The organism is Marinobacter sp. L-13 (genome assembly GCF_056857715.1).
Genome location: NZ_JBSXNQ010000064.1, coordinates 113,689 through 171,359 on the forward strand (window position 1 = coordinate 113,689; position 57,671 = coordinate 171,359).

Consider the following 57,671-nt stretch of genomic DNA (forward strand, 5'->3'; position numbering starts at 1 on the left):
CGACGGAAGGCATTGAGATCGCAGTTCGCGACTGACAGCCGCCCGGAATCTGAGAGACCAGCTCATGCGCATACCCCGCATCTACACCGATTCCGCCCTCACCGAGGGCGGCACCGCAGCACTTGATGACAACGCCGCACAACATGTGGGCCGGGTATTGCGCATGCAGCCGGGACAGGAGCTGCTGCTTTTCAACGGTGATGGCAACGACTACCCCGCCACCATTTCCAGTGCCAGCAAGAAGAACGTGGAAGTCCAGGTTGGTACCCCGGAAGCCAACACCACCGAATCCCCACTGGAAATCGTTCTCGGCCAGACTCTCTCCAAGGGTGACCGCATGGACTACGCAGTGCAGAAAGCGGTGGAAATGGGCGTTACCCGCATCGTGCCGCTGAGCACAGAACGGTGCGACGTAAAACTCAAGGGCGACCGGGAAGACAAGCGCCTGCGCCACTGGCAATCCGTCGCCATCAGCGCCGCCGAGCAATGCGGTCGCGCCCGGGTGCCCGAGATCCTGCCGGTGATGACCGTTTCCCAGTGGCTGGAACACAGCCGGGACTGCGAAGTGCGTCTTGTCCTTCACCACCGTACCGAGCATGCACTCAAATCCATTATCCCCCCCGAACGCGTCGCCCTGATGATCGGCCCCGAGGGCGGCCTTTCCCCCGAGGAAATCGCCCAGGCGGAAAAAGAAGGTTTCCTGCCGGTGGCCCTGGGCCCTCGGGTACTGAGAACCGAAACCGCACCGGTTGCAGCCATGGCGCTTTGTCAATGGCTATGGGGCGATATCGGCAGCTGACCAACCCCGACCGTGCCGCCGTCTCGATCTGGCGCCCACGTCATCGACATAGAGGGGTCGGCGACACAATCCCTGTCAGCCTGCAGCAAAGCCGGGCATCACTCAACAGCCAGGGCGGCGCCGATCACGATCACGAATGCTGCCAGGTTCACCCACGCCTTGACCCATGCTGCCGGTGCGCCCGAACATACCGTTCGGGGTCCGCGTCGAACTGTTCGCGGCAAGCCGTCGCACAGAAGTAATAGTGTTTACCCTGGTATTCGGACTCCGCAGGGGCTGTCTTGTAGCTGACCTGCATGCCACAGACCGGATCCTCGAAAGATTTTTGCTCTTCTCGTCCGCGTTTCATTGTTGCCCTCTCTCTTTTACAGTTCACAATAATGCAGATTTTGCTGCGCCTTTCCACTAACAGACCACCGCATCGGTGAGCTTATCGAGCTGCGCGTGCGGGTTGATTCGTGATTACGCCAGGCGTTCCAACGCCAGCGCTACCCCCTGGCCGCCACCGATGCACAGGGTAACCACGCCACGGCGCACGCCATCCCGGGCCATGGCGTGTAACAGCCGGGTGGTCAGCACTGCGCCGGTGGCTCCGATTGGATGGCCGTGCGCAATCGCGCCGCCTTCCACGTTAACGATATCCTCGGCCAGACCGAGCTCCCGGGTCAGGGCAAGGACGATGGCGGCAAAGGCTTCGTTGATCTCGATGCGCTCGATATCACCCATGCTCCAGCCGGCACGTGCCAGTGCCTGTTGCACCGCCGGTACCGGGCCCAGGCCGAAATAGCCGGGCTCCACCGCGCCGATGCCGTAACTCACCAGCCGCGCCATGGGCTCAAGGCCACGGCGTTCCGCCCAGGCGCGATCAGCGACGATCATTGCTGCCGCACCCGTGTTCAGCCCAGGGGCGTTACCGGCGGTAATGGTGCCGTCCTTGCGGAAGGCCGGCCTGAGTTTGCCGAGGCCCTCGGCGGTGGCGTCGGGGCGATTGTGCTCATCGCGCCCGAAGGCCGCCGTGCCCTTGTGGGATGTGACTTCGACCGGCACGATCTCTGCGTCGAAGCGTCCTGCCGCCTGAGCCTCGCTGAAGCGTTGCTGGCTGCGCGCCGCCCAACGGTCCTGGTCCTCGCGGCTGATGTCAAAGCGGCTGACCAGGTCTTCGGTGTGCCACCCGGAGTGCTGATCAGAGAAGGCATCATTGAGCCCGTCGCGCAGCATGCTGTCGTAAATCTCGCCATTGCCCATGCGGTGGCCCCAGCGCCCGTGCAGATCCAGATAGGGCGCAAGATCCATGTTCTCCATTCCGCCGGCGATAGCACAGTCACGATGCCCGAGCATCACCTCCTGCGCGGCGTTAATCACCGCCTGGGCGCCGGAGCCGCAGACCCGGTTGACCGTCATGGCCGGCACCGACACCGGCAATCCGGCGTGGATCGCAGCCTGGCGCGCCGGATTCATCCTGGCGCCGGCCTGAACCACCTGACCCAGCACCACACTCTGCACATCGTCGGGGGTCAGGCCCGAGCGGCGCAGGCTCTCGGCGATGGCAGTAGCACCGAGGTCGGGTGCCGGTATGGCCTTGAGTGTGCCACCGTAGGTACCGATGGCTGTGCGTACCGGGGCGCAGAGAACGACGTTGGATTCTTTCATGATTGATCACCTCGCGTATCTGTTTTGTCCTTGCCGGGCCATAACCCGCCATAGAGCCTTTTAAACGCCATCTCGAAGACACTGTCGCGGGCCGTGCCCGCAAGCGTCAGTGCCGAGGCGATGGAGTCGCTCATTGACGTCTCCCATTGCCGATAGGGGTTACTGCTATTGACCGGCGTTGGCCTGGTCTCCATCCTCTCGGCCAGCCACTTGACCCCGCCCATCCAGGGCGCGAAGCGCTCCGAGAACATCAGGCGGCTGGTTCTTGCCGGATGCAGTTGGCGCAGCATCTCGGCCGACCAGGGGGTGGTGACCCGCCGTACCCAGGGCCCGGCAAAGGTCTCGTAGAGGGCCACATTGCGCCTGGAGAGGGCTTTTACGCGCTCGAACTCCGGTGCCTGGTCCGGGTACTCCAGATCTTCCACCTGACGTTCCTCGAAACGCACCTGGAACTGGGGCTTGTGACAGTCCGGGTCGCCGGTGGGATTGTCTATCTTCATCTCGTAGAGCCCGGGGGCAAGGTCATTGAGATCGCCGACGCTCTCGAGGATCGCCCGGTGCTCCAGCCGTGCGACCTTGGCGGAAACGAAGATTCCCAGATGGCCAACGTGTGGGTTGATCAGGTAGACGATGCGCTGGCCAGCGGCCTTGAGTGCCTTGGTGTCCGGGTACACCGCGGGGATCCAGTTGAGCGCCTGGTGCGGTGGGGTGATGTTGTCTCCACTGGAGGCGAAGATCACCAGCGGGTTGCGGATGCGCTTGAGGTCAACGGTGCAACCGGGATGGACTTCAAACTCGCCACGCTCCAGCTTGTTACCGATGAAGAGATTCTCGACGATAGCAACAATCTCTTCCTTGCTCAGGCTATAGAAGCCGGTCCACCAACGCTCGAAGTCCAGAAATCGCTCGCGCTGACCGTCGATGTCGGCAAACAACTGGTAGTCCTTCTGCCACAAGGTATTTGCCGGCTTGAGGGATTCGAAGTTGGCCGCCAGATGGGCGCCATCAAAGCGCCCGCCCCCCAGGTCCGCCAGCAGGTGCGTCACCCAGGCGCCGCCCAGCAGCCCGCCGGCGAGGCGCATGGGATTAACGCCGGATTCGCCGGACCAGTAGGACAGCGGTGAGCCGTTAAGCACCGCCGGCCCGACCAGGCCCTCACAATCAGCCGAGAGCAGTGCGATGGCCCATCCCGCCTGGCAGTTGCCGTAGAGCACCGGCGGCATGCCGGGATGGCGCTCGGCCAGCGTCTCGACGAAGCGCCGCAGTACGTTTAACACGTCCTCCAGCGTCTGCCCGGGCATGGGCTCGGGGAAGAAGATCGCGAAATAGACCGGGTGCCCCTCGTGGAGTGCCATGCCTACTTCGGAATCTTGCTTGAAACCGCCGATGCCGGGGCCATGACCGGCGCGCGGATCGACGATCATCACCGGCGGTTTGGTCTCGTCAAGGCAGTCTTCCAGACAGTCCTCGCCGACCCGGGTGATACGTAGCAGGGCATAATTGGCGGGGCGCTCCAGTCGGCGGCCGTCCAGGATCATTTCATAGTCGAAGTCGAGTAGCGGTGGCTTGCCGGCCTGCTCATGCTCGAGCATGTTATTGGCTCGCTCGCGCAGGGTGTCCAGGTAGCGCACCCAGCGCCGCCACAGGTCGGTCTGGTAGGCGAACAGTTCCGCCGCCGGGTTGCTCTGGATGGTGGCCTGTTTGTCAGACCTGACCATCGGGTCGGGCCCCTTGTCTCTCGTTAGCTTGGTATTCATAGTCGTTTTAGCTCTCAGTGTCAGGATATGGTTTGGTTAAGCTGGTTCTGCGAGGCGCAGCCGGATTGCCAGCCAAGCGAAGATGAACACCCCCAACTGTTTTGCCCAGTATGAAACCGAGGGCCACCCCGAGGAAGACATTGCCAAAATCCGCACTTCAATCTCTCACCGCGATACGGGAATCTGCTCGACCCATGGGCCAGAACAGGACGAGGTGAAAGCGTGTAGCTTTCGGCTCTTGCTAACCGTTAGTGTCCAGTCTATGTGATCAAGCTGAATCTAGACTGAACACATACTTCCTGCCCGGAAATGGTTATGAGGCAATATCAGCGGTTGATCAACCCCCGACCGTGCCGCCGTCGCAAGCTGGCGCCCAGGTCATTGACAGCGGGTGGGCACTTCTGAAACCGTGCGGAGCCATAGATGGCGGAGCCGAGCATACAGGGACGTATTCACAGCGTGTTTCAGAAGCGCCTGCCCGCGCCCGCTCAGAGTCAGAGCAAAAATACTAAAGAGACTGCGAGTACCAGGATGACGAGCCTGCTAAACACCCAAGAATTCTGGCAATATCTCAGTATCCCGGTGATTGCCGCCCTGATCGGCTGGAGCACCAACTGGCTCGCCATCAAGATGACCTTCTACCCCCTGGAATTCATCGGCAAACCACCGCTACTGGGCTGGCAAGGCATTATTCCCTCCAAGGCGCGAAAAATGGCGGCCATCAGTGTCGATGCCACCATTTCAAAGATCGGCACCGTTCGAGAGATCTTCCAGCAGATCGATCCGAAAGTCCTCGCCACCCATATCGTTCACTCCGTCGAACCCCGCATCGAAGAATATGTGGATGAGATGATGCTCAAGGAGTACCCCACCTTCTGGGAAAACCTGCCGGCCTCGGCCCGGAAGATGGTCTACGATCGCGTCCGCAAATCCACGCCTCAGCTGGTGGACAATCTGGTGGAAGACGTGTCCGACAACATCGAGGACCTGCTGGATATCAAGGGCATGGTCATCGAGCGCCTGGCCGCCGACAAGGAGCTGCTGAACCGGATCTTTATTGAATGCGGCGAGGTGGAATTCCGGTTCATCATCAACTCGGGGCTCTACTTCGGCTTCCTGTTCGGCCTGATCCAGATGGCGGTCTGGTATCTCTACCCGAGCTGGTGGGTGCTTCCCTTCTTCGGCCTTCTGGTGGGTTGGGCCACCAACTGGATTGCCCTGAACGTGATTTTCCGGCCGCTGCACGCGAAAAAAGTCGGCCCCTTCCGGATTCAGGGCCTGTTCCTGAAACGCCAGCCGGCCGTGGCGGAGTCCTTCTGTCACATTGTTACCCACGAGATTCTCACCGTTGGCAACATTATCAACGCCATTCTCGACGGCCCCAAAGGCGACCGCGCCCGCAACATGGTCAAGAAACACATCAAACCGCTGGTGGATGAAACCGCTGGCATGGGCAAGGCGCTGACCCAGATGGCCTTCGGGCCCACCGGCTTTGCCACCCTCAAGAACAAGGTCGGCGAAAAAGCCATCGAAATATCGCAGACATCGTTCAACAACCCGGTGTTCGAGAAGGACCGGGCCCGGGCCGTGGAATCCATCATGGTCGAGCGGATGATTGCCCTGTCTTCCGAAGAGTTTCAGGAGTTGCTCCGGCCCTGTTTCCAGGAAGATGAGATCAAACTGATCCTGGTGGGCGCATTCCTCGGCTTTGGCGCCGGTGTCTGCCAACTGGTGTTCGTGTTCGGGGAGTCGTTCCTGTAAATTCCTGCAATAATTCACGGGCTTAAAACCTGTGCAAGGATGCGTCGTACATCTATACTCTCGGAAACGGAGGTTCATTACTTCGAACAGGTTCGACCCGGAGGCAACGGATGCCAGGTTTTCTCTCCTGGATTTCAGGATTATTCGCAACAAAGCAGCCTGCACCGCCGGCTCCGGAAGCGCGGCTGTTCAATCCGGCTCCGGAGAACCCGGCCAACGACACTCCGGACACAGGCCCGGAACTCGCCCAGCATCTGGAAGACCACTTGTTCTCCTGGCTGCTGGACGCAGAACCCGCAACGTTGCGGGCCGATCTTTCAGTATGGGATGAGGTGCTGGAAGAGCTACACAAGCGCCTTACCAACAACCGGATGGAAGAGCTTCCCCGCCAACCCATGAGCCTGCCGATGCTCATGCGGGCCCTGTCCGATGAATCAACCGACCGCCATCGGCTCACAGAAATCATTCTTGGTGATCCGTCGCTGACCGATCAGCTACTCCAGATTGCCAACAGCCCCTACTTCCGAACCAGTGACCATGCCATTGAATCGGTAGACCAGGCGGTGTTTGTGCTGGGGGTGGATGGCATCCGGAACGTCATTTCCGCAGCCGTCATGCGCCCCATGATGGCGGCAAGGAACAGCCGTGAAGCATTATTTGGCCAGCGCGCCTGGCGCTGGGGTCTGACCTGTGCCCGGGCAGCAGAACTGATTGCCAGAACACAGGGCGAAGACACCAGTGCGCACTTCATGGTGGGTTTGCTGCCCTCATTGGCTTACATCACTATCCGTCGGGAATTGCAGCGCATCTGCCGGTCACGCACAGCAACTGGTGAACCGGAGCCAGCGCTTATTCGCCATGCCCTGGCGAGGTACCAGTGGGCCACCTGCCAGCTACTTGCGAATGAATGGAACCTTCCTCCCAAGTACCACGCCTATCTCCTGGCGGCAGAACGACCAGCCCCCAGGCAGAAGCATACGCCTCTGACCGATGGCATGGTCATTGGTACCCGGGAAGTACTCAGGCACGCCCACCAGCGGAATCTTGCGGAAGAGGATCTGCCCAAAGTGGTGCGCCTGACCCCGGAGCAAATCAGCAGCGTGCGACAGGCGCTGCAGAAGATGCTCCGGGAGGGCGGCCGCTCAACTGTCAGAAGCTGACACAGGTTCCGCCTGAGCGCGACGCCTGGGCTTCTCCAGGTCATCACCGGCCCGCAACAACTCAGCGAAGGTTCGCGTTTCCTCCACCTTGCGCGGGCCTATCAATTCGGCAGGGATGACCTTTGGTAACCGGTCAACGATCCGGTCCTCATCGTTGCGCACCACTTTCAAAACCTCGCCCACGGTGATCAGATCCAGCGCACGCCCCGGCACAAGTCGATCGCCCTGGCTGCCGGCCAGGCTAAGCAGCCCCGCCCGGATCAACTTGTCACTGAGCGCGCGGGTTACTTCGCCTGGCACCCTCAACTGGTGTTCCAACACCTCCTGCTGAGGTGCCGGCTTACCCTCGCTGAAGGGTTTGGCCACCAGCCACATGGTCGCTAACGCTACATTCTCCTGCAGTTCCGGCGCCAATTGCACTTGCCGGCGCTTGGCCACTGATCCCGGATTCTGCAGATAGAACGCCAGGCTGGCACCCAGAAGCAGGATCATCCAGTTCAGATAGATCCAGATCAGCAGGATGATGCCGATGGCGAAACTGGAATAGATTGCTGCGTACTTGGCAGAGCCCGCCACAAAGGAGGCAAACAGCATTCCGCCTGCCTGCCAGGAAACACCAGCCACCAGACCGCCGATGGCCGCATAACGCAACTTGACCCGGGTATTGGGCATGAACACGTAAACGAACGTGAATGCGCCAACCACCAGGAAAAATGGGGTGAAACGGCTGGCAACAAGAATTACCGAACCAAACGGCTCAATTTCTATGAGCTTCTGGACAATGGTTGAGGAAAAAATGGTGGCGCTGACGCCAATGGCCGAAACCATCAGCAGTGGTCCCACCATGATCACGCTCAGGTAGTTACTGAAGCGCTGCGCCATGGAGCGCATATCCGGGACGCGCCAGATCATGTTGAAGGAGCGTTCTATTTTCTGCAGCAGGGAAACCACCGTGTAGACCAACAACGCCAGCCCCACAGAACCGAGCACTCCGACTTTCATGTTATCGACGAATCCGAGAATCTGCTCGGCGAGCTCTATCCCCTGGGGTCCCAGCGGTTCAAAGAACTGGAACAGGAACGGCTCCATTCGCTGATGCACTCCCAGCGCCTTCAACACCGAGAAGCTAAGGGCAAGCAGAGGCACGATACTCAGCAGGGTTGTGTACACAAGACTCATGGCATGGAGAGTCAATTGTCCACTGAGAACATCCCGGGCCATCGCATAGGCAGTGCGGCCGACCTTGTACAACCAGGTCCAGGGCCAACTCTGGGGCGGATTGGGATTCGCCAGAATCCAGCGCTCAGCTGCCTGAAGCCGGTCTTTTAATTGGAATGAAGCCACTTTAGGTCCTGTCGTTCCATGTTTTGTTCAGATTATCAGTCAGATATCCGGTGTAACCAGAGTATGGCCGATTAACGGCAGTTTGCGAGGGACACACATCCAATATAACCATATCATCATTTATTACCTCCTCTTATAACAGATCTTCTGTAAAAAGGCCGCTATTCAAGAAATGGTATTTTCTGACCAGGTATTTTCTTATGCGAATCAAACTTGCTCTGGGCGTTGCTGCACTTACCGCCTTCTCACCGATGACTGCCCTGGCCACCAACGGCTATTTCAGTCACGGCTACGGCACCATCAGCAAAGGCATGGCCGGCGCAGGCACTGCGCTGTCCCAGGACAGCATTGCAGCGCCAACCAACCCGGCCGGTATGGCTTTTGTCGGGAACCGGATTGACGGTGGGTTCGAAGTTTTTTCGCCCCGGCGGGAATACACCGTAGAGGGTCCAGTCTCTCCTCCCCCTGCGTTCTCATTGCAGCCGGGCACATACAAAAGCAGCCGCAACGGTTTCGTTATCCCCCACCTGGGCTTTAATCGGGAACTTTCCGACACCACACGTTTCGGGGTTTCAGTGTATGCCAATCGTGGCATGAACACCGACTACTCTGGTGAAAGTGGCGGGCCTTTCTATGCAGGCCGTACCGGCGTAAACCTCGAACAGCTTTTTATTGCCCCGACCTGGTCCTGGGAGTTCTCCGACAACCAGGCCTTCGGCATTTCACCAGTCATTGCCTACCAGCGCTTCGAAGCTGAAGGCCTGCAGAGCTTCGCGCCATTCTCATCAGACCCGGGCGCGCTTTCCAACAACGGCACCGACGATGCCTGGGGCTACGGTTACCAGATCGGCTGGCAAGGTGAAATCACCGACACCCTCCGCGGCGGCCTGAGCTGGCGCAACATTCTGAAGATGAACGAATTCGACAAATACCGCGGCCTTTTTGCGGAACAGGGCGACTTCGACATTCGCCAGATGTTCAACGCGGGCATCGCCTGGTCCGGACTTGAAAACCACTGGTTCCTGCTGGATATCCAACACATCCGTTACAGCGAGATCAACAGCGTGGGCAACCCGCTGCTGCCCAATCTGCAGACCGCACAGCTTGGCGATGATAACGGCGCAGGCTTTGGCTGGGACGACATGACCATCGTCAAGCTGGGTTGGCAGTGGCAGCAAACACCGGCGCATGCCTGGCGGGCCGGCGTCAGCTATGGAGAGAATCCTATCTCCGACGAAGATGTGCTGTTCAACATCCTGGCGCCGGGCGTTCAGGAGTGGCACTTGACTGGCGGATTCACCCACAGCTTCACCGAAAACCTCGATGTCTCTGGCATGGCCTTTTACTCCCCGGCCAAGACAGTGACCGGACCCAACCCACTGGCACCGAACCAGACCATTGATCTGGAAATGTACCAGCTGGGTGCCTCGGTGAGCGTGGGCTGGAAATACTGATCTCCCAAGGCCAGTCTGCAAAGCCCCGGATCTTCCGGGGCTTTCCTGTTACAGCACAGATTTCAGATTGACAGCGGTGATGCCGACGATCCTCTGCCGCGCTTCCCGACTGGCCCAGGCCGAGTGCGGGGTCATAATCAGATTGGGAATATCGTCCGCCAGCAAAGGGTTGCCGTTGCGGGGCGGTTCCTCGGTCAACACATCGAAACCGGCACCGCCGATCTCACCGGCGCGCAGCGCGTCCGCAAGCGCCTGTTCGTTTACCAGGCCTCCGCGGCTGGTGTTGATGAGCAACGAGTCGGGCTTCATCATTTTCAGTTCGCGGGCACCGATCAGATCCCGGGTCTCGTCGGTCAGCAGGCAGTGCAGCGAGAGCACGTCTGCCTGGGGTAGCAATTCGTCCAGTGGAATTCGCGAATAGCCATCGACCACACCCGGTTCCTGCCCGGGCCGAGCTCCAAGAAGAACCTTCATACCAAAGGCCGCAGCCCGCTCCGCCACGCCCTGCCCCAGATCACCGTAACCGACAATACCAAGAGTGCGCCCCTCCAGTTCCATGATCGGATGATCCATCAGGCAGAACATGTCACTTTTGCCCCATCGCCCTGCCTGGACATCGCGGGTGTAATCCAGAAGCCGAGTGGCCAGTGCCAGCATCAACGCCATGGTGTGCTGCGCCACCGTTGAGCGGCCGTAGTTGGTCACGTTCATGACCTTGATGCCGTGATCCTTCGCCGCCGCCTGATCGATGTTATTCAATCCGGTCGCCACCACGGCGATGGTCTTGAGTTCGGGGCAGGCCTCGAAATGCTCACGGGTGAGCACTACTTTATTGACCAGCACGGTATCGAACCCCCGGATGCGTTCCAGGATCTGATCCGGCGTGGTCCGATCATACTTTTCCAACCCGCCGGTCACCGACTCGATGGGCGAGAGATCCACATCGTCGCCAAGAGTTTTGGCATCAAGAAACACAGCTTTCATACTTTTCTCCTGAATCCAGATGGCCACAGATTAGGGTAGACTTGGTTAAACGTCCAAAACTCAACATGTCCAAGCACGAACAGGGTATGAACCATGGAACATGAATTCTGGCACGAACGCTGGGCCAAAAAAGAAATCGGTTTCCACGAGGGCACGGTTAACCAGTATCTCCACGACCATTGGCCGGAACTGGCTGGCAAAGGCACCGACGCCGTTTTCGTGCCCCTCTGCGGCAAAGCCCACGACATGTGGTGGCTCCACGACCGCGGCCATCCGATCATCGGTGTAGAGCTGAGCGAACTGGCCTGCAAGGACTTCTTCGAAGAAGCCGGCGAGAAAGCCAAAGTTCACCCCGGCGAACCCTTCATAACCTTCAAACACGACAACCTGCAGCTCTGGTGCGGCGACTTCTTCCAACTGGTTCCGGAAGACCTCAAACACGTTCGACTGGTCTACGACCGGGCCGCCCTGATCGCCCTGCCGCCCCACATGCGCAGAGACTACGTAAACCACCTTACCGCCATAATCCCCGACGGCACCAGAATCCTGCTCATCACCCTGGACTACGACACCGAAATCAAGGGCCCGCCGTTCAACGTCAGTGACGAGGAAGTGCGGGAACTTTACCAGGACGACTATAAAATCGAGCACATCCTGACCAATACCCTGGCCAAGGATCATCCGTTTACAAAGAGAAAAGGCCTGGAAAACGCATCTGAAAGCGTCTTCCGTTTAACCAAACTCTAGCTTCCCGGGGCATCCCCCCGGAGGCCTGATCGGAGTGTATCGGGTGGCTTTCTGACAACGAATTTGATGTCTGAGCGAAGCGAGTTGCCAATTCGTTGTCAGAAAGCCACCCGGTGCACTCCAGCCCCCTCACACGGTCCCCCCACAAACCCGGCAAGCTACAAAACCAACACACCCGCCTAACATAATTTAATGAACCTTAACCACTCACCCACTGTCCAACTCCCGAACCGTGAACTAAGCTCACAGTAAGCAAGCCGACCTCGACAAGATCGTGCACAGGCTTGTAAGTATCCATTCCTTCCACCCATAACTAAATAAACCGCCCGGACGGGCGGAACTGACTGCAACGGGGAAATTGCGTGAACTGAAAGCTGAAGATACAGCGAGCGAGGGCGATCTATGAGCATACTGCAGCACTTCAAAGACCGGTATGAGAGTACTCAGGAAGAAGAATACAGTCTTGAGGAATACCTGGAGATCTGCAAAAAGGACCCAACGGCCTACGCCACGGCCGCTGAGAGAATGTTAATTGCCATCGGCGAGCCAGAGTTCGTCGACACCTCGAAAGATCCGAGGCTTTCAAGGATATTTTCCAACAAGGTCATCAAGCGGTACCCCGAGTTTTCCGAGTTCTATGGCATGGAAGACGCCGTAGAAAACATCGTCTCCTTCTTCCGCCATGCTGCCCAGGGCCTGGAAGAAAAGAAACAGATTCTTTACCTGCTTGGTCCCGTGGGCGGTGGTAAATCCTCCCTCGCGGAAAAGCTCAAGTCACTGATGCAAAAAGTGCCCTTCTACGCCATCAAGGGCTCGCCAGTGAACGAATCTCCACTTGGCCTGTTCGATCCGGCCGAAGACGCCCAGATTCTGGAAGAAGAATACGGCATCCCCGCTCGCTACCTGAAAAACATCATGTCGCCCTGGGCCGTTAAACGGCTGCACGAATTCGGCGGCGACATCAGCCACTTCCGCGTTGTGAAAATGTATCCGTCGGTACTCGACCAGGTCGCTGTCTCCAAGACCGAACCCGGGGACGACAACAACCAGGACATTTCCGCCCTCGTGGGCAAGGTCAACATCCGCATGCTGGAGGATTTCTCCCAGGATGATCCGGATGCGTACAGCTTCAGCGGTGGCCTGTGTAAGGCCAACCAGGGCCTGATGGAGTTCGTGGAGATGTTCAAGGCTCCCATCAAGGTCCTGCATCCGTTGCTGACCGCGACCCAGGAAGGCAACTACAACACCACCGAAGGCATGGGCTCGGTGCCCTTTGATGGCGTGATCCTGGCCCACTCCAACGAATCAGAGTGGCAGACCTTCCGCAACAACAAACACAACGAGGCGTTCCTTGACCGGGTCTATATCGTCAAGGTGCCCTACTGTGTTCGGGTTACGGAAGAAATCGAGATCTACAAGAAACTGCTGAGCAACAGCTCCCTGGAAGGTGCTCCCTGCGCGCCCGACACTTTGGATATGCTGGCCCAGTTCTCGGTATTGTCGCGCATCAAGGAGCCGGAAAACTCCAGCATCTTCTCCAAGATGCGGGTTTATGACGGCCAGAACATCAAGGACACGGACCCGAAAGCCAAATCGATCCAGGAGTACCGTGACGCCGCCGGCGTGATGGAAGGTATGGATGGGCTCTCCACACGTTTCGCCTTCAAGATCCTGTCCAAGGTGTTCAATTTCGACACCACTGAAGTGGCCGCCAACCCGGTGCATCTGCTCTACGTTCTTGAAAAACAGATCGAACAGGAGCAGTTCCCTGCTGAAACTCATGAGAAGTATCTCCGGTTCATCAAGGAATTCCTGGCACCGCACTATGTGCAGTTTATCGGCAAGGAAATCCAGACCGCATACCTCGAGAGCTACAGCGAATACGGCCAGAACCTGTTCGACCGTTATGTCACCTATGCCGATTTCTGGATTCAGGATCAGGAATACCGGGATCCGGATACCGGCGAGATCCTCGACCGCTCCTCAATCAACGAAGAGCTGGAAAAAATCGAGAAACCGGCGGGCATTTCCAACCCGAAGGATTTCCGCAACGAAGTGGTCAACTTCGTCCTGCGGGCCCGGGCGAACAACGGTGGCAAGAATCCGTCCTGGCTCAGCTACGAGAAACTGCGCGCCGTGATCGAGAAGAAAATGTTCTCGAACACCGAGGATCTGTTGCCTGTGATTTCTTTCAACCCGAAAGCGAGTCAGGAAGATCAGAACAAGCACAAGCAGTTCGTCGAGCGTATGGTCGACCGAGGCTACACGGAGAAGCAGGTGCGGCTGTTGGCTGAATGGTACCTGCGGGTTCGCAAGTCTCACTAAGTCAGTGACCATTCACTGAGCTGGAGTAACGCCATGGGAATGACCCACATAGTCGACCGGCGACTGAACGGTAAGAACAAGAGCGCAGTGAACCGTGAACGGTTCCTGCGCCGTTACCGACACCACATCAAACGTGCGGTGTCGGATGCTGTTCAGAAACGCTCGATCACCGATATAGAGCGGGGCGAGAAAGTCAGTATTCCGTCTCGCGACATTGAAGAACCCATCTTTCACCATGGCCAGGGCGGCAAGCGGGAGATGGTGCATCCGGGCAACCAGGAGTTTGTGGCCGGTGACACCATTCCCAAGCCCGATGGTGGTGGGGGCCAGGGCTCCGGGCAGGGGCAGGCCAGCCCGGACGGCGAAGGCATGGATGAGTTCGCTTTCCAGATTACCCAGGAAGAATTCCTGGATTTTCTGTTCGACGATCTCGAACTGCCGAACCTGGCCCGCAAGAAACTCAAGGATACCGAAGCCTTCAAATATGTCCGCTCTGGCTTCAGCACCGATGGGGTGCCGGCCAAGCTTGATGTAGTGCGCTCATTGCGCGGGGCCCACGCGCGCAGGCTGGGCCTGGGAGGGGCGCGCAAGAAGAAGATCCGGGATCTGGAAAAGCAGCTTGAAGCGCTGAAATCGGCGCCAGAAGATCTGGACCCGGCGTTCAGCCATGAGGATCAGATCCAGGTACTCGAGGAGGAAATCGCGCGACTGAAAGCAAACGTTCGCCGCATTCCCTTCATTGATGAAATCGACCTGCGCTATCGCCAGCACCTGAAAAAACCGCAGCCGGCCACCAGCGCCGTGATGTTTTGCCTGATGGATGTATCCGGATCCATGACCCAGATGCACAAGGACATCGCCAAGCGGTTTTTCATCCTGCTGTACCTGTTCCTCAAGAAAAACTACAAGAAGATCGAAGTGGTCTTCATCCGACATCACACCAGCGCCAAGGAAGTGGACGAGGAAGAGTTCTTCTATTCGCGGGAAACCGGGGGCACGATCGTCTCCAGCGCCCTCAAGCTGATGCACAAGATTATTGAGTCCCGTTATTCCCCGGCAGAATGGAACATCTACGCAGCGCAGGCGTCAGACGGGGATAACTGGAACGACGATTCCCCGGTATGCGGCAAGATCCTGGCCGACAATATCCTGCCGCTGGTTCAGTACTTTGCCTATGTGGAAATCACGCCGCAGGACCACCAGATGCTCTGGTATGAATACGAGAAGATTCAGGAGCAATTCCCCCAGAGCTTTGCCCTGCAGCAGATCGCCGACCCCGGTGAAATCTACCCGGTATTCCGCCAGCTGTTCGAGAGGAAAGCCGCATGACCAACCTCATGGACCGCCCCAATATGCCGGGAAGTGATCAGCCCAGGGCCCGGGAGCCAATCTCCACAGGCTCTGAGTGGACCTTCGAGCTGATCCAGGAATACGATGACGAGATTGCCAAGTGCGCCGCTGAGTTCGGTCTGGACACCTACCCGAACCAGATCGAGGTGATCAGCGCCGAGCAGATGATGGACGCCTACAGCTCCGTGGGCATGCCCGTTGGCTACCATCACTGGTCCTTCGGCAAGCAGTTTCTCAGCACATCCAAGGGCTATCAGCGCGGGCAGATGGGCCTGGCCTACGAAATCGTGATCAACTCCAATCCCTGCATCGCCTATCTGATGGAGGAGAACACCCTGCCGATGCAGGCGCTGGTCATTGCCCACGCGTCCTACGGCCACAACTCATTCTTCAAGGGCAACTACCTGTTCCGCACCTGGACCGACGCCAGTGCGATCATTGATTACCTGGTGTTTGCCCGCCATTACGTGGCGGAGTGTGAGGAGCGCTACGGCGTCGATGCGGTGGAGGAAATCCTGGATTCCTGCCATGCCCTGATGAACTATGGGGTGGACCGGTACAAGCGGCCGGCTCCGATATCGGCGTCGGAAGAAATGCGTCGCCAGAAAGAGCGTGAAGATTACCAGCAACGGCGCATCAACGATCTCTGGCGCACCATTCCGAAACCGGACGACGACGATGACCCGGTAAGACGCGGCAAACGCTATCCGGAAGAGCCCCAGGAGAACATTCTCTATTTCATTGAGAAGAACGCCCCCTTGCTGGAAACCTGGCAGCGGGAAATCATCCGCATCGTTCGGAAGCTCGGCCAGTACTTCTATCCTCAGCGCCAGACCCAGGTGATGAACGAGGGCTGGGCCAGCTTCTGGCACTACACCCTGCTGCACCGCTTGTACGACAAGGGTCTGGTGACCGACGGTTTCATGCTGGAGTTTCTTCAGAGTCACTCAGCCGTGGTGTATCAGCCGCCGTTCAACAGCCCCTGGTATTCGGGCCTCAACCCCTACACCCTCGGATTCTCGATCTTCACGGACCTGCGCAGGATCTGCGAGAACCCTACTGACGAGGACCGCGAATGGTTCCCCGACATCGCCGGCAGCGACTGGCTGGAAACCCTGCATTTCGCGATGAAGAACTTCAAGGACGAGAGCTTTATCCAGCAGTTTCTCTCTCCCAAGGTAATGCGGGATCTGAAACTCTTCGCGATCCAGAACGACGATCAGGAAGACGTCTACCGGGTGACCGCCATCCACGACGAGCCGGGCTACCGGGATCTGCGCGAGAAACTGGCGCGGCAGTACAATCTCAGTTATCGGGAACCCAACATCCAGGTGTGGAATGTGGATGTGCGGGGCGACCGCTCCCTGACCCTTCGACACATTCCCGTGGACCGCGTGCCCCTGGGCAAGGAAACCGACGAAGTCCTGCGTCACGTACACCGGCTGTGGGGCTTTGATGTGCACCTGGAAAGCGTAGAGGATGGCACGGTTGTGGAAGACCACCACTGCCCGCCCCGGGAATTTGAGGAGGACTGAATCTGGAGCCTGGTGACAAATTCGGGCCGGTACTGGCCGGCCCGGTTCTACGTCATGCCGCGCCGGACTCTATTGTTCTGTGGCTGGTAACCAGCGAACAGTCAGAGTTCGCAATTCAGGTATTCAAAGGCACAGAGCTCCTGCTGGATCGTCCGTTAGCCGATTCAGAGTTTTCACGACTCAGAATTGGTACCCGAGCCTGGCTGAACCTGCTGACCATTACGCCTGAGGCTACTCTCCCAAAGGACACCCGGCTGGAATACGACCTGGGGCTCACCGCCGAAGGCTCAGAGGCTTGCCAGTGGATCCGGACGTGGGCTCCACATCTCTGCCCCGAGGGCCGGGAGAGGCCGGGCTTTACCCTGAAATCCAGGCTGGACCGAATACTCCACGGCTCCTGCCGAAGACCCCACCACCCCTCTCCTGACGGGCTGGTTCGAGTGGATGAAGAGCTGCAGAAGGCAAAGAAGCTTGAGGACGTTCCGTCTCTGCTCCTGATGACCGGCGACCAGGTTTACGCCGATGATGTGGCCGGCCCGATGTTACATGCCATCCAGTGTGTCATTCACCAACTGGGCCTTTACCAGGAGGTACTGGAAGGCGCCTCGCTGTCGCACAGCAAGGAACTGACTTCGGTGGCGAATGCCTATTACCACCGGGATGAACTGCTGCCGGAATCCGAATTCAATGAAGACCTGACCGAGCGCTTCTTCGGTGGCGTCCGCAAACCAGTGTTCACCACCGCCAATGCCGGCAATCACCTGATTTCCTTTGCCGAGGTTATGGCCATGTATCTGCTGGTCTGGTCGCCGGAACCCTGGGCTTTTGTGACCAGTGCTGAGCCGGTCGATGACCCGGACGAGCTGGCACGCTATCGGAAAGAACAGGCCGCCATCGACGAGTTCCGCAAGAGCCTTCCGCAGGCAGCGCGGGCCATGGCCAACGTGTCCGTCTATATGATCTTTGACGATCATGACGTGACGGACGACTGGAATCTCTCCGCGCTCTGGGAAACCACCGCTTACGAACACCCCTTTTCCCGGCGCATTATTGGCAATGCCCTGCTGGGCTATCTTTTGTGCCAGGGCTGGGGCAACCAGCCTGGCAATTTCGGCCAACTGATCGAACAGTGTCAGAGGCTGTTCGAGTCCAGCAACGGGCAACACGAGCTGGATACGGCCATTCAGGATGATCTGATCGACCAGCTGTTCCACTTTCAACACTGGCACTTCAGCCTGCCAACATCACCCAGACTGGTGGTGCTGGACACCCGCACCCATCGCTGGCGGAGCGAAATCCGGCGCAGTCACCCCTCCGGACTGATGGACTGGGAATCACTGACCGATTTTCAACACGAAATCATGGGCGAGGATGCCGTCGTGGTGGTTTCGCCGGCGCCAATGTTCGGGGTAAAGCTCATCGAGATGATCCAGCGGGTGTTTACCTTCTTTGGCAAGCCGCTGTTGGTGGATGCTGAAAACTGGATGGCGCATCGGGGCGCGGCCAGTGTGCTACTGAATATCTTCGGCCACCCCCGAACGCCCAGACACTTCGTGATTCTCTCAGGCGATGTTCACTATTCGTTTGCCTACGATGTGAGGGTGCGCCACAAACAGAACGGTCCCCGCGTCTGGCAGATCACCAGTAGCGGCATCAAGAACGAATTCCCCAACGCCCTGCTGGAATGGCTGGACCGGCTCAATCGCTGGCTGTTCGCACCCTGGTCGCCCCTTAACTGGTTCACCAAGAGACGGCGCATGTGGATTTCCCCCAGGCTACCCGAGGGCCGCGAGGCCGGCGAGCGGCTGTGGAACGGCGCGGGCATCGGAGACGTGCGACTGGATGACGAGGGCGCACCCACCGCCATCCGACAACTGGATGCCGGCGGCGGGGGTACGATTTTCAAACAGCGGGCGAAAGACGACTGATCAGGCGTTGACCGAGGGCAGCCCGGACAGGGCCATGGCCAGTTCCTGTTCGTCGTACTCGTGGTCGCTCAGTTCACCGGCGAAGTAGGAGGTGTAGGCTGCCATATCAAAATGGCCATGACCGCAGAGGTTGAACAGGATCACCTCATCCTTGCCTTCCCGCTTGCAGCGCAGGGCTTCGTCAATGGCACCCTTGACCGCATGGTTGGCCTCCGGAGCCGGCACGATACCTTCGTTCCTCGCAAACAGAACGCCGGCCTCGAAGCACTCCCGCTGAGTGTAGGACACCGCATCAAACAGCCCCAGCTCCTTGGCATGTGAAACCAGGGGTGCCATACCGTGGTACCGCAGACCGCCGGCGTGGAAGCCCGGCGGTGTAAAGCCGGAGCCCAGGGTATGCATCTTGGTCAGCGGGGTCATGTGGGCAGTATCACCGTAATCGTAGGCGTACTTGCCCCGGGTCAGCGTGGGACAGGCCGAGGGCTCTACCGCCACAATCCGGGATTTCTCGCCGCCTCTCAGGGCGTGCCCCATAAACGGGAAAGCAATTCCGGCAAAGTTGGAACCACCGCCAGTACAACCCACAATCACATCGGGCCAGCAGTTCGCCATTTCCATCTGCTGCATGGCTTCCAGGCCGATGATGCTCTGGTGCAGCAATACGTGGTTGAGAACCGAGCCCAGGGCATACTTGGTGTTCGGGTCCTTGACCGCCAGTTCCACCGCTTCGGAGATGGCGATGCCCAGACTACCATTGTGGTCCGGAGTCTCTGCCAGCACCTTGCGGCCAAACTCGGTCAGCTCCGAGGGCGAAGCCACACATTTGGCGCCGTAGGTTTCCATGACCGCTCGGCGATAGGGCTTCTGGTTGTAGGAAACCCTAACCTGGAACACCGTAACGTCGATATCGAACAGAGAGCCGGCAAAGGACAGCGATGTGCCCCACTGCCCTGCACCGGTTTCGGTAGTGAGGGTGCGAATGCCCGCTTCACGATTGTAGAAAGCCTGGGGAATTGCAGTATTCGGTTTGTGACTGCCCGCCGGGCTGACGCCTTCGTATTTGTAGAAGATCTTTGCCGGTGTGCCGAGGGCCTTCTCGAGACGATGGGCCCGGTACAGAGGCGCCGGCCGCCAGAGGTTGTAAACGTCACGTACCGGCTCAGGGATCTCGATTTCCCGCTCAGTGGTCACTTCCTGTTCAATCAAGGCCATCGGAAATAACGGCTCAAGATCGGACGGGCCCACTGGTTGCTGGGTGCCCGGGTGCAGCACGGCGGGCAACGGCTCAGGCAGATCCGCCTGCAGGTTGTACCAGTATTTCGGCATCTGGCTTTCTTCGAGAAGGAACTTGGTTTGCATGAATTAAAAATCCCTACTGTTTGTGTTGTTATCGCCCCTCAGAATACCCATTCCAGGCCCGCATAAAAAGTTCTTCCCGGGGCGGGTTCGAAATAGCCCCGGTCTTCCACAGGGCGGTTCGCGTTGGCATTTATCCGCACGTTACTGAAGTAGTCCTGATCCAGCAGATTGCGGATTCCGGCATACAGGTTCAGGGTCTGATCCGCCATCCGTACTGAATCGCCGGCACGCATACCGACCAGCCAATAGTCACTCACCAGGGTCTGGTTGCTGTTTTCGGCGTAGAACTCGCCCACATACTGCCACTCCAGAGCCGCGAAACGACCGGCTGCACCGCGCCACTCCAGCTCGCTCACCCAGAGTTGCTCCGGCAGACCTGGAATAGCGTTGCCGCTGGCGTCGTTGCCCTGCTCATCCACAAAGTCCCTTAGCTCGTAATCCGCCAGGGTCAGCGCGCTGGTTACCCGCCAGGCGTACGAAAGGTCCCAGGCCAGACCCAGTTCAAAACCATTGCGACGGGTTTCGCCGGCGTTTTCGTAGAAGGTCTGATCGCCCACGTTAAAGGGCAGGATCTCGTCCTCCACCCGGATGGAGAACAGGGCCATGTCATAGCTGAGGCCACGGCCAAGCATGCCGCGCATACCCATCTCGCGATTCAATGCCTGCTGCGGCTCCAGCTCGGGATTGAAGCCGCCGCCATTCGGATTGGCAAACTCGGTAAAGGTGGGTGACTCGAACGCCGTACCGAGGGTGGCGTATACCTGGTGCGCCGGTGCCAGCTTGTAGCTGATACCGGCAACGCCACTGTATTCCCGGAAAGTCCGGTTGCCCGAATCATCGTTACCGTCTTGCAGCCAGTCGTCGTCAATGGCCAGACGCAACCGGTCGAACCGCACGCCAAGGGAGACGTTGAGTGCGTCGCTCAGCGCCAGGTCGCCCTGGCCAAACACCGCCACATTGGTAGCACTCTGGTTTTCCGCCTGGGTCTGGCCGGTGATATCGCCATCGATAGACACCGAATAGCGGCGCCGGTCGTCGGACTGATGGTGAACATCCAGGCCGGTTACCCACACCAGAGGCAATCCGGCCAGCGTCGATTCCTGCTGATACTGGGAACTGATGCCGTAAAAGTGCCGGTCGTAGGCTATGCGGCTGCTTCCGGGAAACGGCAACTGCTGTGCGAAATCCCGGTGAGTGTAGAAGGTATCGAGGGTGAGTTGGCCGGGAAGGACGCCCGAGTCTTCAAATCTTACACCCAGGGTCTGCTGGTTCACGGTCTGGCTGCTGTCCAGCCTCTTGGCCAATGCGGTGGCCTGCTCCGGATCTTCTTCGGCCTGGGCCAGGGTGAGCCCACCCGGATCTTCGGATTTGGGGTTATGCAGCGCGTTGAATGTGGCGGTTATCCGCCGTCCAGAATCCAGATCCCGTGCCACACGGGCGTTGAACAGTGCTTTCTCTGCCTTGCTCTGCTCCCGGTGGCCATCAAAGGTCAGCCAGGAAAGCGTTGCTATGCCGCTGGTATCACCATCAACGCCATTTCCCTGTATCGCGGCCTTGCGATAGTCGTCACTGCCGCCATCGAGCCGCAGCCGACCGCCCTGGGGCAGCTCATCACCCAACGCAGTGGAAATATCGATCACACCGCCCGCGGCATTCCCATACTGAACGGAGGCAGGCCCCCGAATGACCTCGATTCGCTGGGCGGAATCCAGATCAATGGCATCGATCTGGGACTGGCCATCGGGCAGCGTGTAGGGGATACCATCCACCTGAATCCGGATACCCCGAATACCGAAGGGCGCTCTGGCACCAAATCCGCGAGTAGACAATCTGAGATTCTGGGCGAAGTTGTAGCGGTTCTGAAAAAACAGGCCCGGAACGGTATTGAGGGATTCATCCAGTTGCAGACGCTGCTGACCCTCACGGATATCGGGTGCGTTGATGACCGAGACTGCCGCGGGCGTTTCGTACAGATCCCGAACCAGTCTTGGTGACGTTACTTGAAGCACCAGCTCCTCATCGTTGTCCAATGACGACTGTGCAATCGCCGGAAGCGAGCTCGACATCCACACCGGTGACAGAACAAGCACTGCCAGGTAGTTATTCCTGCTCAAGGGGCCTCCTCAGGGTTCGCTTATCAAGGTTTCTCTTGATAACGGGTACGCCAGCGATGGGGAAATGGAGTTATCCCATTGAATCCATCGGAAGAGCCGGCTCAGGCGGGGATCCAGGCTTCAAGCAGATCGACCAGCCAGGGCACGAGCAAGGCGGTAGCGAAGGCGGAAAGCGCCATCGCAAGCCCGGAAAAAGCACCCATCTGCGAACTTACCTGAAACGCCCGGGCGGTCCCGATACCGTGTGCTGCAACACCCATGGCAATGCCCCTGGCGGTGTCATCGCGAACCCGGATCCACTCAAAGAGCTTGGTGCCCAGAACGGCGCCGGTGATGCCCGTGATAACAACCAATACGGCAGTCAGCGACGGAAGGCCGCCAATTTTTTCGGAAATCCCCATGGCCACCGGCGCCGTTGCCGATTTCGGGGCCAGGGACATCTGGATCTCCGTAGACCCACCCAGAAGCCGGGCCAGGCCGATAGAGCTGCCTGCGGCGATGACAACGCCGCAAAAGAGCGAAATCGTTACCGGCAACCAGAGTTGTCGAAGCCTGGAAAACTGCTGATACAGGGGAACGGCCAACGCCACCGTCGCCGGTCCCAGCAGAAAGTGAACGAACTGACCGCCTTCAAAATAGTCACTGTAGGAGGTGCCGGTGGCCAGCAACAGGATGATGAGCATGGCCACCGATGTGACCACCGGATTGGCCAGCGGATTGGAGTTGGTTTTCAGGTACAGCCGGTAGGCCAGACCATAGGCCACCAGGGTAATGGTCAGTCCGAGGAGCGGGGACGTCGAAAGGTAGACCCAGATGTCTTTCAGACCCGGCTCATTCATCGCCGCCCTCCTTTTCGGCCAGCGGCTTTGCAAACCAGCGGGTGGTCACCTGCATGATCAGCGCGGTGGCGACCATGGTTATCACGGTACTTAACAGCAGCGCCAGGGTTATGGGGACCCACTCGTCGGCGATGCGGCCAAAATGCGCCATCATGCCCACGCCCGCCGGAACGAAAAGAAGCGAGAGATGACTGAGCAAGGCCGTGGACGCCTGATCGACAGACTCCGGCGCCTTGCCCCGTATCATCAAAGTTACGAACAGCATCACCATGCCAAGTACGGGCCCGGGGATGGGAACACCGAGCAAGCGAACTGTAATCTCCCCTATCAACTGGTAGACAAGCAGAAGGGTAATGCCGTTCAGGAACTGCATAACGCAGGACTCCAGTCAGTTTTTGCTCTGTACCGTCGAAATGGGAATGATGCTTCGACCATACATGGCGAGAACAAAGCCGATGGGGAACATCAGCACCCCGTAGACCGCAGCCGGGATCGACATGGCGCTGGATTCCAGCAGAGTCAGAGTGACCATGAGGGCAATGGTGCCGTTCTTTACACCCAGCTCCACCGCCACTGCCAGGGATTCCCGCTGGGTCAGACCCGCCATCCGGCCGGCCGCCAGGCCGAGACCAATACCGGCCAGATTCAACAGGATGGTTGCCGGCCCCGCCTGCTTCAGGAGCTCCCAGATCTGGTCGCGAACACCGTACACCAGCGCCACGATCAGCACCGCCAGCACGATACCGCCGAAGATACTCACAATGCTTTCTGCCTTGCGGGCAACCTCCGGCTTGCGGGTACGAACCACCATCCCGATGGCGACCGGGAAGAGCACGATGCCAATCAGCATGCCCACGGTTTTCCAGACCGGCAGCACAATGTCTTCCTCGGTTCCCATGTAGTACTGAAGGGCAATATTGGTAAACAGCGGCAGGGTAAGAATGGTGATCAGGCTGGCGCTGACGGTCAGTACTATGGAGAGGGCAATGTTCCCCCGCGAGAGCAGCACAAACAGATTCGAGGTGGTGCCTCCAGGGCAGGCAGCGATGATCACCAGTCCGACCGCTATGGCCGGCGGAACCGCCAGCAACGTGGCCAGCATGAAGGCGATGAGGGGCATGACGAGAATCTGGGCAATGGTGCCGACGATCATCCCTTTCGGATACACCGCCACCTGGCGGAAGTCTCGTATCGTCAGGGTCATGCCGATACCGATCATTATGATGAACAGAGCAATCGGCAGACCTGCCGAGATAAGCGGGCTGGATTCCACAACGCCTCCGGATGTTTTTGTTTTTACTGCAACCAACCGATGAAAAGTAGCACACACTCGCCTCTTTCGGGAGACTAAAACGGCAAACGTTTGAGGCGATAAAGCACTGCAAAACCGGGGAACTTTATGACCTGAAACATCGTGTCACGAAGCAGTTGCAAGTATACTTGCAGCAGATAACTAAAATACGTGGATACTGGTGGAGACGCACAAGGAATGAAACGCCTGGGAACGCTGGATGCCTCTTGGCTGGCCGTAGAATCTGAAGACACCCCCATGCATGTGGGCAACCTGCAGATCTTTTCGCTACCGGAGGGCGCCCCTGAAACCTTCCTCCGGGACATGGTGACCCGCATGAAGGAAACCGGCGATGTCGCGCCCCCCTGGGGTTTAAAGCTTGCCTGGTCCGGGCTGTTGGGTCGGGTACTGGCGCCGGGCTGGAAAGTCGACAAGAAAATCGATCTGGATTACCACGTGCGTCACTCGGCACTCCCGCGCCCCGGCGGTGAACGGGAACTGGGCATACTGGTATCGCGCCTGCACTCCAACCCCCTGGATTTTGCCCGCCCACTCTGGGAATGCCACGTTATCGAGGGCCTCGAGAACAACCGTTTTGCGCTCTACACCAAGATGCATCATTCCATGATTGATGGCATCAGTGGTGTACGCCTGATGCAACGGGTACTGACAACCGATCCCGACAAACGGGACATGCCGCCACCCTGGTCGGTTCGGCCGGAGCGCCGTCGCGGCAGCAAATCCGATTCCGAGGCCAGCGTGCCCGGTGCGGTTTCACAGGCCATGGATGCCCTGAAACTGCAGGCAGATATGGCACCGCGTCTGCTGCAGGCGGGCAACCGGCTGGTGCATTCGGTCCGCCACCCCGAGGACGGTCTGACGGCGCCGTTCACCGGGCCCGTCTCCAAGATCAATCATCGGGTCACCGGCCAGCGCCGGTTTGCCACCCAGCATTATCAGCTCGACAGGATCAAGGAACTTGCCCACGTTTCCGGCGCTTCCCTCAACGATATCGTTCTGTACCTGTGCGGAACTGCCCTCAGGCGTTTTCTGCTGGAACAGAATGAACTGCCGGACGCTCCCCTCACCGCCGGCATACCGGTCAACATCCGGCCGTCCGATGACGAAGGGACAGGCACCCAGATCAGTTTCATGATCTCTTCGCTTGCGACCGACGAAGCCGATCCGCTGACCCGCCTGCAAAACATCAAGGCGTCAACGCGAAGGGCCAAAGAGCATTTGCAGAAGCTGCCCAAAAGCGCGCTCACCCAGTACACCATGCTCCTGATGTCGCCTTATATACTGCAGCTGATGTCCGGCCTTGGCGGTCGCATGCGGCCGGTATTTAACGTCACGATCTCCAATGTGCCGGGGCCCCAGAGAACGCTCTACTACGAGGGCGCGAAACTGGAAGCCATGTACCCTGTCTCGCTGATTACTCACGGTGGCGCTTTGAACATCACCTGCCTGAGCTATGACGGCTCACTGAACTTCGGCTATACGGGCTGCAGGGATACCCTGCCAAGTATGCAGAGACTTGCGGTTTACACGGGTGAAGCACTGGACGAACTGGAAAGCCTGATTCTTCCGCCAAAGGCCAAACCGAAAGCTGCGGCCAAGCCCAGTGCGCCGCGCAAACAGTCGACGAAAAAGAGTAAAGCGGACTGATACAACGGACAATCAGCCCGCGCTTTGCCAGTGGGCGGCGCCCACGAAAATCAGTTGCAGGAAGCGGGTGGTCCGCTTCCTGATCTGCTCGATCTGATAGTCGTCTTCGGCGGATACGCCGAGCAGATCAGTCAGGCTGAAGGCGACACTGCGCACCACCAGGTCACAGGTCATGTCCAGATCCTGATCGGTCAGATGGTCCACCAGCCTCAACCTGCGCAGATCATTCGCAAGCTCACTGGCAAAGAAACGCATCTCGCTCCGGATACCTTCCTGCACTGCCCTGCTCTCACCGGCCAGCCCCTGGGCCATGAACAGAAAGAAACTCCGGTTGGCCTGCGCGTGGCTGATAAAGATGGCCACCGATTCTTCAATCAGTTTGTCCGCCTGCAACACATTCGCGCGGGCTTCTCGCATCATCCTGCGTAGCACCAGGCCCAGCTCATCCACAAGCTGCAACCCCAGATCGTCCATATTGCGGAAATGCCGGTAAAACGAGGTGGGCACCACGCCTGCCTGACGTGTCACCTCCCGGATACCAAGACTGGCGAAATGCCTGCCCTTGCCTACCAGGGTTAACGCCGCGGTCATCAGTTTCTCGCGGGTTTCACCGGGCTTTCTTCGCTGTTTTTCCGCCATCCTGTACCCATACCGCCTGCCGTTAGCCAATGGTTCACAAGTGTACACATCCCAAAAAATAAAAGTACAGAATGCTTGTCATTTTGAGCCATTACGAGCTCAGCCGTTGTCAGTTTACGTAGTCGTGTGTACATTCGTACACATAAGTGAACACTTGTACACACGGACAGCGAAAAGCCTCAGGGAGGCAACGATCATGTTAGCGAAACAGACCCAGCAAAAAGCCCTTCACTGGCTCGGAAGGCAGCTATTCAACCGGGATGACCCGGAAGCGTTTTTTGACCCACTGCTGGAACGCATCAACCCCATGTGGGTACAAGAGTACACACCGGCCAGAGTGGAGCAGATCCTTTCTGAAACCGGGGACACCAAGACACTGGTTCTGAAACCGGCCAGGCGCTGGTCGGGCTTCCGCGCGGGCCAGCATGTGAACATCTGTGTTGAAGTGGATGGAGTACGCCGAAACCGTACGTTCAGCCTCTCGAGCTCACCCCTGCTCTGGCAGGAACAGGGACTGGTCACGCTGACCATCAAACGCCTTCCCGGCGGCCTGGTGACCAACTGGCTTCACGATCACCTGCAAACTGGGGCGGTAATCGGTCTGGGCGAAGCCTTTGGTGATTTTCTGATACCAGAACCGGCCCAACCGGTGCTGTTTATTGCCGGTGGCAGCGGCATCACGCCAGTGTTGAGCCAGCTTGAGACCATGGCGGCCCAGGATTACCGGGCACCGGTGACTCTGCTGTATTTCGTCAGAACCCGTGATGACGTTATTGCCCGGGAGAAACTGTTGGCCCTGAAGGCACGCTATAGCGCCCTCACGCTTAATATCATCGCCACCAACGAGTCCAGGGAACCCCGCTACCTGCGTGGCCAGGATCTGGACACAGTGCCAGGCATCAAGGCTCGGCAGGTCTATCTCTGCGGCCCCAAAGGCCTGATGGATCTGGCCCAGGGCCTCCTCTCCGAGAGAGGCTTTGCTGACGCGGATATCCACAGCACGTTCTTTTCAGTGCCAAGTGCCAACCTTGGAAACGAAACACTCGGTGGTGAGGTTCAGTTTGAGAGCAGCCAGATGATGGTCGATTCCGAGGGCGATGCCACCCTGCTGGAAATCGCCGAGGCCGCCGGACTGACACCGCGCCACGGATGCCGCATGGGCATCTGCCACCAGTGCAGTTGCCGGAAAACCACGGGTACCGTCATCAACCGTCTGACCGGCCAAACTTCCGGCCCCGGCGAGGAGACTGTCCAACTTTGTATCTCCGTTCCCCGCGGCCCGGTCTCACTCGACCTTTAAGAACCCACATCCGATTTTATTGCGGGGCCTGAGCGCACCGCAGGGAGTATGACCATGAAAAAGATGACCGAAGCGCAACTCGCAGAACTTGAAACCGATCTGAACGCGATCCGGGAGGAGGTTCTGGCGGACCTCGGAGAACGGGACGCACGTTACATCCGGAGAATGATCCGGCTGCACCGGAGTCTTGAGGCCGGTGGCCGGATCATGATGCCATTCGGCTTCCTTCCGCCGGTGTTCGTTGCTGCCACGGCAACCCTCGGCATTGCCAAGATCCTGGAAAATATGGAGATCGGTCACAATGTCATGCACGGCCAGTATGACTGGATGAACGACCCGAGCCTGAATTCCCAGACCTACGAGTGGGATACGGTCTGCACAGGTGACTCCTGGCGCCGTACCCATAACTATGAACATCACACCTACACCAACATCATCGGCAAGGACCGTGACTACGGCTACGCCGTCTTACGACTGACCGATGACGAGCCCTGGAAACCCTGGCACACGCTGCAGTTCATCAATTACATTCTGCTGAGCGTGTTCTTCCAATGGGGCGTGGGCCTGCACGAACTTGAAACCGAGAAGCTGCGAAGCCGGGAAATAAGCTGGCGGGAAAAACTGCCGTTCCTGAAGCAATTCGCCCGCAAGGGTGGCCGCCAGGCCTTCAAGGACTACGTTTTCTTCCCGCTGCTTACCTTTCCGGTGGCTCCGATTGTTCTGGCGGGGAATGTGGGCGCCAACCTGATCCGTAATCTCTGGTCATCCACGGTGATTTTTTGTGGCCACTTTACCCAGGATGCGGAAACCTTCACAGAGGAGGAATGCGAGGGCGAGAGCAAGGGCCACTGGTATTTGCGCCAGCTCACGGGGTCCTCAAACTTCACCGGGGGCCGCTGGCTTCATATTCTGAGCGGCCATCTTAGCTACCAGGTGGAACACCACGTGTTCCCGGACCTGCCCGCCCACCGGTATCCGGAGATTTCCGGGAAGGTACAGGCGGTGTGTCGAAAGCACGGCATTCACTACAACACCGGCAGTTTTGCCAAGCAGTACGGCACGGTAGTCAAACGCATACTCCGACATTCACTGCCGGAGAAGTTGATGGGAATGGCCAGAGCGGCCTGACAGGGCTGGAGCGGCCAGGCGCCAAGGGCGCGCCTGGCCGCGTCAGGCTATCTGAAGTAATCTCAAGAGCTGGGGCCTGTGCTGATCCTGGATAACATCGGCCAGGGTGTACTTGTCCAGCACTTCCAGGAAGGCCTTCAACGCCTCACCGAACATCGATTTCAGGCCACACACGGGGGTTATCTTGCAGGCGTTCTTGGAGGAAAAGCACTCCACGATGCTCAGGTCCTGTTCGGTTTCCCGTACCAGGATACCAACGTTAATATCCGAGGGCGCCCGATGCAGACGCATTCCACCCTTTTTGCCCCGGATGGTTTCAATGTAGCCCTTCTTGTTCAGCTGGTGCACCACCTTCATGAGGTGGTTTTTGGAAATGTCATAGCTGTCAGCGATTTCCTGAATGGTCGCCAGACGATCACCCTGAACTGCCAGATATATCAGTACTCGAAGTGAATAATCCGTGTAGCGGGTGATGTGCATTCAATACTCCAGTCGTGTGTGCAATCGTTCAATAAGAAGGTCGGGTTACCAGATAACAGGCGGTGCCGCACAAAAATACGCCAGAAATGCCCAACACCATCGCTGACGCTCCCAACGCAAACAGCATCCCCCAACTCAGGGCCATCATGCTGCACGCCAGCACCTTCGCCCGTGCCGGCACTGCCCTGCGTGTACGCCACTGATCAATGGCAGGACCAAACCTGGGATGGTCTTCAAGCCACTGAGCAAAAGCCGGAGACCCCTTGCTGGCAAAAAATGCGGCCAGCAGAACGAAGGGTGTTGTGGGCAACAACGGCAGAACCACTCCTGCAGCAGCCAGCGTAATCGAGATATACGCAAGAATACGAAATCCGGTTTTCCCAAAACGATCGCCCATCACGGGGTTCTCACCAAGGTTCATAACTGCATCTATTCTACCGGGATTCAATGGACAGGTCTGCCCAAACGGCTGAGAAAAACCAGACGCGCCACATAGGCCACCTTGATACCGACCGCAAAAACCAGGGTTCCGATATGGGCAGCAATTTGCACAGACAGTGCAAGCGCGCCCGCCAACGGGTATGCAAGCAGAATTGTAACCATCAAACCCAACACTGACAGTCCCAGGGTGCTGTTTGCTGTGAAAAGCCACTTTTCGTATTCACTCATGAATCCACCTATAACATTTACTATAAATACATCTTAATGCTAAGCCGGCACCAGAAAAAAATCAAACCGTAGAAAGTCACCCACCTAAAAACCTTCCCTTACCCATCTACGACTTCCGATATACCCACAAAATAAATTTGACACCTTAAATGCATCAAATCAAAATTCCTGCATAAAGATTTATCTTAAATAAATGTTTAATGAGGAGACAGTGTTATGAAACAGAAAGACGCCTACCCGACCCGACTGGGAGGAGCGCACCATGGCTAAGTACCGCCGCCTCTGGTTTTTGCTGATCGGAATCCTGGCAGTAACCTTCACGCTCCTGGGGTATTTCGGTGCCGAGGTGTACCGCGAAGCACCGCCCATCCCGGATCGCGTTGTGTCCGCCGACGGCGACACCCTGATGACCGAGGAAAGCATTCTTGATGGACAAACTGCCTGGCAGTCCGTCGGAGGCATGCAGCTTGGCTCGATCTGGGGCCACGGTGCCTACCAGGCACCGGACTGGACCGCCGACTGGCTGCACCGTGAACTGGAAACCTGGCTGGAAATCGCAGCCCTGGAAGAGTACGGGCAGGAATGGCACAGCCTCAGCGGGCAGCAGCAGAACGCCCTGCAGTACGACCTGAAGACCGAGTACCGCACCAATACCTACGACGCCGCTACCAGCACTCTGCAGCTTTCCGAGCGCAGGAGCGAAGCTATTGCCAGAACAGCCGACTACTACAGCCGACTGTTCAGCGACGCTCCGGAACTGCAGTCAACCCGCGAAAACTACGCCATGAAGGAAAACACCCTGCCCAGCGCCGAGCGTCGCGAGCGGATGACCGAGTTTTTCTTCTGGACTGCCTGGGCCGCTGCTACCGAACGCCCGGACAGCGAGGTTACCTACACCAACAACTGGCCCCACGAACCGCTTATCGATAACAGGCCTAGCGGCGAGAACGTGGTCTGGTCGTTAATCAGTGTGGTTCTCCTGATTGCCGGTGTCGGTGGTCTGATCTGGGCCTGGGCCTTCCTTCGCAAGGAGGATGAGGAACCGCAGGCGCCACTGAAGGATCCACTGAGTGCAGTCGGGCTTACGCCTTCCCAGAAAGCATTGGGCAAGTATCTTCTGCTGGTGGTTGGCCTGTTCACTTTCCAGGTCATGCTTGGCGGCTTCACTGCCCACTATACGGTTGAAGGTCAGGGTTTCTACGGCATCGAGACCTCCGAGTGGTTCCCCTACTCCCTGATGCGTACCTGGCACATTCAGTCCGCCATGTTCTGGATTGCCACCGGCTTCCTCGCCGCTGGTCTGTTCCTCGCCCCCATCATCAATGGCGGCAAGGATCCGAAATTCCAGAAACTGGGTGTTGATGTGCTGTTCTGGGCCCTGGTTGCTGTGGTTGCCGGTTCGTTTATTGGCAACTTCCTCGCCATCAACCAGATCATGCCGGCCAATCTCAGCTTCATGCTGGGCCACCAGGGTTACGAGTATGTAGACCTTGGCCGCCTCTGGCAGATCGGCAAGTTCCTCGGCATCGTGTTCTGGTTGGTGCTGATGCTGCGCGGTATTGTTCCCGCCCTGCGCCAGCCTGGTGACAAGAACCTGCTGGCCCTGCTGACCGCTTCGGTGGTTGCCATTGGCCTGTTCTATGGTGCCGGCTTCTTCTACGGCGAGCGTACTCATATCTCGATCATGGAGTACTGGCGCTGGTGGATTGTCCACCTGTGGGTCGAAGGCTTCTTTGAAGTGTTCGCAACCACTGCCCTAGCCTTTATCTTCTGCAGCATGGGCCTGGTGTCCCGCACCGTGGCAACATCTGCCAGCCTGGCATCCGCCAGCCTGTTCATGCTCGGGGGCGTGCCCGGCACCTTCCACCACCTGTACTTCTCCGGCACGACCACGCCGGTAATGGCAGTGGGCGCCACCTTCAGTGCACTGGAAGTGGTACCACTTGTGGTCCTGGGATACGAGGCCTGGGAAAACTGGCGCCTGAAGTCCCGCGCACCGTGGATGGAAAATATTCGCTGGCCGCTGACCTTCTTTGTGGCGGTTGCCTTCTGGAACATGCTGGGTGCCGGCGTGCTCGGGTTCATGATCAACCCGCCAATCGCGCTGTATTACATCCAGGGCCTGAACACCACGCCCACCCACGCCCACGCGGCCCTGTTCGGTGTCTATGGGTTCCTGGCCCTGGGCTTCGCACTGATGATCCTGCGTTACATCCGTCCGCGCATCATCTTTGACGAGCGGCTGATGAAGGTAGGTTTCTGGTGGCTGAATATTGGCCTGGTCCTGATGCTGTTCACCAGCCTGTTGCCGGTCGGCTTTATCCAGTTCATTGCCAGCGCCAGCGAGGGCCTGTGGTACGCACGCAGTGAAGCCTTCATGCAGAGCGATATCCTGCAAACCCTGCGCTGGGTCAGAACCGTTGGCGACGTGGTCTTCATCGTTGGCGCACTCGCCGTAACCTGGCAAGTCGTGAAGGGCGTTTTCTTCCCGGATCTGGAGCCGGTTGCCCTCGAAACCGATGAAAGCGGCGCAACCAGCGAGCTCAGCGCCTGAAAAAAAGAGCCCGGGCCAGGGACGGCCCACTCTGAATTACCTGACAGCAGGCTTACCTCCCGAGGGGTATCGGAATTGGTGATCCGATCTGCAATACTTGGTCTATACTCAGGTTAAAAAACAATCGGCAACAGGACCAACCCGATGCCCCAGAACAAGCTGACAGACCGTTTTGGTCGCACCGTCAACTACGTGCGTCTGTCCGTCACTGACCGGTGCGATTTCCGCTGCGTGTACTGTATGGCCGAGGACATGACTTTCCTGCCCCGCCAGCAGGTTCTCACCCTGGAAGAAATCGCCCGCGTTGCCCGCAACTTCGTTGACCTGGGTACCGAAAAAATTCGTCTGACCGGCGGCGAGCCGCTGGTACGCAAGGATATCCTGGAGCTGGTAAAGGAGATTGGCACTTACGGTCTGCGCGACTTTGCCATGACCACCAATGGAAGCCAGCTCACCACCATGGCCGAGCCTCTGCGCAAGGCGGGGATGCATCGCCTGAACATCAGCCTGGATTCCCTGGACGCCGACAAATTCCGCAACATCACCCGCACCGGCAAACTGTCACATGTGCTGGACGGTATTGATGCTGCCCGGGAAGCTGGCTTCCGGGGCATCAAGATCAATACAGTGGTGATGAAGGGCCGCAACGACGAGGAGATCCCGGAGCTGATCGAGTTCGCCCGCAAGAAAAAGGTGGATATCAGCTTTATCGAAGAGATGCCGTTGGGTGAGATTTCCGAACACGATCGGGGCCTGGCGCTTTGCACCAGCGAAGAAGTTCGGGACATCATCCGCAAGCATCACGAGCTGGTGCCCGCTACCGAGGATTCCGGCGGTCCCGCCCGTTATTACCGCATGGAAGACAGCGAGACCCGGGTCGGTTTCATTTCTCCCCATTCCCACAACTTCTGTTCTACCTGTAATCGGGTGCGGGTGACCGTCGAAGGTCGGCTGCTGCTGTGCCTGGGTAACGAGCACTCGGTGGATCTGCGCAGGGTGCTACGGGGCAATCCGGTGACTGATGACAAGTTGCGGGAAACCATTATCAATGCCATGGATCTGAAGCCGGAGCGGCATCACTTCTCCAGCAACGGGGATGTGCAGATCCTCCGGTTCATGAACATGACCGGCGGCTAAGCGGCCGGCACAGCAACCAGCACAACAAAAGGGTCAGATGAAAGCTTTCATCTGACCCTTTTTCATTTCTAGTGGTCCATTCCGTCCATTCCGTCCATACCATCCATACCATGCTTCGCCAGGCCGGTATTCAGATGCTCCATGGTGATCGAACTGTATTTCAGAACCTCACCGCCATGTTCCATCATGAACCCGTGGGCGGCTTCCTCGGTCGCAAAGGAGGCAAGCGTCGGCCCCATGGCGCCCGAGCGGTCAGAGCCAACCACGAAGAAAGCGTCCCGGGCGTCGATCAGGGCGGTGTCGTCCGGATGCTCCCACTCGGTCTGGGTCATGTCGTGGACGTAGAGGGTGTGATCACGGTTTTCATTCTCCGGCTGGAGCATCCAGGCGAACATGTCCTTGGTGGAGCAGAACTTACGGACGTGCTGCTCTTTCTCGGTTATGGCCTCACCCTTGGGGCCCGGGAAATTGGAGATCACCATGCCGCAGACGTGGCATTCATCGCCGCTTTCGAAATGCACCGGTTCGGGTTTGGCCATGGTCTGCTCCTCATTGCCCGAACAGGCGGTGAGGGTTATGGCTGCCAGAGCGGCGAGGAGCCAGTTGAGTTTACTTCTGTTCATCGGGATAACTCCGTTCAGATACGACGGTTTCGGAAAAGTAACAGGGCGCCTGCCAGCGGGATGGCAAACCACAGCACCAGGCCGATCCACAGGCCGGTGGCGCCGATGGGCAGATCGGCACCGAGACTGAGGACGCCGCTGAGCTGGGCGGTATCGCCGAAGGCAACGATATTGAGCAGGCGGTAGACATCCGTGGGATTGAGCATCAACAGCCAGGGCAACAGTTCAGCACTGAACTGGCCTTCGCTGGCCACGAGGGTGCCCAGCAGCATCAGGTCGAAGATCAGCACGAAGAAGAACCAGATCGCCAGGGCCAGGCCGGCGGCGATGGGCTTTTCGCTGACCCGCACACTGATCACGTAGGCAAGGGCAATAAATCCCCATCCCAACAGAACGGTGGAGCCAATAAACCGCAGCATGGCTGCCGCGAGACTGGCGATAGCAACGTTTTCCACCAGCACCGCAATGGCCACGCCGGCAACGCCGAAACCAATCACGGTGGCAAGCGCGAGAGTCAGGCCATGGCCCAGGAACTTTCCGAGTAGCAGCTGGCTTCGGCTAAGAGGGTAAGTCAGCAGTAACAGCAGGGTTCCACCCTCTTCTTCCCCGACGATGGCATCGTAGGCCAGCAGCAGTGCAATCAACGGGATCAGGAAGATTCCAAGGCTCGCGAGACTGGCAATGGTGGCCGGCGTGGAGGCATACCCCACCTGCCCCGAGGCTGCAGCGCCAAACCAGGCAATGCCCAGGGCCAGAGTCGCAAACACGAGGGAAATGGCCATCAGCCAGCGGTTGCGCAGGCTGTCACTGAGTTCCTTGCGGGCAATGGTCCAGATACTGTTCATTGACTGCCTCCCCGGTGGGCCAGGCCACCGGAACCGATAAAGTGCACGTAGATGTCTTCCAGGCTGGGCTGATGAATGCTGAGATCTGCCACTTCCCCCGATGCCATCACTGCATTCAGCAGGGCCATTTTCTCCCTCGGCTGCACATCCACCCGCAGGCGCCCACTATCGGTCTTGATGATCAGGCCACTGCTGCTCGAGGCCCTGTCGATCACATGTTCCAGCGCCGAGATACTGTTGGCTGGTTCCAGAGACAGGGTTACCGGCATATTCGCCTGCCGCCTCAGTGCGGCCAGATCGCCAGCGGCCTTCAGTGCGCCATCGGTGAGAATGGCCGCACGATCGATGTAAGGCTCGACACCGGGCAGGACATGGGAACACAGCACAATGCCCGTGCCCCCATCACGCAGCTCCCGGAGCAACCGGTACAGGTCTGCCGTGGCGACCGGATCCAGCCCCACCGTAGGCTCGTCCAGCATCAGCAGCCTGGGCTTACCCAACAGCGCCTGGGCCAGACCAAGACGCTGGCGCATGCCTTTCGAGTAGGTCTTGGTGCGGGCACCCATCGCATCGCCAAGGCCAACCTGTTCGAGCAGTTGCGGCACCTGTTGCAGGGACGCGCCCTTCAACCGGGCGAAATGGTTCAGAATCTCCCGACCGGTCAGCTGCGGATAGAACATCACGTTCTCCGGCAGGTAACCGATGTGCTGGGTTACCTGCGGATCGCCGGCATGGCCGCCAAGCACGGAAACCGATCCCTGGTTGGGGTTCATGAGCCCCAGGATCAGCTTGATACAGGTTGTCTTACCGGCCCCGTTATGGCCGAACAACCCCAGAATCTCCCCCGGCTCCAGAGTCAGGTCGATCCCCGTAAGGACCGGGCTCTTGTCGTACCGGTAACTCACATTCTCAAGACGAAAACAGCTCATCGGTTCTCCGGTTGAAGCTCTGCGGGCATCCGCATCAGGGGATGGGAATCGGTCACACCGGCGGACTTGACCACCGGAAACGCAGCCTGCACCCAGCGCAGGGTATCCACCGCCGGGCTGAACATCAGAACCTTGGCTTCCGGGTATTTCCACAGCAGCCGGTCCACGTTGTCATTGGGCTCATAGGGCACATCGCCAACGCCATCCTGATCCCGGTCCCAGCCCAGATAATCACTCCAGTAATTGCCCTTCTTCCCTTTTGACCACTCCTGGGTGCGGGTGGCGACATACTTGACCTGGCGCTGATTATTCACGAACGCGTTGTCAAAAACCTCGTTGTCTTCCGAGCCCGCGGTCAGATGAATGCCGATATTACTGTCGGCAAAGACATTGCCTTCAAAGGTGTTGTACAGCGAGTTGTAGATAAACACCGCCTTACCTTCAGCCCCCTCAATGGCAACACCGGCGGTCTGCCCCTGGGACACACCCGTCACCACATTGCCCCGCAGCTCCGACTGGGTAATGAAATTCATCAGAATCCCGTAGTTCTCATCATTCACCGACCGGTTGTTAATCACCGTCAGACGCTTGCTCTGCATCAGCGCATAACCGGTTCGCGTGTTACGGGTGACATTGTTCTCCAGCAGATTATTCATCGAGTACATGTAATGAATGCCATAACGCAGATCCGCCATCTCATTGCCCCGGATCGTATTGTTATTCGCCGTCTCGATATAAATCGCATCCCGCGTCCGACGGATGTCATTGCCTTCAATCAGCGCGCCGGTGGTATTGAACAGATGAATCCCATTGCCCCGGTCATTCGGACGCAGACTGTCATCACCGCGAATCCGATTATCGCGGACCGTCACATCCGGCGTTGCATCCAGCCACACCCCGAACGCCGGCCCCTGCAAACGATTGTTCTCAACCACCGCGCCCCTGGCCTCCCGAGCCACAAAAATCCCCGCATCCAGCTCGTTCAGATTGCTGCCCCAGTTGCGAACGGCACATCCGGAAAACGTCACCCTCTCGGCGACGATATCCACCGCATTGCCCTGCCCGCCGGGGTCAATCACCGTCTCGGCATGGCAAGACACAGACACCCCGGGCACCCGGATTGCCAGAGACGAAATCTGTTCAGGGGGAAGCTCAAAGCTCGCACCCGGTTCCAGGGCATCAAGCTGTTCTTGCAGGTCCGCTTGCGCGGTCAGCGATAACAGAGCGACGGTCAGGGCCACTCCATAACGCATGATTCGATACATCAATGTTTTCTCAAAAGTCAGGATGAAGGAGGACTGCACCGAGTTTGGTGCAAATCGATGGTAAAGGGCTTTCCGAAACCGTTGAGGGCCATGGATGGCCCGATTCGAGCCCTACAGGGACGTACTCGCGGGCGTGTTTCGGAAAGCCCTTTACCATCGGTTTGCCACACCCAAGCCTGCGGCCTTGCCAGGGCCCATTAATGAACCCCGGCAAGAACCTCAGTGGATCAGGCTTTCTCTACAATCATGCGACCCCGCATCTCCATATGCAGCGCATGACAGAACCAGTTGCAGTAGTACCAGTGCACCCCGGGACGATCTGCCTTGAAGGTCACAGAAGAGGTCTGCTGCGGACTGACCTCCATGCTGACACCATGGTTCACCATACAGAAACCGTGGGTCACATCCTCAATGGTGTCCAGGTTGGTCACGTACACCGTCACCTCATCACCCTGCTTCACCTTGAACTCCGTCATCCCGTACTGCGGCGCAATAGAGGTCATGTAGACACGAACCTTATTGCCATCGCGGATAACCTTGTTGTCGGCTTCCAGAGTCACGCCATCTTTCTTGGCCTGCTCAACGGCAGAGGCAAAGAACGGATCGTCACGGTCGTAGATCTTCTTGGTCTTGATCTGATCACGACGCACCAGAATGCAATCGTGAGGCTCGGCGAAGGTCGGGCCATCATGAACCAGCTTCATTTCCTCACCGGAGATATCGATCAGCTGGTCGTTCTCCGCATGCAAAGGTCCAACCGGCAGGAACCGGTCCTTGGAGAACTTCGACAGCACCACCAGCCACTTGCCATCGGCATCCCGGGACTCGGTCAGGGACGCGTGGTTGTGCCCCGGCTGATAATGCACATCCAGCTTCTGGCGGATGTAGTTCACATCCTCGCCGTTGTAGTGCCTGATGGCATCGGCAATGTTCCACTTGGCCACCTGACTGTCGATAAACAGAGTGGTATAGGCATTGCCACGGCCGTCGAAGGTTGTGTGCAGGGGCCCAAGGCCCAGTTCCGGTTCGCCGACCACAGTATCTCGCGGCTCAATCTTGCTATCGAACAGATCATCCAGCTTGTCGATGGCAATAATAGTGGCGGTCGGTGACAGCTTGCCGTTGGCAATAAAGTACTTGCCGTCCGGCGAGGTGTTCAGACCGTGCGGGTTTTTGGGAACCGGGATGTAACGGGTCAGTTCCGAGCCGGCACGACCGTCTACCACGGGCACCTTGGAATCACCCAGGGTCTTGTAGTTGCCATTCTTGACCGCCTGCTCAATGCGCTCGATGTTGAATACCACCGCCCAGTCGCGGTCGTTGCGCATGGTACCGGCCAGATCCAGTGCCTTCTCCGAGTTGTAACAGGTGGAGCAAGCGTACTTGCCGGTATAGTCCGCGTCGGTGTTGTCCAGGTTACCGTCAACAATCACCTGGAAGGCCACTTCCATGGTTTCCGCGTCTACCGCGTTGAACATGGTGAAGCTGCTTTCAAGGCTGGTGTCGCTGCCATCGTTCGGATGGGGGATGACATACTCGGCGTTACAGAACACGTACTTGGTCTTGGGAACCTTCTGAAGACGCAGGCCGTGAATGGCCTGAACATTCGGAATGGTGGTGATCTTGTCGCACTTCATGATGTCCAGGCGGATCCGGGCTACACGAGTGTTGGCCTTGTCGTTAATGAACAGGTATTTGCCGTCATAACGACCATCCGTCATGGAAATGTGGGGGTGATGGGAATCGCCGTTCAGGTGGGTATTGTCATGGCCCAGCACGTCCTTGCTTTCATTGCTGATCCCCCAACCGGTGGCAGAATCCACATTGAACACGGGGATACGCATGAGTTCCCGCATGGATGGGATGCCCAGAACCCGTACTTCACCGGAGTGACCACCACTCCAGAACCCGTAGTATTCGTCGAGCTCGCCGGGATGCACCACGAACTTGTTACGGGCCTCCTCGGCGGCAGCCGCAAAGGACTCCCGCGACATCACGGCAGTACCCAGGCCGGCTGCACCGGCGACTCCCGCAAGCGCAGCAGCCCCCATAAACCGACGGCGGCTCTGGCCGCTTTCCGGAAGCTCCGGCAGGTCTTTGGTCAGATCATCTCTTTTTTTCATAACATCCAACTCCGTTATTGGTAATGGCGGTTTTACTTCTCATGCTTTCTTTTTATCGGACTACTCAAGACACCTGAACCACGGGTATTTCCTCCGGGTGGCCCGGTGCGTTATGACCCCGGCGCTTGCCGCGTCGCTTGACGATCAGCGGCGGACACTTGTGGTCATCGAAATAGGTCATCTGGCAATCGAGGCAGTAATGGCATTCCATGTAGTTGATGTGGCCGTCCGGGTGGATCGCCTGGACTTCACACTCGTGATCACACAACCGGCAGGGATTGCCACACTCCTTGCGCCGTTTGAGCCAGTCGAACACTCGCAGTTTGGTCGGCAGTGCCAAAGCCGCACCCAGCGGGCACATATAGCGGCAGAACACTTTGCGGGTGAACAGGTTGACCACCAGCAGCAGGACGGCGTAGGTCACGAAGGGCCAGCTACGATCAAACTTGAGCGTGATCGCGGTCTTGAACGGCTCCACCTCGGCAAGCCGTTCGGCGGTCGCCATGGAATCCAGCGACACTCCGAACAACACCAGCAGAATGATGTACTTGATGGCCCATAGCCGCTCGTGCACGGTAAACGGCACGGTGTATTGGGGCACCTTCAACTTGCGGGCAATTTCATTCAGCAGCTCCTGCAGCGCGCCAAACGGGCACAACCAGCCACAGTAAACCGCCCTGCCCCAGAGGAGGATGATGCCGGCCACCACGGCCCAGAGGATGAACAGCATCGGATCGATCAGGAACGTGCTCCAGCTGAAGCCACTGATCAGGCTGTTCACAAACGTGAGCACGTTGACGATGGACAATTGCCCCATGGCATACCAGCCGATGAAGAACAGCGTGTAGGTCAGGAAGGCGTGGCGGATCCAGCGCATCATCTTCGGTTTTTTCACCAGCCAGTCCTGGAAAAACAGGATGAACATCAGCACGCCGATACCGATACCGAGCACCACAATCTGGAATTCCCGCTGGTACCACACCTGAACCCACATGGGCTGGTTTTCCAGCCATTCTTCCTCGGACACTACAGGCTCCGGACGGGTGTAATACTGCTCCGGAAGCTGGTACTCCAACGGAAACACCTGGAACTCGCTGTCCAGGGGGCCGGTCTGGCGCTTCACAGTGAGTTCGATTGTCCAGGGTGTACCGGGATCGAAGTTGTACTGCTGGCGAATGATGAAGATCGCCATCTCGGTGAACTCCGGCATGCCCTCGGCATAGACATCACTCAGCCGGTAGAAGTCCAGGTCACGGAAATTGAAGGTGTCGCCGAACTGACGGATCTGGATGCGATCGAAGATACCGCCGCGAACATAACCTGAACCTTTGAAGGAGTATTCACCGTTGGCCATCACGGCAATGGCATGTTCGCCCTCCTCCAGCTCGGATGTCAGCCACTGGTACTGGCTCTCGCCCAGGAGATTCCGGCCGATGGTGGGCGCATCCAGGTAAGCGGCATACAGATCAATCAGCGGCTCTTTGCGTTCTTCGGGGCCTGCGGTATCAACACCCTCGGCTTCCGTCCCCTTGAAGGAATCATCCACCTGGCCCTTGGTAAGCATTAACCGGCGCACCGAGCCGTCACCGGTCAGTTCCTGCCAGGTTTTCTGTTCAAAGGCCTGTTTGTCGACGGTCGCCAGAGGCGGACGGGTTCCATCCTCGCCTTCAACCATGCCCAGTTCCACTCCCACCCGGTGGGCAGTGCGCATGATCACTTCATTGATCACCATCACGGTCACAGTGGCCCCGGACAATCCGTCAACGGCCACCTTTCGTTCCGAAGAGGTTCCGCCCACGGTTACCCGCTGGTCGGCTTTGAGGCCCGTGTACTGATTGGTAAAGGCGTGCATCTTACTTTCAGGTATACCCACCAGAAGAATGGGTTCGTCATGGTGGATGACCTTGGCAGCCTTGATGGTGCCTTCGATATCCAGCACCACCATGGCATTGACCGGCTTTCCTGAGTAGGCGGGCGTCTGGACAAAATCCAGGGACTGATAGGCATAGCCCACCAGTTCCTTGCGGGCATAGAGCTCCTGGATCGCTCGATTGCCTTTGCGGGGAATGACCCGGGTGACATCCGGAAACGCCTGCTTGATAACCTGACGACCGGCAACGGGCTCATACTTGGCCAAAGGCGCTGCATTCAGGGCCATGGCCATGATCAATGCGAAAAAGAGAAAAACGAAGCGGGAAAAAACGGACACTGAAGACTCCCTGAAAAAAAGCGCCTTATTGCTTAAGCCTAGGCAAATTAGAGGAAAATCAAATACCTCTTATTGAATACACCTGGCTGACGAATCGATCAGATACCCGCTGTCAGCCCAGGCTGACAGCGTTTCCGTTTGAATCGAGCGGGAGGTAATTACTGATATGGCCGAGGCGGATAGACTCCACCATCATGGTCAGTGGCTGCTGCGCTTCATCACTGGATGGAGGCGTGCCTCCCCGGCCGGACATGGCGGCAACGAACACCACATCCCAGGCTTGGCCGGTGGCACGGGATTCTTCATGCAGGACATCGAAATCCGGTGCTTCATCAGGGGTTTTATCGACGCAGACCACCGGCGTCAGGGCGCCGCCTTCGCCGCGTTCAAAAGCGGCTTTTTCCTCCGGGGAGGCCTCATCCGGCAACTCCGCCCGACAGAACACGAATAGCAGACGCTGGGGTTCCTGCTGGCTATAGGAGGCCTGAATCAGGTCACTGTAACTGCTGATCATTTTGGTGAATCCTTACTGGTACCGGGCCGCTGCGATTTACGCCTGGCGGGCAATGAGCTGGTCGGACGAGGTTAGCCTGCGGACTTCGTCGCACACTTCTTCCACGGCATCTTCGCCGTAGCTCTGTCCATAATGTTTCTTGAAGCCGAATTCGTAGAGCCGGACATGCTCATCGGGCTCAACACCGATGTTCTCGAGGCAGGCCCGGGCACAGTGCAATGGGCAGCCATCAATAACGGTGATCGGGCGACCGGACCTGGCTGTTTTCACCAGGGACGGCACCTTGCCGCCGACGCCGGAGATGCAGGACATTTCGAACTCACCGGCATGATCGAGCCTTACCGCCACATTGTTGGCCAGCTGCGCCACATCAGAGCAGCCGGAACATGAGTAAATCAGTGGACGTTGCTTTCTCGATGTCACTTGTCCCCCTTTCCAAAAAGCCTGGAGGTTTGAATGTGATCCGTTACTGGCTGATCTCAATCAGACGCTGCGGATCCGAGATGAACAGTCGGCTGCGGTTGACCCGCACCAGGCCGTTGGCTTTCAGGTCCGCCAGAATCCGGGAGAAAGTCTCCGGCTGCATGGCCAGCCTGGAGGCCACCAGGCACTTGGGTAGCGGCAACTCGACTTCTCCACCCTCATCTGCGCCATTGGGCAGCAGGTCGATCAGGTAGCGGATCAGGCGGTCACGGGCGTTCTGCACGGTCATGATTTCCAGGTCGTGGAACCGGGAAACCGCGCGTTTGGCGTAATGCCGCAGGGCTGCCTGGGCGTATTTCGGGTTGCTTTCCAGCATGTCCTGGTAGGCCTTCACGGGGATCATCAGAACCTCGCTGGATTTCAGGGCCTCGGCGTAGCAGGCATACCGGGGCGGATCGGCATAGATCATGACTTCGGCGAAGCAGTCGCCAGGGGCGATGCTGTCGAGGGTTCGGTCGATGCCGGAGGAGTCCAGGCGGTAAAGACGCAAGCGGCCGGAGATCACGAAGAAGAAATGGTGCGCCGGCATGTCCTGGCGATAGAGCAGCTGGTGATGGCCAAGGCGGATTCTTCGAGATTGCTGGATCAGGTGCTGCAGGTCTTTGCCATTGAGTTCCGAGAACAGTGGATGGCTGCGCAGGGCCTGGAGGCCGTCTTCGTCGTCAAAGGGTTTGTTGACGGCGACGAGCACGGGTTTGGTGTAGCGGGTTTCGGCCGTTTGGGTCAGTGCCATTGGTGTATCCTCTCTGCATATTCATGCATGCGAAATCATGATTTAAATAGTAGAAGGATACTGGGGGAAAATCGCTCCCCCCATGGGGGTAGTCGGGGGGTTATTCGGGAGTAATTGATCTAACTCAAAGTGTTTTTTTGCTAACTAATTTGAGTCGAAAAGGCTACCGCTAGGTCTGGCGCCTGGCGCACTGAACATCGAGTACAGACTGGCAGGAACCCCCTTTCCAAAACACGCTCCTTGCGGCACATCCATGTGGCGCTTGACTGCAGCCATCCATGGCTGCAGACAGTTTTGGAAAGGGGGTTCCTGCCAGTCTCCAGGCTTTGGTCGCGCGCCTTTTACTGCATTAGTGGCGAGTCGGGCAGCTCGAGATCTACTCCTTCTACGCCAGTTTCCGCTGCCAGAACCTGCAGGTACTGACGAAACGCCCGGCGGGTTACACTCTCGCTCAGGTACTGTCGGATCTGGGGTTTGACGTGCTCATACGGGAGCTGCTGGCCGTCGATTCGCTGGTCGACGCGGACGATGTGCCAGCCGTACCGGGTTTCGATCAGTTCCGGATTGAGGCCTTCTTCCAGTGACAGGACGGGGCGCTCGAATTCGTCCACGGTCTGGCCCTTGCTGATCTGACCCAGGCTGCCGCCCTGGTGGCGGGATTCGCAGGCGGAGTATTGTTTGGCCAGTTCGGCGAACTGGGAGCGGCCGTCGATGAGGGACGATAGCAACTGTTGGCCGGCTTCTTCCTGGCGGATGCGTTCCTGGACGTCGTCCGGGGCAGCAGCGAGTAGGATGTGGCTGACGGCCATGAGTGTGGGACTGCAGAATCGGGCCGGGTTGGCGTTGTAGAAACGTTCGCAGTCCTGTTCGGTCGGGTCCGGAACGTTAAGCTCGAGTTCCAGTACCCGGGCAATGCGGTCTTCTTCGTCGGCGATGTCGTCGAGCTTGAGGCGGCTGGCCTGTTGCAGGAGGAGCTCGCGGATGACGAGGCTTCTGGCAGCGTCGTGCCAGGCTTCGGCCACTTCTTCGGCCGGGTGGTGCTGCATTTCCCGGGCGATGTCGTCTTCGCCGATGAGGGTTTCACCCACGGTGACCGGCGGGAACTGGTTTCTGGGCTTTTCGGCGTCGCCGACGGGGATGAGTTGCATAGCAATAACCTCGGTAAACATGGGGTCAGACGAACGCTTTCATCTGACCCCGTTTTCATTTGCATCAAGCGCGCTTGCGAACCACCTGGTACTTCCGTCCGAAATACTCCACCGGCACACTGAGCATGTGCACCAGTCGGGTAAACGGGAAGAGTACGAAGATGGTCAGGCCCAGGAAGATGTGGGTCTTGTAGATCCAGTGCACGTCGGCAATGTAGCCGGCCACGCCGCCCTGGAGGGTGACAATGCCCTGGGCCCAGGCAGAGAACTTGAGCATGGTGCTGCCATCCAGGTGACCCATGGTGGGCAGAATGGTCAGCAGGCCGAGTGCCAGCTGAATGACAAGGATGACGATGATCATGTTGTCCGCAAAGGTGCTGCTGGCCTTGATACGTGGATCAGTCAGACGACGCCAGGCGAGCATGCCGCCGCCAATGATAGCCATGATGCCGGCAATACCACCCACCACGATCGCCATGATCTGCTTGGTGCCGGGTGTCATGAACGGCTCGTAGAACGCGTGCGGTGTCAGCAGGCCCACCAGATGGCCGAAGAAGATCACCAGTACGCCGACGTGGAACAGCACGCTGGCCATCACCATGTTTTTCTTGCGCAACATCTGGCTGGAATGGGCTTTCCAGGTGAACTGGCCCTGGTCGTAACGGGCCCAGGTGCCGATCACGAGGATCGCGATAGCAATGTAGGGATAAACCCCGAACAGTAGTGTATTGAGATAGGACATCATTTCCGTTTCCTCCTGCGCCCTCAGGCGCGCCCTGCCTGACGGGGTGTTGCGTCCGTCATCAGCTGATCACTCAGGTGAATGGTCTGGGTCTGTTCCAGTTCCCGGCGGCGTTGGCCTACAACACTGCCGGTACTGCAGGAGCTGCCCTGATCATCAACAAACTTCACCATTTCCTCTTCCCAGACCTTGTCCAGAGCCTCCGGGGTGTCGTCGCGCTCTTCCGAGGCGACGATCCGGGCCAGCTCCTGGCGGTTTGCCGCACGCCCGGAGAGGGTCAGCAGCGAGTCCATCACCACGTGATAGAAGCTTTCCCGCTGGTACAGACGCTCACCCAGCAAGCCCAGGATGTGGTGGATGTCCTCCAACCAGTTCCGGATCTCGTCCCAGGGTCGGGTTGAGAGGTATTCCAGGAACAGTGGCAGGTAGTCCGGCAGTTCCCTGGCGTCGATTTCCAGACCGTTGCTGCGATATTCTTCCATCAGGTCCACCATGGCCTGGCCACGGTCGCGGGATTCCCCGTGCACGTGCTCGAACAGCAGCAGGGACGTGGCCCGGCCCTTGTCGAACATACCCACGTAGTTCTCCTGCATGTCCAGAAGGTCGCCATCGCAGACCATTTCCACGCAGCGCAGCAGTTGCTCCTTGTTCTGCCTCGGCAGCCGGCTGTCCTCAAGGACAGCGGCAATCAGGGCATCTTTGGAGGCCTGGAGTTCTTCGGTCGGGTACTCGAGCACCCGGGCCAGTACTTTTAAGAGTTGCATCTTGGCCTCCTTATTCCTGCAGCTGTTTCGGGTCAACCTGCTTCACGGTCGACAGCTTCTGGACCATGCTGGTGGTCTGTTTGCGGCCACCGAACATGTTGAACTTGCTGTCGCCGTTGCAGCCTTCACCGAAGCTGAAGCCGCAACCGTTGCGCTCGCCATGGGCGGTGGCATCGGGGAAGGCTTCTTTCGCCAGCTCGCGGTGGCTGGTGGGAATCACGAAGCGGTCCTCGTAGTTGGCGATGGCCAGGTAGCGGTACATCTCGTCCGCCTGGGCCTTGGTCAGGCCGGCTTCCTCAAGGGCGCGCAGGTCTTCCTTGCCTTCAACGGTCTCGGCACGCTTGTACAGACGCATGGCCATGATCCGCTTGAGGGCCCGGACAATCGGCTTCTCGTCACCAGCGGTGAGCAGGTTGGCCAGATACTTCACCGGAATCCGCAGGCTTTCGATCTTCGGCAGTATGCCGTCGAATTCGACCTTGCCGGCTTCCGCCGCGGACTGGATCGGGCTCAGGGGCGGCACGTACCAGACCATGGGCAGGGTGCGGTATTCCGGGTGCAGCGGCAGGGCCAGTTTCCAGTCCACCGCCATCTTGTACACCGGGCTCTGCTGGGCGGCTTCGATCACGTTCATCGGGATGCCATCTTTCTTCGCCTGCTCGATCACTTTCGGGTCGAACGGGTCCAGGAAGATTTCCAGCTGCTTTTCATAGAGTTCATGCTCGCCCGGGGCGCTGGCCACTTCCTCGATGCGGTCTGCGTCGTACAGCAGCACACCGAGGTAGCGAATCCGGCCAACACAGGTCTCGGAGCACACGGTGGGCATGCCGGCTTCGATCCGCGGGTAGCAGAAAATGCACTTCTCGGACTTGCCGGTTTTCCAGTTGAAGTAGATCTTCTTGTACGGGCAGCCGGAGACACACATCCGCCAGCCACGGCACTTGTCCTGGTCGATCAGGACGATGCCGTCTTCCTCACGCTTGTAAATGGCACCACTCGGGCAGCTGGCAACACACGCCGGGTTCAGGCAGTGCTCGCACAGGCGCGGCAGGTACATCATGAAGGTGTTTTCGAACTGGCCGTAGATGTCCGCCTGCACCTGGTCAAAGTTTTTGTCCTTGCGGCGCTTGGCGAATTCGGTACCGAGGATTTCCTCCCAGTTCGGACCCCATTCGATTTTCTGCATGCGCTGGCCGGAGATCAGCGAGCGCGGCCGTGCCACCGGCTGGTGCTTCATGTCGCCGGCGGTATGCAGGTGCTGATAATCGAAATCGAACGGCTCGTAGTAGTCGTCGATCTGGGGCAGGTCCGGGTTGGCGAAGATGTTCGCCAGGATCCGGAAACGGCCACCGATTTTCGGGCGGATCTTGCCGGAGCTGTCACGCATCCAGCCACCCTTCCACTTGTCCTGGTTCTCCCATTCTTTGGGGTAGCCGATACCGGGCTTGGTCTCGACGTTGTTAAACCAGGCGTATTCCATGCCTTCACGGCTGGTCCATACGTTTTTGCAGGTCACTGAACAGGTGTGGCAACCAATGCACTTGTCCAGGTTCAGCACCATGCCGACTTGGGAACGGATCTTCATTTTACAGCCTCCTGAACAGTGTCATTGCCTTCACCGTCGAGCCAGTCGACGTTGTGCATCTTGCGAACCACCACGAATTCGTCGCGGTTGGAACCTACGGTTCCGTAGTAGTTGAAGCCGTAGGAATACTGGGCGTAGCCACCAATCATATGGGTCGGTTTCGGACATACCCGGGTGACCGAGTTGTGGATACCACCCCGGGTGCCTGTGATCTCGGAGCCGGGAATGTTCACAATCCGCTCCTGGGCGTGGTACATCATTACCATGCCCGGCATCACCCGCTGGCTCACCACTGCCCGGGCCGCAATGGCACCGTTGGCGTTGAACAACTCGATCCAGTCGTTATCCTCGATGTTCAGTTCCTTCGCATCGTCCTCGCTCAGCCACACGATCGGGCCACCGCGGGAGAGGGTGAGCATCAACAGGTTGTCGCTGTAGGTGCTGTGGATACCCCACTTCTGGTGCGGCGTGATCCAGTTCAGCGCTTTCTCGGCGTTGCCGTTGCTGCGCTGGTTGATCATGCTGCTGACCGTCTTGGTGTTGATCGGCGGGCGATACACAAGCAGGCTCTCGCCGAAGGCGCGCATCCACTCGTGGTCCTGGTAGAACTGCTGACGACCAGTCAGGGTGCGCCAGGGGATCAGCTCATGGACGTTGGTGTAACCCGCGTTGTAGGAGACATGCTCGTCTTCAAGACCAGACCAGGTTGGGCTGGAGATGATCTTGCGCGGCTGCGCCACGATGTCCCGGAAGCGGATCTTCTCCTCTTCCTTGTTCTTCGCCAGATGGGTGTGGTCCAGACCGGTCATTTCTGACAACGCAGCCCAGGCTTTCACCGCAACCTGGCCGTTGGTTTCCGGGGCCAGGGTCAGGATCACTTCCGCTGCATCAATGGCGCTTTCAATCTTCGGACGGCCGGCGTTGGCTCCGTCGATGTGCTTGTAGTTCAGGTCACCCAGGAACGTCACTTCTTTCTCGGTGTTCCAGTTGATGCCCTTGCCACCGTTACCCAGCTTGTCCATCAAAGGACCAAGCGAAGTGAAGCGCGCGTAGGTGTTCGGGTAGTCCCGCTCAACGGTGATGAAGTTGGGCGCGGTCTTGCCCGGGATCAGGTCGCACTCGCCCCGCTTCCAATCCTTCACATCGAACGGCTGGCCCAGCTCGGCCGGAGCGTCGTGCAGCAGCGGCAGGGTAACCACGTCTTTCTCGACACCCAGGTGGCCTTCGGTGGCTTTGGAGAACGCCTTGGCGATGCCCTTGTAGATCTCCCAGTCACTGCGCGCTTCCCAGGCCGGATCGGTAGCGGCGGTCAGCGGGTGGATGAACGGGTGCATGTCGGAGGTATTCAGATCGTTCTTCTCGTACCAGGTGGCCGTCGGCAGAACGATGTCGGAATACAGACAGGTGGTGGACATGCGGAAGTCAAGGGTCACCAGCAGGTCGAGTTTGCCTTCCGGCGCTTCGTCATGCCATTTGACCTCTTTCGGCTTGGCGCCACCTTCGTGGCCCAGATCCTTGCCCTGCAGGCCGCTCTTGGTACCCAGCAGGTACTTGAGCATGTACTCGTGGCCCTTACCGGAGGACCCCAGCAGGTTGGATCGCCAGATAAACATATTGCGCGGATGGTTCTGGGGCGCTTCCGGATCCTCACTGGCAAACGCCAGGGAGCCGTCTTTCATGGACTGCGCCACATAGTCCGACACTTCCATTCCGGCTTTTTCTGCCTCAGCAGCAATACCCAACGGGTTGCGGTTGAGCTGCGGGGCAGACGGCAGCCAGCCCATGCGCTCGGCGCGCACGTTGTAGTCAATCAGGCTACCGCCGAATTTGGACTTGTCCGCCAGCGGCGACAGGATCTCGTCGACACCCAGCTTCTCGTAACGCCACTGGCCAGAATGGGCGTAGAAGAAGGAGGTGGAGTTCATATGCCGGGGCGGACGCTGCCAGTCCAGACCAAAGGCCAGGGGCTGCCAGCCGGTCTGCGGACGCAGTTTTTCCTGGCCTACGTAGTGAGCCCAACCGCCACCGCTCTGGCCGATGCAGCCACACATGATCAGCATGTTGATCAGGCCGCGGTAGTTCATGTCCATGTGGTACCAGTGGTTCATACCGGCACCGACGATGACCATGGAACGGCCCTTGGTCTTGTCGGCGTTATCGGCGAACTCACGGGCAATGCGGATCACTTTCTCGGCGGGGACGCCGGTGATCTTTTCCTGCCAGGCCGGGGTGTAAGGCTTAACTTCGTCATAGGAAGTGGCACCGTCATCCTCGCCCAGGCCACGGCTAATGCCGTAGTTGGCGACCATCAGGTCATAGACGGTAACCACACGTCCTTCGGAGCCGTCCGCAAGCTGCACTTTGCGGGTACCCAGCTTGTGCTTGAGGATGTCCTTGATTTCCACGTGTTTGAAGTGATCATGCTCGATACCACCGAAGTACGGGAAGGCGACGTCCACAACGTCATCGTGCTTCTCGACCATGGACAGCTGCAGGTTGACGTCGGAGCCTTTGGCGGTCTGCTTCAGGTTCCACTTGCCCTTTTCACCCCAGCGGTAGCCAATGGAACCATTGGGAGCCGTCAGCTCACCGGAGGCTTCATCAATGGCGATGGTTTTCCACTCGGGGTTGTTTTCTTCACCCAGCCCGTCCACCAGGTCACTGGCGCGCAGGAAGCGGCCCGGAACGAAACTGCCGTCATCCTTCTCTTCCAGCATGACCAGGTAAGGCATGTCGGTGTAGCGACGCACGTAGTCGGTGAAGTACTCACTGGGGTTGTCGACGTGGAACTCTTTCAGGATCACGTGGCCCATGGCCATGCCCAGAGCGGCGTCGGTACCCTGCTTGGGGTTCATCCACTCGTCGGACAGCTTGGAGACTTCGGCGTAGTCCGGAGTAATGGCGACGGTTTTGGTGCCCTTGTAACGCACCTCGGTGAAGAAGTGGGCGTCCGGGGTACGGGTCTGGGGTACGTTGGAGCCCCAGGCAATGATGTAGCCGGAGTTGTACCAGTCGGCGGATTCCGGCACGTCGGTTTGCTCACCCCAGGTCTGGGGAGAGGCCGGCGGCAGGTCGCAGTACCAGTCGTAGAAGCTCATGCACACGCCGCCGATCATGGACAGGTAACGGCTGCCGGCAGCATAGGAGACCATGGACATAGCGGGAATCGGCGAGAAGCCGATGATGCGATCCGGGCCATGCTTCTTGGCGGTGTAGACGTTGGAGGCGCCAATCAGCTCGTTGACTTCATCCCAGCTTGAGCGCACGAACCCGCCCATGCCACGGCGGGGCTTGTACTCAGCGGTTTTCTTGGGGTCTTCCACGATAGAAGCCCAGGCCTCCACCGGATCATTGAACTGCATGCGCGCGGCACGCCAAAGCTTCATCAGATGCTTGCGCATCAGAGGGTATTTGAGGCGGTTGGCGCTGTACATGTACCAGGAATAGCTGGCACCACGGGGGCAGCCGCGTGGCTCGTGGTTGGGCAGATCCGGACGGGTACGGGGGTAATCGGTTTGCTGGGTTTCCCAGGTAACCAGGCCGTTCTTGACGTAAATCTTCCAGCTGCAGGAGCCGGTGCAGTTTACGCCGTGGGTGGAACGCACGATCTTGTCGTGCTGCCAGCGCTGGCGGTAGCTGTCTTCCCACTCGCGACTGACTTCGTGGGTTTCGCCATGGCCGTTGGAGAACGGCTCGCGCTTCTTCCTGAAGTAATTCAGTTTATCGATCAAATGACTCATGGTCTCTTTCTCCATCAACCCGTCTGCCGGATCGTTGCTCCGATTTGAGACCATTGTGTGTGAGAAAAACCGCAAAATCTGCGTGGTTACTACCTCATAACCCGCTTCTACCACCCTGGTGGTAGGCGGCTTATATCCCCGGGTGGAGTAGGTGTTCACGCTCGTGCCGGCGACTTTCCCGGGCAAACAGGAAAAGACAGCCCACAAGCAGCAGGAAGAGAATCATGAAGACCGCACTGCGGATACCCAGCCAGTGGTTAACGCTGCTGAAAATCACCGGCAGCACAAAGGCTACGGAACAGGCGCTCACCAGCAGCAACCCGGCAACAAAGGCCGCCACCGAACGATTTTCAACAATAACCAGCCGCTGGAGGCTACCCATGGTGCAGCCCATGGCCAGCCCGAGCGTGACGACAAACACACCCTCCAGTTGCATGGGCAGGGCAAATTCAACCCGGATAGTGGCGTCAACGCCCTGGATAAACAAAGTCATGGGTGGGTAGGACAAAACAAACAGCGCCATCAGACAGACCATCAGTGCTCGGCTGACAACCCGTGCACTGCCGAAGCGGTCGGAAAACCCTCCCCCCAAGATCTGGGCCAGGGCACCTGGAATCACAAACCATTGAGCCAGCCGCGCTCCGGAATCCACTGACAGATCGAACTGTGAAGACAGGTAGTCCGGCAGCCACAAGGCCAACGCGAAGAAGCTGCCGGCGACAACGCCAAAATAGCCACAAAGCTGGCCGGCCCGCCTCGTCTGCATTCGGTGTAGCAGCACCCGGACTGAGGTTTCTGCGGTCGGGTCCGCCTCAGCGTCTTCCGGATCGGTAAGCATGACCAGCAGCGCAAGCACCAGAACCAGCACAATAAGATAGGCCAGCGGCACCCCGTGCCAGGAAAAGGCCTCATGGAACAGTGGCACCAGGTAGTAGTTGAATCCCGCGCCGGTTACGCCGGCGCCAAACACCCCCAGCACAAGGCCCAGGCGTTTGGATTCACAGTGTCCTGTCACGAACTGCAACCCGGCGCTGTAGAATCCACCCGCCAGCCCGAGACCGCCGGCGGCAACCAGGTACCCGGGGAAGGTATCGGTGGTCAGAAGTATCACCATGCAGGCTGCGAGCCCGGCCAGGCAGATCAGCATGATCCGGCGGGCGCCGAATTTCTGCGCCGCCAGGCCCGCTGGAACGGCCAGCGCCGCCCCCACCGCCATCGGCATCGCCAGCAGAAATCCAAACTGCAAGTCGCTGAGAGCCAGCTCCGAACGCAGATGGACTCCGGCCACCGCAAACAGAGTCCAGCACCCGGCAGCGACAACAAAGCCCGCTACCGCCAACGGCAGTACCACTGCCAATGACGCCAGCCGGTCATCTGCACGATCCGTTTCGGACTTCATTACTGTCGCTCTTCTGGAAACCTGCTTTTCAGTTTCATCTTTTGATCATAAAGGGGTCAAAGATTATGATGGGTTACCAACCATTGGGGTAATTGACTATCCTCAAGGAGGTATCACGGAATCCTGGTGCGAGGCATAATTCACCTAGCCCCGCCAAACGCATTGATGCGCACGAGATTGAATGAAATCCAGAAGCCCGCTTGTAAACCGAATCGCCATCGTCGTTGGCGCCGTGGTGGTGACAGCCCTTGTCAGCATGGCGACCACGCTTGCGGTTTCCAAAAGCATCGAAGGCAATGCCACCGCGATCAATCTGGCAGGCGCCCTGCGCATGGGTGCGTTCCAGCTGCTGGCCCAAAGCGCGGGCCCTGCGGTTCCAGAGTCCGGTGAGGACTCGATCTCGCAGATGCTGGACCAATACGAGACCAGGTTGGCTGACGCCAGCATCACCAAGGCCATCCCCGAAAGCCATGACCATCCGCTCGGCGCCCAGTACCAGGCCATTCTGGAATCCTGGCAAACCACGCTTCGGCCTGCCCTGCAGGAACATGACGAGGGCACGCCTGTTTCCGAGACCATGCTGGCCTCAACACAGCAGTACGTTGATAACGTAGACCAGCTGGTCAATATGCTGGAACAGCGAACCGAAGCCCGTATTGACCTGCTGCACCTGATTCAGATCATCAGCCTGGCTTTTTCCATTCTTATCATCGTGGCGCTGTTCATCGATCTGAAAAACCGTATTTTGCGGCCACTGCGCAAGCTGGTCAGCATCGCCATCGCCGTGGGCGACCAGGACTTTTCCCGTAAGGCCAACCTGAGCGGCTCCGACGAGCTGGCACAACTTGGCCAGGCCTTTGACCAGATGACCAGCGAGCTGGCACTGACCTATTACGAGCTGGAAGAAAGGGCCCGCCTGAAAACGGAAGAGCTTGAAAGGAGCCACGCGGCCCTTCAACTCCTGCATTCCGCAAGCCGGGACCTGTTTGCCAAACACGACCTGTGCAATGGGGCGATCCCCATGCTTCAGGAGCTTGAGCAGCTACTGGGCATTGGCCCGATCCGCCTCTATCTCCATGACAAGGAATCCTCAGAGCCAATTCAAGCAATCACGACCGCCAGCCGGGAACGGCCCTTCTACTGCCGTGATCACCACTGCAATGCCTGCCTGGTGACGCCAGAGGCCTATGACGAGCTTCCCGTGGAATCCAACGACGGTCGGCGGCTCCTGCTACCGATCCGTACCCCCGGACAGCTGCTGGGTACACTGGAGGTCTGGTACCCGGCTGAGGAAGGTCTTTCGAAAACCTCCCGGCGGCTGTTGGAAACCCTCAGCGACCAGCTGGCCACGGCCATTTTCCTGGAACGGCAGATTACCGAGGAGCAGCAGCAGACGCTTGCTGAAGAACGCACAGTGATCGCCCGGGAACTTCATGATTCCCTGGCACAGTCACTTTCATACCTGAAAATGCAGGTTGCCCGGTTGCGCCGCCTTAACATCGACGGCGAGCAACAAAAAACTCACGAGGCGATTCTCGACGAACTCAGTACCGGCCTGAACAGTGCCTATCGCCAGTTGCGGGAGCTGCTGGCGACGTTCAGGCTGAAGCTGGACACGCCGGATCTTGCTACTGCCCTGCAGAAGACCATTGAAGAATTTTCCGAGCGGCTGGGTAAGCCGGTTGGGCTGCAGTACAATCTGCCGCCCCAGACCCTGTCGCCAAATGAAGAGATCCATACCCTGCAGATTGTGAGGGAAGGCCTGGCCAACGCGGTCAAACACGCAGATGCCACGGACATAACCGTGGATGTTCTGTTCGAATCGCCACAAGTACGGGTGCGGATCCGGGATAATGGCAAGGGCCTGCCCGGTAGCGACCAGCCCGTCAATCATTATGGCCTGATCATCATGCAGGACCGCGCCCGGACCCTGGGCGGCAAGGTCGAAGTAAGCAACCGGGATGAAGGGGGTGTGGAAGTCACCCTGGGATTTGTTCCCAAAAGCCGAAACCTGATTCCCACAGAAGCATCAAATGCCTGACCAAAAGAGAGAACCCGATGTCTGAGTCACCCGCAAGTATTCTGTTGATCGACGATCACCCGCTTCTTCGCCAGGGCATCAAACAGTTGATCGATATGGAAGACGATATGAGCGTGGCCGGGGAGGCCAGTAACGCTGCCGACGGCATCCGGCTGGCCACCGAACTGGAGCCCGACCTGATCCTGATGGACCTGAACATGCCCGAAATGGACGGCATCGAAGCGCTCAGAAGACTTCGGGAACAGAACATCAGCTCCCGCATTGTGATGTTCACCGTGTCGGACCAGGAGGATGACGTGGTGGCGGCACTCCGGGCCGGTGCGGACGGCTACCTGCTGAAGGACATGGAACCGGAAGACATGATCAACCAGCTTCATCAGGCGGCGGTCGGCAAAATGGTGATCAGTGACCGATTGACTACCCTGCTGGCCGAGGCCCTGCGCTCCAACAAGCCCCAACAGGCATCACGCCCGGATTTCGACAGCCTGACACCGCGGGAGAAGGATATCTTGCGGCTGATTGCAGAGGGCCTTTCAAACAAGATGATTGGTCGCAAGCTCGACATCAGCGACGGCACCGTGAAAGTCCATGTGAAACACCTGCTGAAGAAACTGAACCTGCGCTCAAGGGTGGAAGTGGCCGTTTGGGCAGTGGAAGAAGGCCTCCACAAGGGCTGAGTTATATCAAATCGTTCCAGAGCACTTTGCTTTACTCTGTGCCGGTTACTGACCGCCCGGAGTAAAGCATGGCTTTTTCACTACCTTCCATTGCCTCCCTGAACTCTCCCCTGATTGGGCAAACGGTTTCCGTCCTTCGGGAGTACCTGCCCTCCCCCGCGCCCATGCTAGGCGCTATTGATCGCAGAATCCCGGTGCCCCTGAAACAGCTAGCCGCCGAGGCGCCTCTGAATCACATTTTTGCCCAGGCCATTGATGACGGAGAATTCGATGACTTCGAAGGCCGCCGGATTCGCCTAGAGGTGAACGGCGGACAACCCGGCATCACCATTGGCTTCTGGGCCGGCCGACTCCGGGTGATCGACGGCCCCGGAGAGGCAACCATCCGGGGCTCGCTGACCGCCTTCAGAACCCTGGCGGAACGTCGACAGGACCCCGACCAGCTGTTTTTCCAGCGCAAGCTGGTTATCGAAGGTGACACGGAGCTGGGCCTGGGCGTAAAAAACCTGCTGGATAGCCTGGAGTGGTGTCTCAGTCTGCGAAATCTGTTGCGGCAATAGCTCTCTTGCGTTAGCGATGTTTTAGCCATTCGGGAAAGGGCCGCCAACTGGCAACCCATGCTGGCAGCTTTTCGGGCTCCATTGGCGGCGAGATGGCATAGCCCTGTGCGACCTCACAACCAAGCTCCAGCAAGATTTCACCCTGACGAACCGTCTCCACACCTTCCGCAATAAATTGTTTGCGAAATACCCGGGACAACTCGATAACACTCCGGAGTATCGAGTGGTTTTCCAGATCATTTTCGGCGCCAGAAACGAATTCCCTGTCGAGTTTCAGAGTTTCTACTGGCAGCTGTTTAAGATACGACAATGAAGAGTAGCCGGTTCCAAAATCATCGAGTGAGAAAACCACACCCAGAGCCTGGCACGCTGAGATGGTAGCCACGGCCTGCCCCAGATCACCCAGCGTTGCGGATTCAAGAATCTCAAGATCCAGTCGAGAGGGATTGATGTCCGGAAATTCCTTGAGAATATTTGTCAGGGTCTCAGGAAACGCCTCGGACTGCAGATGCAAGGCAGCAATGTTAACGCTCACCTTCAGTTCGAGGTTCTGCTGATCCCAACGTTGCATTTGCCGCAGCGATTCCCGCAGAACCCACTCCCCAACTGAGATGCTCAGATTGTGGTGTTCAATTGCCGGCAGAAACTTGCCCGGAGACATCAACCCTTTGTCCGGGTGTTGCCAGCGTATCAGCGCCTCAGCCCCGACGATCTCGCCCGTTCGCAGGTTAACTTTGGGCTGATACAGGAGCCGGAAATTGTTTCTGGTAAGGGCCTCACGGATTCCTGACAGAATTATCTCTCTGGCACGGTAACGGCCCTGTTCTTCAGCATCCAGATATAGCCAGTCGCCTTTCGCTTCGTGCTTGGCAAGGAACAGTGTCTGGTTCGCTTTGCGAAGCAAACTATCAGCATCCGAAACCGTCTGCTCCACGACAAACACGATACCGGCCGTGAATTCGACGATCACTTGCTGATCATTCAGATGAAAGGCCTGCAGGCCCGATAGGCGCAGAGCTTCGAGCGTGGATTCTATTTCGCTCGTATCTGGTAGTAGCAGTATAAACTCATCGCCCCCTGTTCGGGCGAGGCGGGCTCCCGACGGGATTGAATCAAGCCAACGTCGCGTGAGAAGCTTGAGGAAATAATCGGCGGTGTCTTCGCCGAGCGTGGCATTGATCATCACAAAATCATCAAGATCAATAGCAACCACAGCACCCGACCAGCCCGACCCACTCTGACCTATTCCTTGTAACTGCTTCCTGAGTGCTTGAACGAGTCCATTTCTGTTTAACAAGCCTGTCAACGGATCCTCAAAT

Annotated in this window: 48 protein-coding genes (2 of these 48 only partly in view); 18 read left to right on the forward strand and 30 right to left on the reverse strand. The window is 58.2% G+C overall.

Annotated elements, in window-relative coordinates; all coding sequences use genetic code 11:
- Nucleotides 1-35: the final stretch of an adenosylmethionine--8-amino-7-oxononanoate transaminase gene (locus tag AC13DD_RS17050; protein WP_053112939.1), read on the forward strand. It extends 1,318 nt beyond the left edge of the window; only the last 35 of its 1,353 coding nucleotides appear in the window; its start codon lies off the left edge, out of view; its stop codon occupies nucleotides 33-35.
- A gap of 29 nt (nucleotides 36-64) precedes the next feature.
- Nucleotides 65-799 carry a 16S rRNA (uracil(1498)-N(3))-methyltransferase gene (locus tag AC13DD_RS17055; protein ID WP_288366553.1) on the forward strand — a complete coding sequence of 245 codons (735 nt, stop codon included), beginning with the start codon at nucleotides 65-67 and terminating at the stop codon, nucleotides 797-799.
- 148 nt (nucleotides 800-947) lie between these two features.
- Here AC13DD_RS17055 and AC13DD_RS17060 read toward each other — a convergent pair whose 3' ends face one another.
- The 3 genes from AC13DD_RS17060 to AC13DD_RS17070 form a co-directional block, all read right to left on the reverse strand.
- The gene (locus AC13DD_RS17060; RefSeq protein WP_008175323.1) at nucleotides 948-1,148 is read right to left on the reverse strand and encodes a YHS domain-containing protein; all 201 of its coding nucleotides are present in this window, start codon (nucleotides 1,146-1,148) and stop codon (nucleotides 948-950) included.
- Between the two features lie 113 nt (nucleotides 1,149-1,261).
- The gene (locus AC13DD_RS17065) at nucleotides 1,262-2,449 is read right to left on the reverse strand and encodes a thiolase family protein (RefSeq protein ID WP_288366557.1); all 1,188 of its coding nucleotides are present in this window, start codon (nucleotides 2,447-2,449) and stop codon (nucleotides 1,262-1,264) included.
- Nucleotides 2,446-4,206: a DUF3141 domain-containing protein gene (locus AC13DD_RS17070; protein ID WP_100169508.1), complete on the reverse strand. Its 1,761-nt coding sequence runs from the start codon at nucleotides 4,204-4,206 to the stop codon at nucleotides 2,446-2,448. Before AC13DD_RS17070 ends, AC13DD_RS17065 begins: the two co-directional genes overlap by 4 nt.
- 531 nt (nucleotides 4,207-4,737) lie before the next feature.
- Between AC13DD_RS17070 and AC13DD_RS17075 the strand changes: the two genes are divergently transcribed.
- Complete coding sequence (locus AC13DD_RS17075; RefSeq protein ID WP_405417055.1) at nucleotides 4,738-5,967, forward strand: DUF445 domain-containing protein; 1,230 nt, start codon at nucleotides 4,738-4,740, stop codon at nucleotides 5,965-5,967.
- A gap of 110 nt (nucleotides 5,968-6,077) precedes the next feature.
- Nucleotides 6,078-7,127 carry an HDOD domain-containing protein gene (locus tag AC13DD_RS17080; RefSeq protein ID WP_273156947.1) on the forward strand — a complete coding sequence of 350 codons (1,050 nt, stop codon included), beginning with the start codon at nucleotides 6,078-6,080 and terminating at the stop codon, nucleotides 7,125-7,127.
- Here AC13DD_RS17080 and AC13DD_RS17085 read toward each other — a convergent pair.
- Nucleotides 7,110-8,471 carry a YihY/virulence factor BrkB family protein gene (locus tag AC13DD_RS17085; RefSeq protein ID WP_008175341.1) on the reverse strand — a complete coding sequence of 454 codons (1,362 nt, stop codon included), beginning with the start codon at nucleotides 8,469-8,471 and terminating at the stop codon, nucleotides 7,110-7,112. The genes AC13DD_RS17080 and AC13DD_RS17085 overlap by 18 nt on opposite strands.
- A gap of 200 nt (nucleotides 8,472-8,671) precedes the next feature.
- Here AC13DD_RS17085 and AC13DD_RS17090 point away from each other — a divergent pair, with 200 nt between their 5' ends.
- Nucleotides 8,672-9,925: an OmpP1/FadL family transporter gene (locus AC13DD_RS17090; protein WP_288366568.1), complete on the forward strand. Its 1,254-nt coding sequence runs from the start codon at nucleotides 8,672-8,674 to the stop codon at nucleotides 9,923-9,925.
- Between the two features lie 48 nt (nucleotides 9,926-9,973).
- On the opposite strand, the gene AC13DD_RS17095 is transcribed toward AC13DD_RS17090, so the two are convergent.
- The gene (locus tag AC13DD_RS17095; protein ID WP_008175345.1) at nucleotides 9,974-10,909 is read right to left on the reverse strand and encodes a D-2-hydroxyacid dehydrogenase; all 936 of its coding nucleotides are present in this window, start codon (nucleotides 10,907-10,909) and stop codon (nucleotides 9,974-9,976) included.
- Between the two features lie 93 nt (nucleotides 10,910-11,002).
- Between AC13DD_RS17095 and tmpT the strand changes: the two genes are divergently transcribed.
- From tmpT to AC13DD_RS17120, 5 genes are all read left to right on the forward strand, one after another.
- Entirely contained in the window at nucleotides 11,003-11,656 is a 654-nt protein-coding gene (gene tmpT / locus AC13DD_RS17100) for a thiopurine S-methyltransferase (protein ID WP_008175346.1), read from the forward strand.
- Between the two features lie 402 nt (nucleotides 11,657-12,058).
- A complete protein-coding gene (locus tag AC13DD_RS17105; RefSeq protein ID WP_482931515.1) occupies nucleotides 12,059-13,981 on the forward strand; it encodes a PrkA family serine protein kinase in 1,923 nt (640 codons plus the stop codon).
- Between the two features lie 39 nt (nucleotides 13,982-14,020).
- Nucleotides 14,021-15,310 carry a YeaH/YhbH family protein gene (locus tag AC13DD_RS17110; protein WP_206748289.1) on the forward strand — a complete coding sequence of 430 codons (1,290 nt, stop codon included), beginning with the start codon at nucleotides 14,021-14,023 and terminating at the stop codon, nucleotides 15,308-15,310.
- Nucleotides 15,307-16,866: a SpoVR family protein gene (locus tag AC13DD_RS17115; RefSeq protein ID WP_008175351.1), complete on the forward strand. Its 1,560-nt coding sequence runs from the start codon at nucleotides 15,307-15,309 to the stop codon at nucleotides 16,864-16,866. The genes AC13DD_RS17110 and AC13DD_RS17115 overlap by 4 nt, the downstream gene beginning before the upstream one ends.
- Complete coding sequence (locus tag AC13DD_RS17120) at nucleotides 16,863-18,794, forward strand: alkaline phosphatase D family protein (RefSeq protein WP_039882089.1); 1,932 nt, start codon at nucleotides 16,863-16,865, stop codon at nucleotides 18,792-18,794. The genes AC13DD_RS17115 and AC13DD_RS17120 overlap by 4 nt, the downstream gene beginning before the upstream one ends.
- Here AC13DD_RS17120 and AC13DD_RS17125 read toward each other — a convergent pair whose 3' ends face one another.
- The 5 genes from AC13DD_RS17125 to AC13DD_RS17145 form a co-directional block, all read right to left on the reverse strand.
- Nucleotides 18,795-20,153, reverse strand: a complete 1,359-nt coding sequence (locus AC13DD_RS17125) for a TrpB-like pyridoxal phosphate-dependent enzyme (RefSeq protein WP_008175355.1) — start codon at nucleotides 20,151-20,153, stop codon at nucleotides 18,795-18,797.
- Between the two features lie 38 nt (nucleotides 20,154-20,191).
- Entirely contained in the window at nucleotides 20,192-22,267 is a 2,076-nt protein-coding gene (locus AC13DD_RS17130) for a TonB-dependent receptor family protein (protein ID WP_008175356.1), read from the reverse strand.
- A gap of 101 nt (nucleotides 22,268-22,368) precedes the next feature.
- Nucleotides 22,369-23,106 (reverse strand): LrgB family protein, encoded by a 738-nt coding sequence (locus AC13DD_RS17135; protein WP_053112946.1) that lies wholly within the window; start codon nucleotides 23,104-23,106, stop codon nucleotides 22,369-22,371.
- Nucleotides 23,099-23,479 carry a CidA/LrgA family protein gene (locus AC13DD_RS17140; protein ID WP_008175358.1) on the reverse strand — a complete coding sequence of 127 codons (381 nt, stop codon included), beginning with the start codon at nucleotides 23,477-23,479 and terminating at the stop codon, nucleotides 23,099-23,101. Before AC13DD_RS17140 ends, AC13DD_RS17135 begins: the two co-directional genes overlap by 8 nt.
- 15 nt (nucleotides 23,480-23,494) lie before the next feature.
- Nucleotides 23,495-24,379 carry a bile acid:sodium symporter family protein gene (locus AC13DD_RS17145; RefSeq protein WP_008175359.1) on the reverse strand — a complete coding sequence of 295 codons (885 nt, stop codon included), beginning with the start codon at nucleotides 24,377-24,379 and terminating at the stop codon, nucleotides 23,495-23,497.
- A 216-nt stretch (nucleotides 24,380-24,595) separates the two neighbouring features.
- Between AC13DD_RS17145 and AC13DD_RS17150 the strand changes: the two genes are divergently transcribed.
- Nucleotides 24,596-26,065: a WS/DGAT/MGAT family O-acyltransferase gene (locus tag AC13DD_RS17150; RefSeq protein WP_104270709.1), complete on the forward strand. Its 1,470-nt coding sequence runs from the start codon at nucleotides 24,596-24,598 to the stop codon at nucleotides 26,063-26,065.
- A 12-nt stretch (nucleotides 26,066-26,077) separates the two neighbouring features.
- Here AC13DD_RS17150 and AC13DD_RS17155 read toward each other — a convergent pair whose 3' ends face one another.
- Nucleotides 26,078-26,704, reverse strand: coding sequence for a TetR family transcriptional regulator (locus AC13DD_RS17155; RefSeq protein ID WP_008175361.1), 627 nt, complete (start codon nucleotides 26,702-26,704; stop codon nucleotides 26,078-26,080).
- Nucleotides 26,705-26,900: 196 nt separating this feature from the next.
- On the opposite strand from AC13DD_RS17155, the gene AC13DD_RS17160 reads away from it, so the two are divergent.
- Together AC13DD_RS17160 and AC13DD_RS17165 are read left to right on the forward strand one after the other, a co-directional pair.
- On the forward strand, nucleotides 26,901-28,004 hold the full coding sequence (locus tag AC13DD_RS17160; RefSeq protein ID WP_104270710.1) for a ferredoxin reductase: 1,104 nt from the start codon (nucleotides 26,901-26,903) through the stop codon (nucleotides 28,002-28,004).
- Nucleotides 28,005-28,058: 54 nt separating this feature from the next.
- Nucleotides 28,059-29,132 (forward strand): fatty acid desaturase family protein, encoded by a 1,074-nt coding sequence (locus AC13DD_RS17165; RefSeq protein WP_008175363.1) that lies wholly within the window; start codon nucleotides 28,059-28,061, stop codon nucleotides 29,130-29,132.
- A gap of 42 nt (nucleotides 29,133-29,174) precedes the next feature.
- Here the strand turns inward: AC13DD_RS17165 and AC13DD_RS17170 are convergent, their stop codons facing one another.
- The 3 genes from AC13DD_RS17170 to AC13DD_RS17180 are packed head-to-tail and all read right to left on the reverse strand — an operon-like array spanning nucleotide 29,175 to nucleotide 30,281.
- A complete protein-coding gene (locus tag AC13DD_RS17170; RefSeq protein ID WP_008175365.1) occupies nucleotides 29,175-29,612 on the reverse strand; it encodes an RrF2 family transcriptional regulator in 438 nt (145 codons plus the stop codon).
- Between the two features lie 28 nt (nucleotides 29,613-29,640).
- The gene (locus AC13DD_RS17175; protein WP_008175367.1) at nucleotides 29,641-30,033 is read right to left on the reverse strand and encodes a YbaN family protein; all 393 of its coding nucleotides are present in this window, start codon (nucleotides 30,031-30,033) and stop codon (nucleotides 29,641-29,643) included.
- Nucleotides 30,034-30,056: 23 nt separating this feature from the next.
- Complete coding sequence (locus AC13DD_RS17180; RefSeq protein ID WP_008175371.1) at nucleotides 30,057-30,281, reverse strand: hypothetical protein; 225 nt, start codon at nucleotides 30,279-30,281, stop codon at nucleotides 30,057-30,059.
- A 262-nt stretch (nucleotides 30,282-30,543) separates the two neighbouring features.
- Here AC13DD_RS17180 and AC13DD_RS17185 point away from each other — a divergent pair, with 262 nt between their 5' ends.
- Nucleotides 30,544-32,835: a nitric-oxide reductase large subunit gene (locus AC13DD_RS17185; RefSeq protein WP_104270711.1), complete on the forward strand. Its 2,292-nt coding sequence runs from the start codon at nucleotides 30,544-30,546 to the stop codon at nucleotides 32,833-32,835.
- A 144-nt stretch (nucleotides 32,836-32,979) separates the two neighbouring features.
- Entirely contained in the window at nucleotides 32,980-33,972 is a 993-nt protein-coding gene (gene moaA, locus AC13DD_RS17190; protein ID WP_092032036.1) for a GTP 3',8-cyclase MoaA, read from the forward strand.
- Between the two features lie 68 nt (nucleotides 33,973-34,040).
- On the opposite strand, the gene AC13DD_RS17195 is transcribed toward moaA, so the two are convergent.
- The 15 genes from AC13DD_RS17195 to AC13DD_RS17265 all read right to left on the reverse strand — a co-directional run bounded on the left by AC13DD_RS17195 (nucleotide 34,041) and on the right by AC13DD_RS17265 (nucleotide 53,074).
- The gene (locus AC13DD_RS17195; RefSeq protein WP_273069409.1) at nucleotides 34,041-34,595 is read right to left on the reverse strand and encodes a nitrous oxide reductase accessory protein NosL; all 555 of its coding nucleotides are present in this window, start codon (nucleotides 34,593-34,595) and stop codon (nucleotides 34,041-34,043) included.
- 14 nt (nucleotides 34,596-34,609) lie between these two features.
- Nucleotides 34,610-35,440 (reverse strand): ABC transporter permease, encoded by an 831-nt coding sequence (locus AC13DD_RS17200; protein ID WP_008175377.1) that lies wholly within the window; start codon nucleotides 35,438-35,440, stop codon nucleotides 34,610-34,612.
- Nucleotides 35,437-36,369: an ABC transporter ATP-binding protein gene (locus AC13DD_RS17205; RefSeq protein WP_008175379.1), complete on the reverse strand. Its 933-nt coding sequence runs from the start codon at nucleotides 36,367-36,369 to the stop codon at nucleotides 35,437-35,439. Before AC13DD_RS17205 ends, AC13DD_RS17200 begins: the two co-directional genes overlap by 4 nt.
- Entirely contained in the window at nucleotides 36,366-37,634 is a 1,269-nt protein-coding gene (locus AC13DD_RS17210; RefSeq protein ID WP_482931516.1) for a nitrous oxide reductase family maturation protein NosD, read from the reverse strand. Before AC13DD_RS17210 ends, AC13DD_RS17205 begins: the two co-directional genes overlap by 4 nt.
- 227 nt (nucleotides 37,635-37,861) lie before the next feature.
- Nucleotides 37,862-39,757, reverse strand: a complete 1,896-nt coding sequence (nosZ, locus tag AC13DD_RS17215; protein WP_482931517.1) for a TAT-dependent nitrous-oxide reductase — start codon at nucleotides 39,755-39,757, stop codon at nucleotides 37,862-37,864.
- A gap of 64 nt (nucleotides 39,758-39,821) precedes the next feature.
- Nucleotides 39,822-41,921: a transcriptional regulator NosR gene (gene nosR, locus AC13DD_RS17220; RefSeq protein ID WP_092032136.1), complete on the reverse strand. Its 2,100-nt coding sequence runs from the start codon at nucleotides 41,919-41,921 to the stop codon at nucleotides 39,822-39,824.
- A gap of 157 nt (nucleotides 41,922-42,078) precedes the next feature.
- On the reverse strand, nucleotides 42,079-42,480 hold the full coding sequence (locus AC13DD_RS17225) for a hypothetical protein (RefSeq protein ID WP_053112951.1): 402 nt from the start codon (nucleotides 42,478-42,480) through the stop codon (nucleotides 42,079-42,081).
- A gap of 36 nt (nucleotides 42,481-42,516) precedes the next feature.
- Complete coding sequence (locus tag AC13DD_RS17230; protein ID WP_053112952.1) at nucleotides 42,517-42,903, reverse strand: putative zinc-binding protein; 387 nt, start codon at nucleotides 42,901-42,903, stop codon at nucleotides 42,517-42,519.
- A gap of 43 nt (nucleotides 42,904-42,946) precedes the next feature.
- Nucleotides 42,947-43,696, reverse strand: a complete 750-nt coding sequence (locus tag AC13DD_RS17235) for a Crp/Fnr family transcriptional regulator (RefSeq protein WP_008175395.1) — start codon at nucleotides 43,694-43,696, stop codon at nucleotides 42,947-42,949.
- A gap of 341 nt (nucleotides 43,697-44,037) precedes the next feature.
- Nucleotides 44,038-44,844 carry a peptidylprolyl isomerase gene (locus AC13DD_RS17240; protein ID WP_482931518.1) on the reverse strand — a complete coding sequence of 269 codons (807 nt, stop codon included), beginning with the start codon at nucleotides 44,842-44,844 and terminating at the stop codon, nucleotides 44,038-44,040.
- Nucleotides 44,845-44,908: 64 nt separating this feature from the next.
- A complete protein-coding gene (gene narI, locus AC13DD_RS17245) occupies nucleotides 44,909-45,586 on the reverse strand; it encodes a respiratory nitrate reductase subunit gamma (protein WP_039882107.1) in 678 nt (225 codons plus the stop codon).
- Nucleotides 45,587-45,609: 23 nt separating this feature from the next.
- Nucleotides 45,610-46,350 (reverse strand): nitrate reductase molybdenum cofactor assembly chaperone, encoded by a 741-nt coding sequence (gene narJ / locus AC13DD_RS17250; RefSeq protein WP_008175401.1) that lies wholly within the window; start codon nucleotides 46,348-46,350, stop codon nucleotides 45,610-45,612.
- A 10-nt stretch (nucleotides 46,351-46,360) separates the two neighbouring features.
- A complete protein-coding gene (gene narH, locus AC13DD_RS17255; protein WP_482931519.1) occupies nucleotides 46,361-47,935 on the reverse strand; it encodes a nitrate reductase subunit beta in 1,575 nt (524 codons plus the stop codon).
- A complete protein-coding gene (locus AC13DD_RS17260) occupies nucleotides 47,932-51,675 on the reverse strand; it encodes a nitrate reductase subunit alpha (RefSeq protein WP_482931520.1) in 3,744 nt (1,247 codons plus the stop codon). Before AC13DD_RS17260 ends, narH begins: the two co-directional genes overlap by 4 nt.
- A gap of 130 nt (nucleotides 51,676-51,805) precedes the next feature.
- A complete protein-coding gene (locus AC13DD_RS17265; RefSeq protein WP_338354524.1) occupies nucleotides 51,806-53,074 on the reverse strand; it encodes an MFS transporter in 1,269 nt (422 codons plus the stop codon).
- Between the two features lie 181 nt (nucleotides 53,075-53,255).
- Here AC13DD_RS17265 and AC13DD_RS17270 point away from each other — a divergent pair, with 181 nt between their 5' ends.
- The 3 genes from AC13DD_RS17270 (at nucleotide 53,256) to ubiT (ending at nucleotide 56,352) form a co-directional block, all read left to right on the forward strand.
- A complete protein-coding gene (locus AC13DD_RS17270) occupies nucleotides 53,256-55,115 on the forward strand; it encodes a histidine kinase (protein WP_338354525.1) in 1,860 nt (619 codons plus the stop codon).
- Between the two features lie 17 nt (nucleotides 55,116-55,132).
- The gene (narL, locus tag AC13DD_RS17275; RefSeq protein WP_273083364.1) at nucleotides 55,133-55,792 is read left to right on the forward strand and encodes a two-component system response regulator NarL; all 660 of its coding nucleotides are present in this window, start codon (nucleotides 55,133-55,135) and stop codon (nucleotides 55,790-55,792) included.
- Nucleotides 55,793-55,860: 68 nt separating this feature from the next.
- Nucleotides 55,861-56,352, forward strand: coding sequence for a ubiquinone anaerobic biosynthesis accessory factor UbiT (ubiT, locus tag AC13DD_RS17280; protein WP_482931521.1), 492 nt, complete (start codon nucleotides 55,861-55,863; stop codon nucleotides 56,350-56,352).
- Nucleotides 56,353-56,362: 10 nt separating this feature from the next.
- Here the strand turns inward: ubiT and AC13DD_RS17285 are convergent, their stop codons facing one another.
- Nucleotides 56,363-57,671, reverse strand: the 3' portion of a protein-coding gene (locus tag AC13DD_RS17285; RefSeq protein ID WP_482931522.1) for a putative bifunctional diguanylate cyclase/phosphodiesterase. It continues 680 nt past the right edge of the window; 1,309 of the gene's 1,989 nt are visible here — the last part of the coding sequence; its start codon lies beyond the right edge, outside the window; it ends in the stop codon at nucleotides 56,363-56,365.

Coding starts and splice junctions, on each gene's coding strand:
- AC13DD_RS17055 (WP_288366553.1), top strand. CDS start 65: ATGCGCATACCCCGCATCTACACCGATTCCGCCCTCACCGAGGGCGGC.
- AC13DD_RS17060 (WP_008175323.1), bottom strand. CDS start 1,148: ATGAAACGCGGACGAGAAGAGCAAAAATCTTTCGAGGATCCGGTCTGT.
- AC13DD_RS17065 (WP_288366557.1), bottom strand. CDS start 2,449: ATGAAAGAATCCAACGTCGTTCTCTGCGCCCCGGTACGCACAGCCATC.
- AC13DD_RS17070 (WP_100169508.1), bottom strand. CDS start 4,206: ATGAATACCAAGCTAACGAGAGACAAGGGGCCCGACCCGATGGTCAGG.
- AC13DD_RS17075 (WP_405417055.1), top strand. CDS start 4,738: ATGACGAGCCTGCTAAACACCCAAGAATTCTGGCAATATCTCAGTATC.
- AC13DD_RS17080 (WP_273156947.1), top strand. CDS start 6,078: ATGCCAGGTTTTCTCTCCTGGATTTCAGGATTATTCGCAACAAAGCAG.
- AC13DD_RS17090 (WP_288366568.1), top strand. CDS start 8,672: ATGCGAATCAAACTTGCTCTGGGCGTTGCTGCACTTACCGCCTTCTCA.
- AC13DD_RS17095 (WP_008175345.1), bottom strand. CDS start 10,909: ATGAAAGCTGTGTTTCTTGATGCCAAAACTCTTGGCGACGATGTGGAT.
- tmpT (WP_008175346.1), top strand. CDS start 11,003: ATGGAACATGAATTCTGGCACGAACGCTGGGCCAAAAAAGAAATCGGT.
- AC13DD_RS17105 (WP_482931515.1), top strand. CDS start 12,059: ATGAGCATACTGCAGCACTTCAAAGACCGGTATGAGAGTACTCAGGAA.
- AC13DD_RS17110 (WP_206748289.1), top strand. CDS start 14,021: ATGACCCACATAGTCGACCGGCGACTGAACGGTAAGAACAAGAGCGCA.
- AC13DD_RS17115 (WP_008175351.1), top strand. CDS start 15,307: ATGACCAACCTCATGGACCGCCCCAATATGCCGGGAAGTGATCAGCCC.
- AC13DD_RS17125 (WP_008175355.1), bottom strand. CDS start 20,153: ATGCAAACCAAGTTCCTTCTCGAAGAAAGCCAGATGCCGAAATACTGG.
- AC13DD_RS17135 (WP_053112946.1), bottom strand. CDS start 23,106: ATGAATGAGCCGGGTCTGAAAGACATCTGGGTCTACCTTTCGACGTCC.
- AC13DD_RS17140 (WP_008175358.1), bottom strand. CDS start 23,479: ATGCAGTTCCTGAACGGCATTACCCTTCTGCTTGTCTACCAGTTGATA.
- AC13DD_RS17150 (WP_104270709.1), top strand. CDS start 24,596: ATGAAACGCCTGGGAACGCTGGATGCCTCTTGGCTGGCCGTAGAATCT.
- AC13DD_RS17155 (WP_008175361.1), bottom strand. CDS start 26,704: ATGGCGGAAAAACAGCGAAGAAAGCCCGGTGAAACCCGCGAGAAACTG.
- AC13DD_RS17160 (WP_104270710.1), top strand. CDS start 26,901: ATGTTAGCGAAACAGACCCAGCAAAAAGCCCTTCACTGGCTCGGAAGG.
- AC13DD_RS17165 (WP_008175363.1), top strand. CDS start 28,059: ATGAAAAAGATGACCGAAGCGCAACTCGCAGAACTTGAAACCGATCTG.
- AC13DD_RS17170 (WP_008175365.1), bottom strand. CDS start 29,612: ATGCACATCACCCGCTACACGGATTATTCACTTCGAGTACTGATATAT.
- AC13DD_RS17175 (WP_008175367.1), bottom strand. CDS start 30,033: ATGAACCTTGGTGAGAACCCCGTGATGGGCGATCGTTTTGGGAAAACC.
- AC13DD_RS17180 (WP_008175371.1), bottom strand. CDS start 30,281: ATGAGTGAATACGAAAAGTGGCTTTTCACAGCAAACAGCACCCTGGGA.
- AC13DD_RS17185 (WP_104270711.1), top strand. CDS start 30,544: ATGGCTAAGTACCGCCGCCTCTGGTTTTTGCTGATCGGAATCCTGGCA.
- moaA (WP_092032036.1), top strand. CDS start 32,980: ATGCCCCAGAACAAGCTGACAGACCGTTTTGGTCGCACCGTCAACTAC.
- AC13DD_RS17195 (WP_273069409.1), bottom strand. CDS start 34,595: ATGAACAGAAGTAAACTCAACTGGCTCCTCGCCGCTCTGGCAGCCATA.
- AC13DD_RS17200 (WP_008175377.1), bottom strand. CDS start 35,440: ATGAACAGTATCTGGACCATTGCCCGCAAGGAACTCAGTGACAGCCTG.
- AC13DD_RS17205 (WP_008175379.1), bottom strand. CDS start 36,369: ATGAGCTGTTTTCGTCTTGAGAATGTGAGTTACCGGTACGACAAGAGC.
- AC13DD_RS17210 (WP_482931516.1), bottom strand. CDS start 37,634: ATGTATCGAATCATGCGTTATGGAGTGGCCCTGACCGTCGCTCTGTTA.
- nosZ (WP_482931517.1), bottom strand. CDS start 39,757: ATGAAAAAAAGAGATGATCTGACCAAAGACCTGCCGGAGCTTCCGGAA.
- nosR (WP_092032136.1), bottom strand. CDS start 41,921: ATGGCCATGGCCCTGAATGCAGCGCCTTTGGCCAAGTATGAGCCCGTT.
- AC13DD_RS17225 (WP_053112951.1), bottom strand. CDS start 42,480: ATGATCAGCAGTTACAGTGACCTGATTCAGGCCTCCTATAGCCAGCAG.
- AC13DD_RS17235 (WP_008175395.1), bottom strand. CDS start 43,696: ATGGCACTGACCCAAACGGCCGAAACCCGCTACACCAAACCCGTGCTC.
- AC13DD_RS17240 (WP_482931518.1), bottom strand. CDS start 44,844: ATGCAACTCATCCCCGTCGGCGACGCCGAAAAGCCCAGAAACCAGTTC.
- narI (WP_039882107.1), bottom strand. CDS start 45,586: ATGTCCTATCTCAATACACTACTGTTCGGGGTTTATCCCTACATTGCT.
- narJ (WP_008175401.1), bottom strand. CDS start 46,350: ATGCAACTCTTAAAAGTACTGGCCCGGGTGCTCGAGTACCCGACCGAA.
- narH (WP_482931519.1), bottom strand. CDS start 47,935: ATGAAGATCCGTTCCCAAGTCGGCATGGTGCTGAACCTGGACAAGTGC.
- AC13DD_RS17260 (WP_482931520.1), bottom strand. CDS start 51,675: ATGAGTCATTTGATCGATAAACTGAATTACTTCAGGAAGAAGCGCGAG.
- AC13DD_RS17265 (WP_338354524.1), bottom strand. CDS start 53,074: ATGAAGTCCGAAACGGATCGTGCAGATGACCGGCTGGCGTCATTGGCA.
- AC13DD_RS17270 (WP_338354525.1), top strand. CDS start 53,256: ATGAAATCCAGAAGCCCGCTTGTAAACCGAATCGCCATCGTCGTTGGC.
- narL (WP_273083364.1), top strand. CDS start 55,133: ATGTCTGAGTCACCCGCAAGTATTCTGTTGATCGACGATCACCCGCTT.
- ubiT (WP_482931521.1), top strand. CDS start 55,861: ATGGCTTTTTCACTACCTTCCATTGCCTCCCTGAACTCTCCCCTGATT.